The organism is Staphylococcus arlettae (assembly GCF_025560845.1).
Lineage (GTDB): Bacteria > Bacillota > Bacilli > Staphylococcales > Staphylococcaceae > Staphylococcus > Staphylococcus arlettae.
Genome location: NZ_CP094803.1, coordinates 1,211,099 through 1,268,769, shown reverse-complemented (window position 1 = coordinate 1,268,769; position 57,671 = coordinate 1,211,099). Strand labels below are relative to the sequence as shown.

Here is a 57,671-nt window from a genome sequence, read left to right as displayed (position 1 = left end):
TTTTCTGCAGCAGTCATTAAAAAAGGCATAGCCTCTTTAAACGCTTCTAATTGGTTAAATGACATACCAATCATATAATTCGTATCAACCACGTCTACATCATATTTTAACGCAGTTTGATATAGTCGAATTGCTTCATTAAAACGACCTTCATTATAATATACATTAGCTAAATTATAATATACTGGACCATTTTCTGAATCAATTGTTAGTGCTTTTTGAAAAAAAGTTTCAGCATGTTCAACTTCTCCTGCTTCAGCAATTAAAATACCTGCATTAATATAATTTTCAATTTCTTCAGGCTGTGCTTCTATATTATCAAAAAGTGCTTGTAATGCTTTTTCAGTTTCACCATTTTTTATGAATTCATATATGTGTTCTTGTTCCATTGTTAGTCCTCTTTTCTTATCTTGTTATTTATAGCATACAAAAGCTTAAAACATTGGACAATGTGAAATATAAGTGGCTAACTAGTTCTAACTTTAGTTATAAAGTTTTTTCCTAATACCGTAAAGTTACTTAACTTAGGTCTATAAGTATATGTATAAAAAGCAAACAATCTACGCTTTAAGTGTAAATTGAACGCTTATTAAATTTCAATTTAAAGTAAGTTAACTCTAACTTAAACTTACTATTGTTATGTCTATAAACTGCATTAATTTATACGACGTAACTTAATTGTCCAGAATTTTTGAAAACATCATCAATTGTAGCTCCGCCTAAACATACATCACCGTCATATAACACAACTGCTTGCCCAGGAGTAATCGCTCTTACTGGTTGATCAAACGTAACACGAATTGAATTGTCATCTTCTTGTTGTACAAAAACTTGAGTATCTCGTTGTCTATATCTAAATTTCGCAGTACATGAAAAACCTTGTGCTAAATCCACTGGGTTAATAAATGAAAAGTCTGAAGCAATTAAATAATCACTGTACAATGCATTATGATCAAAACCTTGTTCGACATATAATACATTTTCATCAAGATTTTTACCTACTACAAACCAAGGATCACCGTCGCCACCAATACCTAAGCCATGACGTTGACCAATAGTATAATACATCAATCCTGCATGTGTTCCTTTGTTTTCACCGTTTAACGTACGCATTTCACCCGATTGTGCAGGCAAATATTGTGATAAAAATGATTTGAAATTGCGTTCACCAATGAAACATATACCTGTGGAATCTTTTTTCTTAGCTGTTGCAAGATCTTGTTCTTCTGCAATGCGACGCACTTCTTTTTTATCAATGCCACCAAGTGGGAACATAACATGTTGTAATTGATCTTGTGATAGTTGATTTAAGAAATAAGTTTGATCCTTATTATTATCAACACCACGTAACATTTCAACATGACCATCATCGAATCGTTGAACACGTGCATAATGACCTGTTGCTACATAATCTGCACCTAGTTTTAAGGCATGTTCTAAAAAAGCTTTGAATTTTATTTCTTTGTTACACATTACATCAGGATTAGGCGTTCTTCCTTTTTTATATTCATCTAAGAAGTAAGTAAATACTTTATCCCAGTATTCTTGTTCAAAATTCACTGCATAGTAAGGAATTCCTATTTGATTACAAACAGCGATAACGTCATTGTAATCCTCTGTTGCTGTACAAACACCATTTTCATCAGTATCATCCCAATTTTTCATAAAAATACCGATTACATCATACCCTTGTTCTTTTAACAAATGTGCTGTTACAGAACTATCAACACCGCCTGACATACCTACTACTACTCGTACGCCTTCATTATTCAATTTATACTTCCTCCTTAAATTTATGATAGATTTTGTGAATTTCCATCGCTATATATTTGATTTCTTGTTCAGTCGATAACTCATTAAAACTAAATCGTACTGAGTGTTTTGCTCTGTCATCATTCTCATACATCGCTGCCAACACATGAGATGGTGTTGTTGAACCGGCTGTACATGCTGAGCCAGATGATACATAAATACCAGATAGGTCAAGTAACGTTAACATAGTTTCAACATCTATAAATGGAAAATATAAGTTCACAATATGACCAGTAGAATCTGTCATAGAACCATTTATTTCGAATGGGACCGATCTTTCTTGTAAAGTTACAATAAACAAATTTTTCAAATTCATTAAGTGTACATTATTGTCATCTAAATTTGCATTAGCTAGCGTCAATGCTTCTGTTAAGCCAACAATTTGTGGTACATTTTCAGTGCCTGCACGACGTTTTGTTTCCTGTTCGCCACCTAATTGCCAATATGTTACCGGCGTATCTGCTTTTACATAAAGGACACCTACACCTTTTGGTCCTCCAAATTTATGCGCTGTTATACTTAATGCTGCGATATTAAAGTCTTGAATGTCAATTGGTAAATGTCCTACCGCTTGAACTGCATCTACATGAAGCAATGCGTTTGATTCAGCTACAATAGCATCAATATCATACATTGGTTGAACAGTGCCAATTTCATTATTTACAAACATAATTGATACAAGCACTGTGTCCTCTCTCAGAGCTTCACGCAATTGTTGTAAATTAACTATGCCTTCAGTATCTACATCAAGATATGTTACTTCAAATCCTTCACGTTCTAACTGTTCAAACACATGGAGTACAGAATGATGTTCAATTTTTGAGGTAATAAGGTGTTTACCTTTATGTGCTTGCTGATAAGCGATGCCTTTGATTGCTGTATTATTTGATTCAGTTGCACCACTAGTAAAAATAATTTCGCTAGGTTTAACACCAAAAAACTTAGCTACTGTTCTACGCGATTCATCTAAATACTTTCTTGCGTCTCTTCCAATACTATGAATAGAAGAAGGGTTACCATAATGCGTCTCATAAATATCCATCATTTTAGTTATAACTTCTGGTTTAACTGGGGTAGTTGCAGCTGAGTCTGCATATACTTCCATGTTTTGACACTCCTCACAATTTTATCAATGTTCCCATGATAGCACCATATGATTAAATTTTCTAGTTGTCTGTTTGAAAGTTACCAAATGCATCAATATCTTTATAATCTTCTAATAAATTTTTGGTAGCTTCAATATTAAAATCTTCTTTTACTTCTAAATCTTTGTTCACTATTGTTTTATTTTCAATATGCCAATGCGTAGCTTGAAACTCGGAGATGATCACAGCATCATGACTGACAATAAACACTTGTCCATTAAAGCTTTCAATCATTGACATTATTAATTTTTGTGTACGTATATCAAAATAATTTGTCGGTTCATCTAAGATTAATAGATGTGGGCTAGCAAAATAAAGTAATACAAATTGTAAACGGCTTTTTTCACCCATCGATAAATGTTTGATTGGCTGTAGTATCTGATCAGTAGTAAATTGGAATGCGCTTAATATTGTTTGTGCATGACTATTCGTCATACCTTCCAACTTCATAACCAAGTCTTTAGGTGATAAATTATCTGCTAAATTATCATGCTTTTGATCAAAACAAGCGATTTTCAATGAAGGTGAATGTTTTACAGTACCTGTTGTTGGTGCTCTCTTCCCAGTAATAATATCTACAAGTACTGATTTACCACTACCATTGTTACCTGTAACCAAGATATTTTCACCTTTCCTTATATTCAAATTAACTTGGTGGTACAGGCTAGTATTGTTAATGTCGTAACCCATTTGATTAAATTGTAGTAAATATTTATTTTGAAATGTATCGGTTTCTTTAAACTGATACTGTGTTACATCATGTTGATTAGGATTAACAATGTCTTGTTCATTTATTTTGTGTGTTAGTTGTGTTTCTTTTGCCTTGGCACGCTTCATCAATTTACTCAATTTCTTTTGTTCGTATGGATTACGAACACTTGCTTTGGCTTTTACACTCGCATGCCAACGTTGTACTTGATCCATAGATGACTTTAAATCATTGATTTCTTTTTGCGCCTTCTCAAATGCTTTAACTTGTGATTGTTGTTCTATTGATTTAATTTGTTCATAGTTTTCATAATTACCTTCATACATTGTAGTTTTCTGTGAGGTAATTTCTATAATTTGACTTGCTACTATATTAATAAATGACCTCAAATGTGATACTAATAAAATAGTTTGTTTAGATTCATTGATCATATTGGCTAATAAAGTAACCATATGGCTATCGAGATGATTCGTTGGTTCATCTAATAACAGACACGGCTTATTGGACATCAATGCACGAATAATAGCTATTTTTGTTTGCTGTCCCCCACTTAATTCTTTCACTTTTTTATCTAAATCAGAAGCTGACAATTGAAAAAGCTTAGCTTTAGTTAAAATGTCTTGCTCAAATTCATAACCTGATAAATCAATGAATTCACCAAGTGCATCTAAATCTTGAGTCATTTTTCGTTTTAAAGTTAACAGTGTTGCATCCACGCTCATGATATAATCTAGTGCATGCTCTTCACCATACATTGCTAAATTTTGGTGCATCAAATATGTGTCATCTGGATATTTATTGTGTATTGCAGTTAACAGTGTTGTTTTGCCAACACCATTGTCACCTATTAGTGCTACATGATTTCCTTGTTGTATTTGTATATCTACCGTTTCGATTAATGTTTTCCCGTATAGTTCAAATGGTTTTTGAGCATAATAAAAAGACATTACACTTCTCCTCTTTTAACGCAAAGCTGTAATGTCTCTATTCATTTGATAACGATATTTATTTAGTATTGCTACATACTTAAAAAGACAGAGACATCCCAACTAGCGCGATTTTTGTATAGATTTGTTGTAGTTTAAATTGCTTATGAGATTTATCCATTGTCTTAATAAGGCCACCTAACGTTTTAAATTTACTACATTATAGCAGTGAGCATAATTTTACGCAAGCAGAAGTTGGACTGATATACTGAGCAATACGAACATAATTAAAGGAGGAGACAACGAGCAATGCCTAATATAAAACTTTCAGCATTAAACTTGGTTCCTATAAGAGAAGGCCAAACAGATAAAGATGCTATCAGTGACATGGTATCACTAGCACAAAATTTAGAAGACTTAGGTTATGAACGCTATTGGATTGCAGAACATCATAATGCACCTAATTTAGTTAGTTCAGCAACAGCGTTACTAATACAACACACATTAGAACATACCAAACGTATCCGTGTAGGTTCTGGTGGTATTATGTTACCTAACCATGCACCACTAGTTGTCGCAGAACAATTTGGTACGATGGAAACTGTTTTCCCCGATCGTGTAGATTTAGGTTTAGGACGTGCACCTGGCACGGATATGATGACTGCAAGCGCATTAAGAAGAGACCAACATAATGGTGTTTATGAATTTCCAGAAGAAGTAGAACTGCTAGCTACTTATTTTGGACCAGGAAATAAACAAAGCTACGTTCGTGCTTACCCAGCTGTCGATAAAAATGTGCCACTATATATTCTAGGGTCATCAACAGATTCTGCACATCTAGCAGCGCGTAAAGGGTTACCTTATGTATTTGCCGGTCATTTTGCGCCTCAACAAATGCATGAAGCAATACAAATCTACAAAGAATTATTTGAACCATCAGAGTATTTAGCTGAACCTTATATGATTGTTTGCTTAAATGCAATTGTCGCAGAAACTGATGAACAAGCAGAATTTTTAGCTACTACACAAGCACAAGTCATGGTTAGTGTAACACGTGGAAGAATGCAACCGGTTCAACCTCCTACTGATGATTTACAAGGTATTTTAACACCTCGTGAATTTGAATTAGCTAAACAGCGTATGGAGCAATCTTTAGTTGGGTCTGAAGCAACTGTGCAAGCTAAATTAGAATCATTTATGCAAGAGCATGGTGACATTGATGAATTAATGGCTATAAGTTATGTTTACGACCAACAAGAACAACTAGCTTCCTATAAACGCTTAAATAATGTAATTTCTAAAGTAAACAACAGCAATTAAAATAACAAAAAAGCAATACCACGTAGGTATTGCTTTTTATTATTTCTCATCTTTATTATCGTTGTTATCTTCTTTATTGCCGCCAGTGAATTTATCGATTTGTTCACTCGCTTGTTGTGCTTTTTCGTTATCAACATTTTTTAGTTTATCAGATACGCTTTTAGCAGCATCTTTTGCTTTATTTAAGAAATTTTCAGCCATTTTTAATAGCCCCTTTCAATTTAATATAAGTTTATTTTTTTAATTTATCAATTGCTTCATTTGCTTTATTTTTAGCATTTTCCACTACTTCTTTTGCCTTGCCAGAAGTTTTATCTTCTTTTCCTTCATTTTCAAGGTCTTTATTATCTGTCACATTACCGACTGTTTCTTTGATGTTACCTTTGGCTTGTTCTACCTTGCTTTCATCAGCCATGTAATTACCTCCTTCATCGATACATGTTACAGTTATACCACTACATAGTATTATTAAACATAAAAATAATAATTTATTTGATTAGATATAAAACATGTAGCCATCTAAATTATTTGTTTCTTTATAATCTGCTAAATATTGCAACGTTGTATTATCTAAAACTTCTCTCACAGCATCTCTCATACGTATCCATAATTGCTTCTGGGCAGGTGGTTCAGATTCAATACTTTCTACAAATGTTATAGGACCTTCTAACAACCTTATAATATCACCAGCACTGATTTCTTCAGCAGGCACTCTTAGTTGGTAGCCACCTTTAGCACCACGTACACTTCTAATAAGGCCAGCATTTCTTAACGGGCCAACAAGTTGTTCTAAATATAAGTCACTTAAGTTATTTTCTTCAGCGATTGATTTTAAGGATACACATCCCTGTCCTTGCTTTTTAGCTAAAGATATCATTAATGTTAATCCATATCTTCCTTTTGTTGATATTTTCATTGTATAACCTCACTTAATTCGTCTACTTATTTATTCCCATTTTATCATTTTTTACGTTAATATAATATTAGAAAGGTGTGAATGATGTGACAAATGAACCATTAGCGGCTAGAATGCGTCCCAATAATATAGATGAAATCATCTCACAACAACATTTAGTAGGTTCTAGAGGGATAATTAGAAGAATGGTTGATACTAAACGTTTATCTTCCATGATTTTCTATGGCCCTCCAGGCATTGGTAAAACTAGTATAGCTAAAGCAATTGCTGGAAGTACACAGTATAAGTTCAGGCAATTAAATGCAGTTTCCAATTCTAAAAAAGATATGCAAATGGTAGTTGAAGAAGCGAAAATGTCTGGTCAAGTCATTTTACTGTTGGATGAAATTCATAGATTAGATAAAACAAAGCAAGATTTTCTATTACCACATTTAGAAAATGGCAAAATAGTATTAATTGGTGCAACTACATCAAATCCATATCATGCGATTAATCCTGCTATTAGATCAAGAGCTCAAATTTTTGAACTTTATCCTTTAAACGAAGATGATATTCGTTTAGCATTAGAACGTGCACTAGATGATGAAACAAATGGGTTAAAATCTTATGCGCCCACTATAGATGAAGATGCTTTGATATATTTTTCAACCCAGAGTCAAGGTGATGTAAGAAGCGCTTTAAACGCTTTAGAATTAGCAGTTTTAAGTTCAGAAACATCAGAACATGGACGACATATTACGTTACAAGATGCAAAAGATTGTCTTCAAAGAGGGGCATTTTTAAGTGATAAAGATGGTGATATGCACTACGATGTAATGAGTGCTTTCCAGAAATCTATTAGAGGTAGTGACGTTAATGCAGCTTTGCATTATCTCGCGCGACTTATCGAAGCTGGAGACTTACCAACAATAGCTAGACGTTTACTAGTTATTAGTTATGAAGATGTAGGCTTAGCGTCACCTAATGCAGGTCAACGTACATTAGCAGCAATTGAAGCAGCTGAAAGACTAGGATTCCCTGAAGCACGAATTCCATTAAGCCAAGCAGTCATTGAATTATGCTTATCTCCAAAATCAAACTCAGGTATTACAGCAATTGACCATGCCCTTTCAGATATACGTAAAGGCTATGCAGGACAAGTTCCTAATCATTTAAAAGATGGTCATTATAGTGGAGCTAAAGAACTCGGACGTGCAATTGGTTATAAATATCCACACAATTATGATAACGGATTTGTTGCACAACAGTACTTGCCGGATAAACTAAAAAATAAAATATATTATGAACCGAAAACTACTTCCAAAAGCGAACAACAGTTCAAACAAATCTTTGACAATATTACACAAAGTCAACAGAAATAAGGGAGTGGGACAGAAATCCGATTTTGAAAAAATGATTTCGTCGTCCCACCCCGGCAAGGATGACTAGCGTTGAAAAAAGCTTGGTTTAAATCGCATTTTCAATGCAGTCAACTACTGCCCATATGAAAAGAAACTAGGACAAACATTATTGTCCTTATATAATTTTTCATGTCCTATTAAAGGTTATTTATGTCGACTCCAGCGTGAATTGCACTATCGGATGACTACAGGCTGAGGCAGTGCCTACCGAAAGCGTGCATAAAAAAACTGTCAACATAAAACTGGGACAAATCAATGTTTTACCAGATCCATATTTTTTAGAGTCATAATAACAAAATCAGTGGCTCAAAATTTGTAACCGCATGTTTTGCACACTAAAAAACCACCGAATTTGCTACTATTGTCCTTTATCTTTAATACGTGTCACAGGGATATCACTTAAAATATCATTAATGACATAACTTGCACAAATTAGGCCAACAACACTTGGTACAAATGCATTCGAAGACGGTGGCATTTGTCCTTTTCTAGTCGGTGCATTAGCATCACCAACAGTTTCTTTTACGTCTTCTCTAATAACGAGTGGACTTTCATCTGAAAATACTACTGGTACACCTTTTGTAATACCTAATTTTTTTAATTTTCTTCTAATGATTTTAGCGATAGGATCTGTATGTGTTTTAGAAATATCTTCAATTACAAAACGTGTAGGGTCAATTTTGTTAGCTGCACCCATGCTAGAAATCACTTTGATATTACGCTCTAAACATTCTTTCATCAAATGGACTTTATACATAATTGTGTCACTTGCATCAATAAAATAATCGATATCATAATTTGCAAAAAGATCTTCATAAGTATTTTCTGTATAAAACATATGCAATGCTGTCACTTTACAATCAGGATTAATTAATTTAATGCGTTCTTCCATTAAGGAAACTTTACTTTGACCAATCGTTGTTGTTAAGGCATGTATTTGACGATTAACATTAGTAATATCGACATCATCTTTATCGATTAAAATGATATGTCCAATATTAGTACGAGCTAATGCTTCTGCTGCAAAAGTACCAACACCCCCGACACCCAACACAACTACTGTTTGTTCTTTTAATAAATCTAAACCTTCTTGACCATATGCCAATTCATTTCTCGAAAATTGGTGCTTCATAATCAAACTCCTTATAAATTTAACTTTCCATCAAATATAATTATACATGAATTTTACATAGATTTTAATTTTTTATTCACAAAAAAATACGCAAGACCGAAGTCCTGCGTACCGATAGAGTCCGTTTATGTCGTAGTTATAATAGCTTGATCATTCGGCCTGCTAAATACAGGTGGGTGCCCTGTTTCTCATTTTGCAAGTCCTCCTAATTGAGGCGTGTGCGCTATGAGAAAACCTATTGGGCTCCCTGATCAAAGAGTGTTAGGCCCAAATTAAAAAGCAACTTACGAACACTACAGATGACTACCTTATGAGATAATAATAACACATAATTATATATTAGCAAGAATTAAAACTTATATAATTTATTAATGTCTAATTCTTAAAGATAATTCTTCTAATTGATTATCTGAAACTTCACTTGGTGCCTCCGTTAATAAACATGTAGCTGAAGCTGTTTTAGGGAATGCAATTGTATCTCTAAGATTAGTTCTATTCGTTAATAACATAACTAAACGATCAAGTCCTAATGCGATACCGCCATGAGGTGGTGCACCGTATTTAAATGCGTCTAATAAGAAGCCAAACTGTTCTCTCGCTTGTTCTTCAGTAAATCCTAACACTTCAAACATTTTTGCTTGTAACTCACCATCATGAATTCTGATTGAGCCACCACCTAATTCATATCCATTAAGTACAATATCATATGCATTAGCTTGTACTTGTTCTGGAGACTCAGATAATTTAGCAATGTCTTCTTGTTTTGGTGATGTAAACGGATGATGTGCTGCAACATAACGTTTTGCATCTTCATCATATTCCAATAGTGGCCAATCAGTTACCCATAAGAAGTTTAATTTTGATTCGTCAATAAGTGATAATTCTTTCGCCAATTTCAAGCGTAAAGCGCCTAAACTTTGAGCAACTACATTTGGTTTATCAGCTACGAAAAGTAATAAGTCACCTGCTTTTGCTCCAGTTAATGATTGTAAAGTAGCAATATGGCTATCTTCAAAGAAACGACCAATTGGACCATTAACACCATCTTCTACAACTTTAACCCAAGCTAAACCTTTAGCACCGTAGATATTTACAAATTCTGTTAAACCATCAATATCTTTTCTTGTATATTGATCTGCCGCACCTTCTGCCACTATAGCTTTTACTTGTCCATTGTTATTTACAGCGTCTTTAAACACTTTAAAGTCCATATCATGACCAAGTTGTGACACATCAATTAATTCCATTCCAAAACGAGTATCTGGTTTATCTGAACCAAAACGTGTCATCGCTTCATTATATGTCATACGTGGAAATTGTTCTGTTAATTCAATATCTTTAACATCTTTTACAACTTTTTTCAGCATATCTTCGCCCATTGCCATTACATCTTCTTGGCCTACAAAACTCATTTCAATATCGACCTGTGTAAATTCAGGCTGTCTGTCAGCACGTAAATCTTCATCACGGAAACATTTAACGATTTGATAATATTTGTCGAAGCCACTAATCATCAATAATTGTTTAAAAATTTGTGGTGATTGTGGTAAAGCGTAAAATTCTCCTTCATGTACACGTGAAGGTACTAAGTAGTCACGTGCTCCTTCTGGTGTAGACTTTGTTAATACAGGTGTTTCTATATCATAAAAGCCGTCTTGATCTAAATACTGACGAATTGAACGTGTTGTTTGATGACGCATTTTAAATGTTTGCGCAAGTTCTTGTCGGCGTAAATCTAGATATCTATATTTCAAACGAATATTTTCATCAACATTTTGATTTTCTTCATTAATTGAAAATGGTGGTGTTTCAGCTTTATTAATAATGTTAATTTCTGAAACTTGTACTTCTACTTGTCCTGTTGCTATTTTAGGATTTACTGTATCAGGATCACGTTTTGTGACTACACCTGTTACTTCTACAACATATTCTGATCTAACGGATTCAGCTGTTTCTAAAGCTTCTTCTGAAAATGACGGGTTAAAGACGATTTGTACATAACCTTCTCTATCTCTTAAATCAATAAATATTAAACCACCTAAGTCTCTACGGTTATGAACCCATCCTTTTAATGTTACTTCTTGGTCTAATAAATTTTCTGTTACTAATCCACAATATGTTGTTCTCTTACTCACTTTCATCTACTCCTTCTTTTTAAAATATGCGACAACTTCATCTAAATTAATTTTTTCTGTATTTCCTGTAGCCATATCTTTAATGTCAATTTCATTATTTTCTAATTCTTGATCACCGATGACAATTGTATAATTTGCCTGTAGTCTATCCGCTTGTTTCATTTGGCCTTTCACTTTTCTGCTCAAATAATCTTTGTCAGCTTTCACACCATTATGCCGAAGTTCATTTAACAATTTAACGGCATAGTTATCAGCTTCGTGACCCATCGTAACAATGAATAAATCAAAATCATCTTCGACATCCAACTCAATACCTTCATCTTCTAATGCTAATAATAAGCGTTCAATACTTAATGCAAAACCAATACCAGTATTATTTGGACCGCCTAATAATTCAAGTAAACCATTGTAACGTCCACCACCACAAAGTGTCGTTATTGCACCATCGTAATTCGGGTTATCAATCATTAATTCAAATGCAGTATGAGTGTAATAATCTAAACCTCTTACTAAGTTAGGATCTTCTTCATAACGAATATTTAAATTGTCTAAATGTTGTTTGACTTCATCATAATATTTAGTTGATTCAGCATTTAAAAATTCGGTAATACGGGGTGCAGTTTTTACCGCCTCTTTATCTTTATCGACTTTACAATCAAGAATACGCATTGGGTTAGTGTGTAAACGTGATTGACAATCTGAACAAAAGTCACCGATTACTGGTTCAAAATGTTTTACTAATGCTTCATTGTATTCTTTGCGTGAATCTGCATCACCGATACTATTAATAACTAATTTTAAATGCTTTAATCCAAATGATTGATATATATGCATAACCATAGCTAAAACTTCAGCGTCAATACTAGGATTTTCAGCACCAATTGCCTCAACGCCAAATTGTGTAAATTGGCGGTAACGTCCTTTTTGTTTGCGTTCATATCTGAACATAGGACCGTTATAATACAATTTTACAGGTTGGTTAGGATCACCTTGCATTTTATGTTCGATATAAGATCTTACCACTGCAGCGGTACCTTCAGGTCGCAAAGTAATACTGCGATCGCCTTTATCTAAAAAAGTATACATTTCTTTTTGTACAACATCAGTTGAATCGCCAACACCACGAGCAAATAATTCAGTACTTTCAAAAATAGGTGTACGAATTTCTTGATAATTATATAAAGTCATTAAATCATCTAATTTATTTTCAATATATCGCCATTGTTTAGTGTCTTCAGGAAGTATGTCCTGTGTACCTCTTGGAATATTTATCATATTATCTCTCCTTTTAACAATAAAAAAGCCCCTTGCATGATGAATTATCATACAAGGGACGATTGTGCCGTGTTGCCACCCTAATTGACTATAAAATATAAGTTATAGTCCACTTTAGACGAGTAACGTTCGTCAAACGGCTTTATTTTGTATAAAGCACCTGTTCTTGTGTTCATATAGCTTAAACGACTCAGTATAAATTTTCAGCCAAGATTTATATCTCTACACACATTTACGTGTTACCTTTTTGTTTAAGTATTTCAAGAATCATAACGGTTTATTTATCTAATTCATAATAATGATAACTACTTTACATTATTTTTGCAACCTTTTTATTCAGCGAAATATGAACGTAACCCGTCAATCACTGCTTGTTCAACTATTTTTCGATGTAATTCATCACGAATCATATTTTCGTCAGTAGGATTACTTATATAGCCTAATTCTAACAATACAGCTGGTACGTTTGTTTGTCTCAATACTTGATAGTTTTGTTGTCTTGCTCCCCGATCAGATAATAATGCCTTTTTTTGAATACTTGCATTTAAAGTTTCTGCTAATGCTTTTTGATTTTTCTTAAACCAGTAAACGGTACTACCGTTTGCTTTTTGTGATTTCAATGAATCATTATGTATACTTATAAAAGCATCACCTTTTAAATTTCGCTCATCTAACGTAACGTATTCATCAGTTTCACGTGTCATTTTGACATGGGCACCTTCTTTTTCCAATAACGTTTTCAATTCTTGAGCTGTTTTTAAAGTGTATACTTTTTCCAAGCTTTTTTTCTGTGTATTACTTGAAGCTCCCTGGTCACTTCCACCGTGACCAGGGTCAAGTACTATTGTTTTATTTTTTAGTGGTTTTGCACTTGCTGTCTTATCAGGGGCAATATTTAAATTAGTATGCCAACCAGCAATCCAACCTTTTTCTTTACCGTTATTGGATTCTATTTCAATCCATTTACCGGATTCACCTATTTTATGGAAGTTTTGTCCTTTAGATACAGATTTAATTTTGGGATACGTTGCATTAGGTCCAGTAAGCATATCTGCATCTTCGGTAATATAAATAGTACTACTATCTTCGTCATTGTGATTTAAAAAGGCAATTAACATAATGACAAATACAATAAAAATTACCAGGACAATTAGAGTGGGGATATTTTTCATTTTATGATTGCTTAACCAAGTATTGAGCCGTTTCATATAATTTTGCCATCCTGACTTTCGTAAATAATAGTAACAGGTCCATCATTTGTTATGCCAACTTGCATATCAGTGCCAAATTCACCTGTTAATACATTTAAATCATATGCTCGTAAGGCATCATTAAATAGTTCGAAAAGTTCATTCGCCTTATCAGGACTCATAGATTTTGTAAATCCTGAACGGTTGCCTTTTTTGACATCTGCATACAATGTAAATTGTGAAATTGACAAAATTTCACCTGCAATGTCTTTAATACTTAAATTCATTTTCCCATTGTCATCTTCAAACAAACGTGCATTAGCAATTTTTTTTGCTAATATCTCAATATCGTCTGACGTTGATTGTTGACCAACACCTACTAATAAACAATATCCTTGTTGAATCTGATTATTTATTGAATCATTCGTAACTGCTGCATTTTTTACTCTCTGCAAAACGATTTTCATATATGTGGCACCTCTAATTCCAAACTCTAGTTACAGTATAAACATCGCCTAGTTGTTTTATTTTATCAACTACGCGATAAACTTCATTTACATTCTTTACCATTACACTTAGATTAATAACTGCATTTTTATCAATATCTGAACGGCCAGATACTTTCACTAAATTACTATTAGTTGAATTTACTGCTTGTAATACTTCGTTTAATAAACCATTACGGTCATATGCAGTAACTTCTAAATCGACTTGGTACCGTTGTGTTGAATCTTTTGATTTTACCCATTCTACATCTATCAATCTATCTTTTTCATCTTTGATGTTTGGACAATCTGTTCTGTGAACTTTGATTCCGTGCCCTTTAGTAATATATCCTACAATATCATCACCTGGGATTGGATTACAACATTTCGATAGTTTAATTAATACGTTTTCAATTCCTTCAACATAAACACCACTATCTGTCGTAATGTCCTCTTTGATAGGTACGGATTTAGTAATTTCTTGTGCTTGATTTAGAGCTTTTTGTTTATCTTGAATACGCTGTTTTTCAGTTAACTTGTTTACAATTTGTAATGCTGTAACACCACCAAAACCAACTGCAGCATATAAATCTTCTTCATTCGCAAAGTTATATTTATTATTGACTACGTCTATGTTTTCATCGATAAGCACGTCATCAACTCTAAAGCCTTGATCTCTAATCTCCGCTTCTATCATAAATTTACCTTTTTCTATGTTAGATGATCGGTCTTGTTTCTTGAAGAAACTTCTGATTTTACTTTTCGCACTAGAAGATTTTACAATTTTCAACCAATCTCTACTTGGTCCGTAGGAATGTTTACTTGTTCGTATTTCAACAATGTCTCCTGTTTGCAATACATAATCAATTGGTTCAATTTTCCCATTAACTTTTGCACCTATCATCTTATTACCAACTTCACTATGAATAGTGTAAGCAAAATCAATTGGTACCGCGCCATATGGTAATTCTATAACATCACTTTCTGGCGTGAATGCATAAACTTTATCACTTTGTAAATCAAATTTTAAAGATTCCATAAATTCTTCAGCATCTGTAGTTGTGTTATCAGTTTCTGCTAGTTCTTTTAACCAATTTAATTTATTATGAAAATCTTCTGTCTTTTCAGTGACCTGCTTTCCTTCTTTATATGCCCAGTGTGCAGCTACACCATGCTCAGCAATCTCATGCATTTCGAACGTTCTAATTTGTATTTCCAATGGGTCTCCATTCGGCCCAACAACAGTCGTATGTAATGACTGATACATATTTTGCTTAGGCATGGCAATGTAATCTTTAAAACGTCCTGGCATTGGTTTCCATAAGGTATGAACTAAACCTAAAATAGCATAACAATCATTGATGGAATTAACGATTACTCTAATCGCTAATAAATCAAAAATTTGGTCAAATTGTTTCTTCTGTTTGACCATTTTTCTATATATACTATAAATATGTTTAGGTCTGCCATTAATATCACCAACAATCGACATAGCACTCATTTCAGATTGAATCTGGTCAATGGCATTTTGAATATACGCTTCACGTTCACTGCGTTTCTTTTTCATAAGATTAACTATTCTGAAGTATTGAACACTGTCAATATAACGTAATGCAGTATCTTCTAACTCCCACTTAATTGTATTAATCCCTAAACGATGTGCAAGTGGTGCATATATCTCTAATGTTTCTTTCGAAATTCGAATTTGTTTATCTCTTGGCATTGGCTTAATAGTACGCATATTATGCAAGCGGTCGGCAAGCTTCACTAAAATTACACGTACATCTTTGGCAATGGCAATAAACAACTTTCTATGATTTTCAGCCTGTTGTTCTTCTTTAGATCGATATTTAACTTTTTTAAGTTTTGTTACACCCTCAACTATCATCGCCACTTCTTCATTGAACATAGCTTTTACGTCATCAAATGTATAGGGCGTATCTTCTATCACATCATGTAGAAAACCAGCAACAATTGTAGGTCCATCTAGATGCATTTCAGTTAAAATGCCAGCCACTTGTATTGGATGCATAATGTAAGGCAAGCCATTTTTACGGAATTGACCCTCATGTGCCTCATAAGCAATATGATAGCTTTTTAACACATATTCGTACTCATCTTTTGATAAATACGATTTCGCTTTATAAAGTACTTCGTCAGCACTGTATGGATATTCGTTATTCACTTAAGACACCCCACACTTAAAAATTAATCATTTAAAATGTTCATACGGTAAAGTTACCTATGTTGACTAATAACTTTATACATTAGTCTATTATACGCACAATTTTATAAATAATAGTTATATGATACTACATGTTGTAAAATAAATAAACGAGTTATGTAAGAGTTAAGCTATTAAATTGTACTATTTTTAATTTAACAACCTCAGCAATTATAATTTAACACATTGTATCCATATGTATTAATTAAAATAATGTGAATACACAGAATTTTAATTTAAAAAGAAATAATAACATCACCATTTACAGCAACACTATTATTTCTTCATTAAAAATATTTAATTATTCATCGTACGAAATTAAACTCATTACATCGTAATCTTGTATTTTTTCAATACCATTTAAGTACTTCAACTCAATAATGAATGCAATACCTACAACAATACCACCAAGCTCTTCCACTAATTTGATAGCTGCTTCAATCGTACCACCAGTAGCCAACAAGTCATCTGTGATAAGAACACGTTGCCCTGGTTTAATAGCATCTTTATGCATCGTTAATACATTAGTACCATATTCTAAAGAATATTCATAACGAATAACTTCTCTTGGCAATTTTCCTTCTTTACGTACCGGTGCAAAGCCAATACCCATTGAATAAGCCACAGGACATCCAATAATAAAGCCTCTTGCTTCTGGTCCTACAACTAAATCAACATTTCTATTTTTGGCATAATCTACAATTTGATCTGTAGCATAGCCATATGCTTCACCATTATCCATTATAGTTGTAATATCTTTAAAATTCACACCCGGTGTAGGCCAATCTTGTACTTCCGATACATATTGTTTTAAATCCATTCAAACTTCCTCCTATTTAACTCACTAATTCTGCTTTAATCCATTGTTTAAGCTGATTTATATCTTGATAAAGTAAAATCTTTTCAACTTCCATGCGTTCAAGTCGCGCTTGATAATACTTACTAGATTCAATCGTTTTTTTACCTGTATCATTGTTTACAGTTATTATACCATTTTCATCTTTTATAAAGTTCAAATCTAAAAAAACTTTCAAAATAAATTTAAGTGAATTAGGTTTAATACTTAAAAAATCACACAATTGTATACCATCTTGCGCTAAATTAGTTTCACCTTTTGACATTAATGCTTTATAACATTGCTTAAATTGATCCATTTTAGGAACACCTTCAAAATATACAGAATGTTGATGATTCAACATTAAATATATTTGAGATACTTTAACATGCTTTAAGGTATGTTTAATTTCTGCTACGGTCGAAGGCAAATCTCTGAAAACATATTTCTCATAGTTTTGCGTGATGGCTTCTCCATAGTAATAATAATTTTCTCCTAATTTATCTTGTTGTGGATGAATCAAATATGCTACATCCGTATCAGCTGAATTCAAATCAGTAATTTTACTTTTGCTTCTATAATCTAAAATTTGTAAATTGGTACTCGATAAATCTTGAAGCATGAATTGTGGTGATTGATGTCCATTCCATTCATTTATTTGTAAAGTACCTATAATATTAATCGGTTGTTCTGTATTCAACTGACTCGTTAAATGACCATTTTGCCAAAAAATGGCTTGTAATTGGCCCTCACCGAGTGACAATTTTAGATGCTTTTTATCTTGCCCGATACCTTTAGCTTGATGGACCATAATATCTTCTAGTGCAAAGCACGGTAATGCAAAATCTGTGCCAAAAGGTCGTAAACGCTGTATGTCATGAATATTTTGCAAAGTAATGTCTGCTTCGGTGATCTTTACGTCCACTTTTTTTCGAGGTTCTAATGATGTTGTAGTTGCTAATTCTTCCATCCATAATTTTAAACCATCTGCTAATGCAGTTACATTATCTATTGGCAAAGTAACTCCAGCTGCCATGTGATGTCCACCAAATTTCGAAATCAAATCCGAGTGTGCAGTTAAAATTTCGAACATCGAAACTTGATCTATACTTCTGGCAGAACCTTTAGCATGATTTTGTACTGTATCAATGTTTAAAATCAACGTTGGCAAACTATATGTCTCTACTATTTTTGATGCGACAATACCTAAAACACCCTCGTGCCAATCTTCTTGTGCTAACAATAAAAATTTAGCGCCTTGTTGTACTTGTTGCTCAGCCATAACTAATGCTTCTTCTGTTATTTTAGCAACAATATCTTTACGTTCTTGATTAAAAAATTCAACTTGTTCAGCTAAATATTGTGCTTCTTCTAATTCGTTAGTCATTAATAGCTCGGCTGCAAGTGCTGCATCTTCTAATCTACCAACTGCATTTAAGCGTGGCCCAATGATAAAACCTATTGTCTCTTCGGTAATCTCATCTTTATAACCTGCTTGTTCTAACAATGCTTGAATCGCTACTGGACAATGGCTATTCAAAATTTCTAATCCTCGTTGAACTAATGAACGATTTTCATCTGTAAGTGATACTAAATCAGCGATAGTACCAATGGCTACTAAAGCCTGAAAATACTCTGGAGGGTTATCTAATAATGCTTGCGCTACTTTATACGCTACTCCAGCTCCACATAAATATTCGAAAGGATAATCGTATTCTGGATGCATTGGATGAACTATAGCATAAGCATCAGGCATGGTACGCCCTATTTCATGATGATCCGTGACAATTACATCGACACCTAAACTTTGAATCATCTCTATTTCAGAGTGTCCTTGAATACCATTATCAACCGTAATGATTAAATTTATACCTTCTTCATATGCATGTTTGAAAGCTGCTTCATTAGGACCATATCCTTCTGAAAAACGATTAGGTATATACCAACCAACATGTGCACCTAACTCTCTTAATGTGTTAACTAAGATGGTTGTTGAGGTTACTCCATCAGCATCATAGTCCCCATATACTAATATTTTTTCATTTTGATCAATTGCTAGGTTAATGCGATCTATGGCTTTTTGCATATCACTCAAACGCCAAGAGTCATGATTAATATAAGATGTATTGATTAGCATCTCTATTTGTTCACGTGTTGTTATATGTTTACTCTCTAAAATTTTAGTAATTATAGGAGTTAATTTATAATCAGTAATAATATCATCTGAAATGGCTTGTTCAGATGTTTGGATATCCCAATTAAATTTTGATTTAATCATTTAACTCTCCCTCATTTCCAACAGTCATTATACAAAATATTAGTATAAATAAAAAGTAGTTTCCTTTATACAGTATATTTATCATTATAGCAGTATCAAAATAAAACAACGGAAGTGGTGAACAATCAAAAACTTTTGATTTCATTCAACCACTCCCGTTGTAACGTGTATAGTGTTATCTCGTTTTATTTTATACTAAAATCTTTTCATCGTTTGATTTTTTCTCTTTGTAAACGACTAACTTGCCATCGTCAGATTTGCGTAATTGACGTTTTTTCATGATACCCCATAAAGGAACTGCAATAAAGATAGATGAGAAGACGCCACAGATTAAACCGATTAACAACGCTAATGAGAAATTAAAGATACTAGAAGCACCGAAAATTAATAGCGCTACTACTACTATAACTACTGTTAACACAGTATTAATGGAACGCGTCATCGTTTGTTTGATTGAACGATTGACAATATCATCTATTTGCTGAGGTTCGGTAATAACCTTAACCTTATGCAAGTTTTCACGTACTCTATCAAATGTTACGATTGTATCATTTAGCGAGTAACCAATGATTGTAAGGACTGCTGCAATAAAGGTAATATCTACCTCGATTCTAAACAAGCTAAATACTGCTACAATCATAAATGCATCATGTAAGAGCGCTAAAATAGAGGACAGACCCATGCGCCATTCAAAACGTAAAGAAATATAAATGATAATGCCAATAGCAGCATATATCAATGCCATCATGGCATTTTTAGCCAATTCTTGACCAATCACAGGAGACACAGTGTTTACTGTAGGATCATGTCCAAATGTCTTATCAACTGTGTTTTTAATTTTAGCAACTTGATCTTTGTTAAGATCATTTTTGAATTGCACACTGATATTTTTACCATTTTCACCTATAGATACTTGATCGGGTTTAAAGTTATCTTTTTCTAATGTCTGGGTCACTTTATCTTGTGACACTTTGTTATCTGCTTCAAAATCGACACGAGTACCACTTGTAAAGTCGATTCCCAAGTTCAATCTAAAGACAAATAGTATTATCGCTCCGATAATAATAATTATGACACTTAAAGATAATAAAGGTTTTGCTAATTTCACAAAATTCCATTTTTCATAAGGTGTTTTTAAATCGTGTACATCTTTACCGTCATTAATATCAAATCGTTCTGATTTTTTAACTCCAAACCAACTTAGTTTGTTTTTGAAATAGTTAGATGACACTAGTAACGATAGTAAGCCTCTGGATAAGAATACCGCTGTTACAAAAATCATTAATATACCGAGTAATAACATTGTCGCGAAACCTTTAACAGAACTTTCACCAAAGAAGAATAATACTGCTGCTGCGATAACTGTTGTTAAGTTTGCATCGACAATCGTTAAGAACGAGCTCTTATTCGCTTTTTTATAGGCTTGTTTTAAAGTACGGCCAACTTTGAGCTCATCTTTTATTCGTTCATACATTATAATATTAGCGTCGACTGCCATACCTACACCGAGCACTAATGCTGCCAGGCCTGGTAAAGTTAAGACACCTGAAATGAAGTTGAATGCAACCATAACTAGATATATATAAGTAGTTAACGCAATAATCGCTACTAAACCAGGTAATCTATAAAATCCTAGCATAAATAAGTAAATAATCGCTACACCGATTATAGACGCTAAAATTGTTTTATCTAATGCATCTTGTCCAAATTGTGCACCAACAGAGTTTGAATAAATTTCATTTAAATCAACTGGTAATGATCCGGCATTTAACAAGTCTGCAATTTGTTTTGCTTCTTGAACACCTTTCTCACCATTAAATCCACCTGAAATTTCTACGCTGTCTGAATTAATTGGCTTATCAACAGATGCTGCTGAAACATATTTTGGATCTTTTTTAGATTTTTCTTTTTGATATGAGTCGCCTTTTTCATAATCTAACCATACGACCATAACATTTTCTTTTTTCTTAGAGATTTCTTCTGTTACTTTTTTAAATTTGTCACTGTCTTTTAATTTAAAAGTAACAGCAGGTTGGTTCGTATTTTGTTTAAATTCTTGTTTAGCAGAACCTTGTTGAATATCTTTTCCTGTTAACTTAATGTTATCATCAGCATCACGTATCGTTAAATTGGCTTGTGATGATAAGATTTCACGGGCTTGTGATTGATTTTCAACTCCCGCTAACTGCACTCGTATCCGATTTTGATCTTCTACTTGGATTTTTGGTTCAGATACACCAAGCACATTCACACGATTCTCCAAGGTTTTAGCAGTAGCTTGAACTGCATCGTTATCGATTTTATCTCCTTCTTGTAAAGGATCTACTTGATAAAGGACTTCAAAGCCACCTTGTAAATCTAAACCTAAGTTAACATCCTTTACTACGTTTTTATAAGTCAGTCCCATTCCTGCAAATAGAATGACGACGAGTAATAAAAACGCGACTATTTTACTACTTTTTTTCACGTCAACACCTCATTGTATACTTATACTTAAAGAATACTTTATAAAATTATATTTGTGCAAGTCATAATAGGTTTACACATACTTTGTTAAGCGACCTATATATCTTAACATATCACAATATCAACAAAAACCCACATTACTTATGTAACTAAAACGTCATATAGCGCAAAATTATTGTAAAATAAAAAAATTGATAGGAAATCATTATTCCTACCAATTTCAGTATTATTAAAATTAAGATGGATCAACCTGTTTAATAGCAGGTTTTTCTAAAGTAAGTTCAGTACCGTTTCCATTTAATGTTAACACTACTGTTGTTTCATCAACACTGCGAACTGTACCTTTAATACCACCGATTGTAGTAACACGTTGTCCTGAGTGGATTTGTGAAACCATTTCACGATGCTCTTTTGCTTTTTTCTGTTGTGGTCTAATTAAGAAGAACCACATTAATGCTAATAATAAAATTGGTAAAATTAATGAAGTAAATTCCATTATCTATTTCTCCTCTTTAAAAGTTTTTAGGGTTATCTACATTTAGTCCATATTGTTCAAAGAATTCTTCTTTAAAATCAAGAAGCCGATCTTCACGAATCGCTTGTCGGACATTTTCCATTAATTTAAGTAGGAAATGTAAATTATGATATGTAGTAAGACGTATTCCAAACGTTTCCTCTGCCTTAATTAAATGTCTCAAATATGCACGACTATAATTTTTACATGTGTAACAATCACAATCAGGATCCAAAGGTCCAAAATCTTCAGCATATTTTGCATTTTTAATGACCACACGTCCTTCAGATGTCATACATGTACCGTTTCTGGCAATACGTGTAGGTAACACACAATCAAACATATCCATACCACGAATACTACATTCTATCAATGCATCTGGTGAGCCTACGCCCATCAAATACCTTGGTTTATCCTTTGGCATAAATTGCTCCGTGTGTTCTACCATGTCATACATTACTGGTTTTGGTTCGCCAACAGATAAACCACCAATAGCATAGCCAGGAAAATCTAGCGCTACAAGTTCTTCAGCACTTTGTTGCCTTAAATCTTTATACTCACCGCCTTGGATAATTCCAAACAGTGCTTGATCTTCAGGTCGACTATGTGCTTGCAAACATCTTTCAGCCCATCTCGTTGTACGTTCAATTGAATCTTTAACATATTTATATTCAGCCGGCATTGGTGGACATTCATCAAATGCCATCATAATATCTGATCCAAGATCATTTTGAATTTGCATAGCTTTTTCAGGGCTTAAAAATAATTTCGAACCATTTGTGTGATGTCTAAATTCGACACCTTCCTCAGAAATATTTCTCAAATTACTTAAACTAAATACCTGAAAACCACCTGAATCAGTAAGTATAGGACCATTCCAATTCATGAACTGATGTAATCCCCCACTCTTACGAATGATATCATTTCCTGGTTGTAACCACAAATGATACGTATTTCCAAGTATGATTTTTGCTTCCATATTGTGTAATTCTTCGGGGCTCATTGTTTTTACTGTCGCTTTTGTTCCAACAGGCATAAACATTGGTGTTTCAAATGAACCGTGGGGTGTATGAACAATACCCAAGCGTGCACCTGATTGCTTACAAGTTTTTATATGTTCGTATGTAACTGCAGGCATAGTTATCTCCTTCCCTTCCCTAAATAATTAACATTGCATCTCCAAAACTAAAAAATCTATATCGTTCATCTACCGCTGTGCGATAAGCATTTAAAATATTTTCTCGTGTACTAAATGCGGATACTAACATCACTAACGTTGATTTTGGTAAATGGAAATTAGTAATCAACCCATCTACACCTTTAAATTCAAATCCTGGGTAAATAAATATATCAGTCCAGCCACTTGCCGCTAAAAATTGATCATTTGTTTGACGTATTGTTTCTAATGTTCTTGTTGAAGTTGTACCAACTGAAATGATACGTCCACCTTGTGACTGCGTTGCATTTAATAAATCCGCAGTATCTTGAGTCATTTGATAGTATTCGCTGTGCATTTCGTGATCATTAATATCTTCAACACTGACTGGTCTAAAAGTACCTAAACCGACATGTAAAGTAATAAAGGCAATGTTGATACCTTTTGCTTTAATATCAGCTAATAACGTATCTGTAAAATGTAAACCGGCTGTTGGTGCAGCTGCAGAGCCTGCTTCTTTGGCATAAACTGTTTGATATCTATCAGGATCGTCTAAGCGCTCTTTAATATATGGTGGTAGCGGCATTTCACCTAATTCATCTAATCGTTCTTGTAATATCCCATCAAAATGTAGACGCATGATACGTCCACCTTGATTTAAGGTTTCTATACATTCAGCAATAATTTTACCTTCACCAAAGTTTAGCTTATCACCAACTTTAATACGCTTTGCAGGTTTTAAAAGTACTTCCCAATCATTACCTTCTATTTGAGTTAACATTAGCATTTCAACTTTCGCACCAGTTTCTTCTTTTATACCAAATAAGCGAGCTGGCATAACTCTTGTATCATTTAAAACCAATGTATCACCCGGATTAAGGTAATCGATGATATCTTTAAAATGATGATGTTCAATATCACCATTATTTTTGCCTAATACTAACAATCTACTTTGATCTCTATTCTTTAATGGTGTTTGAGCGATTAAGTCCTCAGGCAAATGGTAGTCAAATTGTTCAATATCCAATACTAGTCCTTCTTTCCATTATTACTAAAATGTTCATGTGCATAAGCAGTTGCTTTACGCCCTCTTGGTGTTCGCTCTATAAACCCTTTCTGTATAAGAAAAGGTTCGTAGACATCTTCTATAGTGATCCGTTCCTCACCAATTGATACAGCAATTGTATCCAGTCCTACCGGTCCACCATTATATTGTTGAATAATACAATTCATCATTTTATGATCGATATAATCCAAACCTTCATCATCAACTTGTAACAACTGTAATGCTCTTTTTGTTGTTTCGATATAGATTTGATCATCATCATTAACTTGTTGAAAATCACGGACACGTTTGAGTAATCTATTGGCAACTCGTGGTGTACCTCGACTCCGCTTTGCTAATTCTTCTGCACTTTCTTCATCAATTGTGGTACCAAGTACTTCAGCAGTTCGGATAATAATTTCTTTCAATTCATGATTTTGATAATATTCTAATCTAAGATGTACTCCAAATCTATCTCTTAGTGGTGCAGTTAAACTACCTGCTCTTGTAGTAGCACCCACTAAAGTAAATGGTGGTAAATCAATGCGAATACTTCGTGCTTCTTCACCTTTTCCAATTATAATATCAAGGAAAAAGTCTTCCATAGCTGGGTATAACACTTCTTCCACTACACTACTCAAACGGTGTATCTCATCAATAAACAAGACATCGCCAGGTTGAAGACCTGATAATATTGCCGCTAAATCTCCAGGACGTTCCAATGAGGGTCCAGACACAGTGCGAATATTAACGTCCATTTCAGTAGCAATAATATTAGATAATGTTGTTTTTCCTAATCCTGGGGGACCAAAAAGTAATACATGATCTAATGGTTCTTCTCTCAGCTTTGCTGCTTTAATAAAGACTTCTAAATTAGACTTAATTGAAGATTGGCCAATATACTGACGCAATCTTGTAGGTCGCAATGATAACTCAAAGGAAGATTCATCTTCATGCATTGACTGATCAACCATTCTATCGTCCATTTCATTCACCCCATACTTCATTAATTCAATCTTATGATACTAAAATTTGTAATCCACGTTTTACTGCATCATCTACAGTTAGATTAGACTCTTTTGCCAAGACTTTCTCTACTTTTGAAATTTCACGTTTGGAATAACCTAATGCTTCAAGTGCCATTAATGCTTCTTTGATTATAGCTGATTGACCATCTGTCGAAGCATCTATAGTTAATAACGTATCGCTATTTTCTTCAGTAATTTGAACCTTGCCTTTCAAATCTAAGACAATTTGACGTGCTGTTTTCTTACCAATCCCTGGGAACTTAGTTAAATACGAATCATTTTCATTTTCAATAGCTTGTTTCACTTCGCTTGGTGAACTACTCGCCAAAATAGCTAAAGCAGATTTAGGTCCAATACCCGTAACTTTTATTAAACTTAAGAACATGTCTTTTTCTTCTTCATTAATAAAGCCATATAATAATTGTGCATCTTCACGTACAATAAACGATGTGTATACTTTCACTTCTTGATTCAATTGCTGTTGAAAGCGATATGAATTTGGAGTTTGTATTTCATAACCAATACCACTTGTTTCTATTACTAGATGCGTAGGAAACAACTGGGTTAACTTTCCTATAATATATGCGTACACTTCAACACTTCCTTATATTGTCATACTTATTAATTCAACTTTTGATACATAATCTATTGTTTGTAGCGACGCTATAACATCATCAATTTCTAAATTAGTTCCTTTAGCATCTAATGATACCGTTATTGTCGCCCTATTATCCATAGGTATACTTTGATGAATTGTTAATACGGATAAATTTAATGCTGACAATTTATTTAGCACTTCTGCCAACATACCAATAATATCATTGACATATAAGATTAATGTAAATTCCTTTGTATTTTCCATCTTTTCGTCGACGGGAAAGATTGTATCCCGATACTTATAAAAAGCACTTCGTGATAAATCAAACTGTTTAACTGCTTCGAAAATGGACAGTGTGGGATCGTTTTTCAAAGCATCTTTAATCATTAATGTTTTTACAACTGACTCTGGTAATACATCTTCACGAATTAAATAAAACTTTTTATAATCTTTGCTGTCCATCCTAAGCACCTCTATTCAATAAATTCAAACTCGCCGCCTAAAATTCTAACTATATCACCATTTTCACAACCACGTGCTCTAAGTGCATCATCGATACCCATAGAACGCATTTGTCTAGCAAATCGTCTAACTGCAGGGTCGCTGTTAAAGTCAGTCATTTTGAACATACGTTCAATTGCTTTACCTTTAACAACATAAGCACCATCATCATCACGTGTAATCGTAAACGTATCTTGATTTGGTGTATGTTTATAAAGCACTCTGTTGACTCCAAGTTCTTCTTTTTCACTATAATCGACATCTTTTACTGTATTTAGTGTATCAGCGATGGTGTACAACAACTTATCTAAGTTTTCACGTGTAAATGTCGATAGCGGAATAATACTAACATTATCATCATTCAATTGTTCTTTAAATAAAGTTAAGTTATCTTCCGAATCTGGCATATCCATCTTATTAGCCACAATTATTTGTGGCCTTTCTTCTAAACGGCTTGCATATGCTCTTAATTCTTTATTAATAATTTGATAATCTTCGTAAGGATCTCGTCCTTCAGAACCGCTCATATCAATCATATGTACGATAACTTTAGTACGTTCTACATGACGTAAAAATTGATGTCCTAAGCCGACACCATCTGCCGCACCTTCGATTAGACCTGGTAAATCAGCCATAACAAAACTTCTATTATCCGGTGTTGATACTACACCCAAATTGGGTTTAATTGTTGTGAAATGGTATGCTCCAATTTTAGGTTTAGCTTTAGAAACAATTGATAACAATGTTGATTTACCTACACTAGGAAAGCCAACTAAACCTACATCTGCCATTAATTTCAGTTCTAAAGTAACTTCTATTTCTTCACCTGGTTCACCATTTTCACTAAAATCTGGTGCCGGATTTCTTGGTGATGCAAAGCGAGAATTCCCGCGTCCACCACGTCCACCTTTAGCTATACTAGCTCGTTGACCATGTTCAACCAAATCAGCAAGGATTTCTTCTGTTTCAACACTTTTTATAATCGTACCTGGTGGAACTTTAAGTACTAAATCTTCTGCATTTTTACCATGCATATTACTACTTTGACCTGCTTCACCTGTTTTGGCTTTAAAATGACTTTGGTATCTAAAATCCAATAACGTTCTTAGTCCTTCGTCCACTTCAAATACAACAGATGCGCCATTACCACCATCACCGCCAGCGGGGCCACCAAATGGTACATATTTTTCTCTTCTATATGCGGTAATACCATTACCACCATCACCAGCTTTAAGTGATATTTTCACTTGATCGACAAACATCTTCTCACCTCTTTTTTCTCGGTTTTATTTCAATATCCTTTATATTATATCATTAAGTTGTTCTATAGAAAATAAAGACAAAAAATAAACACCAGAAGTTAAGACTTCTGGTGTTAACAAAGACAAATTACTCAGCAGCTGAATATACAGATACTTGTTTTTTGTCGCGACCTTTACGTTCGAATTTTACAACGCCGTCGATTTTAGCGAATAATGTATCGTCACCACCGCGACCTACATTTTCACCAGGATAAATTTTTGTACCACGTTGACGGAATAAAATTGAACCGCCTGTAACATATTGTCCATCTGCGCGTTTAGCACCTAAACGTTTTGATTCAGAGTCACGTCCGTTTTTTGTAGAACTTACCCCTTTTTTAGATGCGAAGAACTGTAAGTTTAATTTTAGCATTGAGTTGCACCTCACTTATAATTTAGTCTAATATTTTCGTTGTACTCTTCTTCTATGGTTTGTAGTGACACAAGCATAGCTTGAAGAATTAATTGTGCTTGTTCATTATTGGTATCGACACTTCTTATATGAAAATGTCCTCCATCGTCATTATAGTCTATATCTGGCTTTTCGCTTGTAAGTCCCATAATCGCATTTACGCTACCGAACAATACTGCTGAAGCACCGGCACAAACTATATCATGTCCATAATCACCATAATCAGCGTGACCGTCCATTATAACGTCGGTCACTCGACCGTCGTCATTTAATGTAACATCGACTGTAATCATAATTATGCGTTGATTTTGTCGATAGTTAATTTAGTGTAAGGTTGACGATGTCCTTTTTTACGTTTAGAGTCTTTACGACGTTTGTAAGTAAAGACAGTGATTTTCTTGCCACGTCCTTGTTTTTGAACTGTAGCTGAAACTGTAGCACCTTCTACTGTTGGAGCACCAACTTTAACTGCGTCTCCACCTACGAATAATACTTTGTCAAAAGTGAATGCGTCACCTTCATTTACGTCTAATTTTTCAACGAAGATTTCTTGGCCTTCTTCAACTTTGATTTGTTTTCCACCTGTTTCAATAATAGCAAACATACTTTGCACCTCCTATAATTTAAGTCACGCCAACTACAGGTGACATAATGTACTTATAACCTGTAATCGAGCGGTTGTATGTAGCTTGAAACTACTCAACTACTGCATTTTAGCATTACCGTTTCTTGCTGTCAATCTTCAATTGTAGTTTTTCAAAAAATTTGGTAGTAATCGGAAAGAGTATAATGAGCAATACAATATTTAATATTAATGTAGGAACAAGTCTGAACGCTAAGAAGTCGATTAAATCAAACTGAATGAGGCCAATTGCTCCATACATAATAGCTGCATATATTTCGATTGCTATAGTGTTGACTATAATAATTATAAAAAGCATTTCTTTGTCTCGGTAAAACACCTTGAAAAAAAAGTCCATTACAACTACTAACAAAATATAGCCAAACAAGTATAAGCCATAAAATGCCCCGAAATATAAATCCGAAACCAAACCAAAGACAATCGCTAACACTAAAGCAACTCCAAAACTACGATAGATACAAACGATTAGTATATACATTAATGTTAAATGTGGGACAAAAATAATCGCCTTACTACCAATCTGCATCGGTATTAATAAACCAACAATTGTATCTATGTAAAATAAAACTACACCGATTAAAAAGTAGTATAAGGCTCTCATTATTCTACACCACTTTCATTTTCAGACGTTGCTGCACTTTCATCAGGTATTGTTTGTGGATCTCGTTTTGCAACATATACATGATTTAAATCGGCTAGTGAAGCTGCAGGTTTAACCCTAATCTCTTTAGACAAACCATATTGATCATTTTCTACTTTTGTTACTTCACCTATGTAAAGACTACTTGGCAACTGATCTGCCAAACCACTCGTTACTACTTTGTCACCCTTTTCAACTTTATCTTTGTTATTGATATCAGTAATAACAAGCTCTTCTTTCTTAGCGTCATATTGATCAATTAATCCAAACACATTTTTATCATCATGTTGAATGTTAACTGATAAACGATTAGAACGGGTATTAGTCGAAATCAAATCCACCTGAGATGAAAATTGATTTACTTTGGAAATTCGGCCAACTAAACCTTCAGAAGTCATAACAGCCATATTACTTTCCACGCCATTCTTTGATCCTTTATCTATGACAAATGTATTCATCCATTGATCAGGATTTCTTGACAATACTGTGCTAGAAATAGGGTCATACTTAGAAATATCTTCTATATCTAATTCTTTTTTATATTTCTTATTGTCAGCTTTCAGGCGTTGATTTTCCGCTTCTAACTGTTGTTCCTTATTTGAAGGTTTGTCATTATTCGATGTAGAAAATAAATCTCCAATGAAACCAGAAACAAATTGTACAGGATAACTCACAGCACGTTGTCCAAAAGCTACAGTATCTCCTACATACTGTTCAGCATGTAATTGAGATTGCGACCTTAAAGAAATTCCTATCAAAGATATAAAAACTATAATGGCACACAAAATAACAATGAGTTTGTTATTTCTAAAAAACTTTGACAAACTAAACACCTCTATTAGCACACTTTAAATTTTCAATTCTCTTATCATTTTATAGCACAAACGTATTGAAATAAAGCCATAACCCTAGCAATTTCACTACGAAATTTACTTTCCCTAAAACTTTATATTTCAATCTTGATTTACTACTTCATAATAAATTTTCTACTTTAACTTTATATAAATTTATATATCTTATTATACCAAGAAAAGTGATAAAGATACTAAAATAACTTATACATTTTCACCATTTTCTATTGATGCTACTGTTATTTACTTAAAATCGTAGGAAAACTCTATCTATCCCTATATTGATAACTTACTATGTTATTTGGACAGCTGATACATTTTTGCATCCAGTTTTATTAAATTGAAGCCACAATAAAGTGAAAGACCAGAACATAATTATGCTCCAGCCTTTCAATCAAACGCTATGCGTCTTTATCAGTATTTGATTCTGATTTAGATTCATCAGAATCTTTCTGATCTTCTTTATATAAGGTTTCATCCTTACGCCAGCGAGCAAATAAATTTTGCGCCTTAGATTGCTCGTCTGCTTTCTTATCTTTAGATTGTTCACTCATTTTTAGACACCAACCTTTACATTCATTCTCAAGATTAAAGTAACTTATTTAATCACAGAATTCAAACTATTAGTCGTATGCTTCCCGTGGTTTTAATTCTATATCTTGACTTAACCGTTGTAAATCTTGGTGCATTTCTATTTCTGTAGAGTACACCCTAATTGAATCTTCACCAAATTTATAGATAATAAATTTATCTCTTCTTTGACCAGCAAGGTACTCATCATTATAACCCATTCGTCCTAAACCAGAAACAGACATAAATTCTTTTTTATTTAACCAGTCAAATACTTGTTTAGTTTGTCCTAAAGGTACGTTATTTAATAAATCATTATCTTCAACAGAATAACGTTGTCCCCTAGTTAGTTGAGGATCTGTAGTATTACTTTGATATGATGGTTTATTTTCATACATCGGATTCCACTCTTGATCCTTTAAAAATGGTGCATATTTCAAGGCAAAAAACACAATTATAATAATTGCTATAACAGCTATTATATTTTTAACAATACTGAAAATAAACCTCATGAAATCGCTCCTCCTAATTTCTTATAATTATAGCCTTACCGTGTCCAAATCACATCAGACTACAGCCTTAATTTATTCATAACTTTTGACTGATATAAAAACATCGCAAATTATAGTAAAATACATATAAAGGGAGTGAACTTAATGAGTATTCTAACTATTATACTTCTAGCATTATTAGTTATTTTATTTTTCAGAGTTGGTTTATCTATCCTACGTTTCTTAATTTCAGTAGGAATAATCATCTTATGTATTTACTTAGGTTATCAAGGCGTACTATGGATAATGGATTACTTTAACCTTAGTTTTAATTTCATACCATAAAGCAAGAGGCTTTGGCAATTTGTCTTAGCCTCTTCATTTAAATTTTTTACCAATACGTTGATATATTGCATAACAACCACATAATAAACAAGCCCAGATTATTCCAACAATGATACCACTTATTAAATAACTAAAAAACGCACGCCCTTGTTGACCAACTATTGCAATAATAATACTCGCTCCAATAGCCCCTATGAGTGAGTAAATTAACGTTTTTACAAACACTTGTTTATCAATTTTTCGTTGCGCTTGAACAACACGCATTATATAAATAATTGGAATAAACAAACCTATAAGAAGCACGATTCCCAAATTATCACCTCGTACATATTTAATATAAATTCTACCTCAATGTGCTTGCGCATCACATTGTCTAGTATATATCTAAACCACATAATTAATTATTTTCATACTTATACACTATTTAAAATTTAACATCATATTATTGCTCTTTATAATATACATTGGTATAGCAAAGAATGACAAAACAAGACAATTATTTAGTAGTATTTTTGCATTGATGTCCATATTGCCCCGTAATAAATGTCGTATCTATGTGTACCGATGAATATACTAAATTATAAACTCAATTTAATCAAAGTGGATGCAAACGCCAAACCTCCACCAAAACCGACTAACAACATTTTGTCTCCTTGTTGTACTTTACCTTCTTTAAGCGCTAAATCAATCGCTAATGGAATTGTCGCAGAGGAAGTATTGCCGTAATAAGCAAGACTCATTAAAGCTTTATCAACATTTATTTGCGCTTTATCACAAATAGACTCTATCATGCGCGCATTTGCACTATGCGGTACAAACCAATCTATATCTTGTGGTGTCATATCAACTTTGGTCAATGTTTGATGGATAATACTAGGTATGTTTCCAACTGCCCACTTATACACGCCTCGTCCATTTTGAACGATGTTGCCCTCATTTTCTAACTCATTACCATACATCTCTGATGATAACGCAGAACAATATAAGTTCTCAGCCTTTGCACCATCAGAACCCGAATGACTTGTTATAAAACTAGGATCAGATTCAACATATTCAACTAAAAACACACCTGCACCATCGCCAAATAATATACATTTATTACGGTCTGTGTAATCAGTGATTTTAGATAATGCTTCTGAACCAACTACTAATACCTTTTTGTTTTGACCAGAGCTAATTAACCCGTTGGCAACATTCAAACCATAAGTAAAACCAGCACATGCAGCATTTAAATCCATCGCACCTGCGTTTGTTAATCCTAAACGACCTTGAATGTATGATGCAACACTCGGTGTATGGTAATCAGGAGTAATGGTAGCATGTATAATCATATCTACATCAGATAAATCTACATCGTATTTCTGTTGCAAATCCATTATAGCCTTATAACTCATATCACTAGTATATTCATCTGCTTCAGTAATGCGACGTTCGATTATACCAGTACGTTGTCGTATCCAGTCATCAGAAGTTTCTACAATTTGTTCAAAATCAGCATTCGTCATAATTTTAGATGGTACATAAGCGCCTTGAGCAGTAATTCTCGCATAAGATTTCATTAAACCTCTCCCTTTATATCTTAAGTTACTAGCTAAATAATGTATATAAATAATATCATTTATATACATTATTTAATACATTTTTGAATAAAAATAAAAGCAGCGGTAACGATATCGGTTACCACTGCTTACAACAATAATCACTCACTATTTAATTGCTATCTTAATTGGTCAATATTTTCGATACCTTCAATTTTACCTTCTTTATCGGCATAAACTTTAATAGTATAACTATTGCTCGTATTATCATCGTAAATTAATGCTCCATCAGCCTGATGTATAGTCGCACTGCCATGATAATTTTGGAATTCTTGTACAGTAATTTTTTGGGGTACGATAAAGACGCGATTCACTTCATCATCTTTAAAATTAACACCAACATTGCCATAAACCCACACACGCACATCATCGACTTTAATTTTATCATCAGGGCTGCCCAACTCATTTTCTAAACTGTCTCGTTTAATACCTTTAGTAATATTGGCATAGCCGTCGCGACGATCAGCATGCATAAAGTCATTACTAAATTGACTCGATAACACATCTACTTTCGGCTTATCTCGTTTACCTTCTTTTTGTTCAGAAGCTGTATTTGGTGCACTAAAATTGACATTTTCTTTAATAAAATAATACGCACCATAAAATATGCCACACACTAATAAGGTAAATATAATAATCGCCAGTGTAATTAAAATAATTTTAGTTTTATTATTTCCCTGCATATTTTATCCCTCATTAAACTTCAGATTATCCTATATAGATATATAATATAATAACCTAAATTACTAATTAAATCTATTCGATTCTGTAATTCTATAAGGGTTTATAGCCAAAATTTCTAGCTATTGTACACGCCTACTCTAAATCGTATAAATTGTTCTTACTTATTTTTCAACTTGTATTTTGCATAATCCAAGTAAATACAAACACTAAAATATAAATATAAATTAATACAAAAACCATTGCTAATAGACTTTTTATTAACAATCTTCCTACTTTAAAAAGCATAGATAAAATAAAAGCCAGTATAATTACTGTTGTAATACTCATGTTCTTCACTCCTCAGAGTTTTTGTTCTAAGTTGCTTCAACTAAACTAGCTCACCATTTAAACACCTATTTTATTTGATAAACTTTTTATACTTATACTATAGTACTAAAATTCAGCTCTTTGCACTAGATACAACTTTAAATAATTTAATCCCACAATCTATATACAAAGAATAGTTATTGATTTAAAAATAAATTTTCTTTAATAATTATACTTATATGAATACGAATTTTATACTTTATTTATAAATTATTTTTAGTTTGGCATCGTGAATTACATACTTTTCAACTTAGTTAGTTGTCATTTCATTAATTTTAAATTAATAGATGAAGGAGTAACTAACATGACAAAGGAGGAATTTACATGACAGGCACACCTTTATTACTAGCAGTATTAGACTTTTTACAAAATAATTTTCTTTAATCAAAAAAGACCGAAATCATCATCTCATACTCAAAATTACAATTGACCAATCCATTTGTGTGGATTGGTCTCAAACTGTCGACAAAGTCTCTGATTTTGTGGGCAGTTTTTAAGTAGCAGCTGCTTGTGGATTTATGAATGCTATTTAAATTTTGCTCGAATATCGTTTAGACGTACAAACAAATTTATACGCGTATATGTAACATATAACCTTAAAGAGCTACAAGATTTTAGAAAAACAAAAAACGTCAATTACTATATAACCTTTATAGCAATTAACGTTTATGTTACAGTCTGAAAAGTCACCCCACATATCCTACGAATTTAAACAAATTCTTCATAATCGTAAGGGTTTTGACCTTCCACACGACCTGCTTCACCTTTATCTAGTGAATTTATTTTTTCAATATCCGAACTTGCTAATTCAAAATTTAAATACTCAAAGTTACTACGTTGATGCTTGTAATTATCTGATTTAACAATCGGGAAAACACCTAGTTGATTAACCCAATTCATTATTACTTGTGCCGGTGTTCGATTATATTTTTGAGCTATATCTAAAATTGTATCATTAACAAGTACATCATTTATTTCACGTCCTAATGGACTCCATGCTTCTGATACTATACCTCGTTTACTATTTTCATGAATAAGATCTTTATTATTAAAATAGGGTTGAATTTCAATTTGATTTGTAGCTGGTGTGACACCAGTAGCTTCAATAATACGATCTAAATGCTCAGGCATAAAATTAGAAACACCAATCGTTTTAATCAGACCATATTTTTGTGCATCAATTAAAGCTTTCCACGCATCGACATATTTACCTTGTTTAGGGTTTGGCCATTGCACAAGATATTTATCAAAATAGTCAAGACCGGTGCGATATAATGATTCTTGAATAATATGGATAGCCTTATCATAGTCATGATTTGAACCAGGTAGTTTCGCACTCACATAAATATCTTCACGAGCAATATGTGAACGACGAATCGCTTCTCCAACCATACCTTCGTTGTTGTAATTAGTTGACGTATCAATAAGTCTATAGCCAATGTCTAACGCATTTTGTACAGCATTGACACCTGTACCACCTTGAATATTAACCGTTCCTAATCCAACATGTGGAAGTATAGTTCCATCATTTAATTCAAAATTATTATTTAAAGCCATAAATTAGCCTACCTTCCCTAGTAAATTTATAATATATTTAATCACTACATTTAAGTTTACCCGAAAGGATTTTCACTTAATCAATAAGCCTTATGACACTCATTCACAAATAAAAAACCATTTGCGTTACAACAAATGGTTAAGTCACATCTAATATTAATCTTTTTGTACTTCTTCGACTGTTTCTTCTACTTCTTGACGAGATATTTTTTCGCGACCATTTTTCATTGCTTTGAGTGTTTTATGAGCTAATGCTAATGGTAATCTGCAAAATAGTAAAATTGTCTTCTTATTAATAGACTTCATATATTCATCGGCTTTAGCCAAATTTTCATCTGCATAATCGAATAAGTCTTGACGCGTCCAATCATCCGGGACAAAACTTACACCACGTTCGTCATAATCTTCTTGTTCGTTACGCAAAATATTTACCGCTTGTAGTCCACGGCCATAGCCAATCGCTAAGTCTCTGTCTGTTTTCACTCCAGCACTTTGTTCCCATATATCTGACAACATCACACCTACGAGACCAGCAACATAATATGTATAATCATCTAAATCTTCTTTCGTTTGAATATTCCAATCCGCTTTCACCCATTTGGCCATACCATATGCCATTTCGTGAGCACTATTCATTACGATGTGCACAGTATTTTCAGGACACGCACGTAACCAATCACCTAAGCGTAAAGTGACCTCTGGCATTTTATTTTTAACTGGTGCCAAAAGTTGCAGATACTGTTCTTCATCAAAAGGTTGTTTTAATAAGTCACTTACTTGCATTAAAATAGTATGTTTCGTGTCATTCTCTACTTCTTCATGATCTTCAATTTCATCAATTGCTCTCATTACTAAATAAGCAGAGGCTACCGTATGTTTTAATTCTTTGTCTAAAAAAGTAATCGGTATATAAAATGTACGACTCGTTTCTTTTAATACACGCATTGCATCTTTTGGGAAATTCTTCTGTGTCATAGTCATTATTACCTCCCTAGTTAAATACTATCATAATTTTAAATAGTTATTGGTATTGTATCGAAAATGTCAGTTTGATGCTAACAACAGCATTAATGTATTAGATTTTAGTGACATAATATCGTCCTAAAATCACCTAATAATAATCCATATTAATGATATTACAAAAATATAGCTATAAAAGGGAGTGGGACAGAAATCTGATTTTGAAAAAATGATTTCGTCGTCCCACCCCGGCAAGGATGACTAGCGTTGAAAAAAGCTTGGTTTAAAGCGCATTTTCAATGCAGTCAGCTACTGCCAACACGAAAAAAGGTTTCGACTAAAACATGAAGTATGTACCAATACTAAAAAGTAAAAAGAATGAAAAAAAGAGATAAAGATTACTAATGCGTATTTTGCTGTTTTCATGTCATGACCTCCCTTCAAGAAAATGAATATGTATAAAATAGTTGCATAAAGCTTTAGTTGAAATACAATTTATTGATTTTCATTGCATCATAACCATTAGTCATATCTATAAAATAAGGCAATTGCCACTGTTGAGTGTTAGTAGCACTCTTATTCAAATCTTCACACCATAAAGGGTAAAGACGGAAGGACATTTTACCTTTGTGAGCATTTGTAGTAATGATGCCTTTGTCTATTAATATTTCTTTGGTAAATATAAACTGCCCTTTATATTGATTATCGATAATATTTATCACTAACTTATCATCAAAATCCGCTTCATTAAACGGTATGTTCTTAGCAAACTCGTTTTTATGCCATAAAGCAACAAAATACCCTGCCTTTTTAGGCGTCTTTTTGGCTAATCTACTTTTAATCCTTTGCTTACCAACAGAGAAGTTTAGCGCTTCATAATCATTGTTCCATCTTTCTCTTTCAAAGTTAGTTATTGTTAGATTTGTATGTACAGTGCTTAAGTCATTAAAAAGCGTACAACTTTTAAATAATTGTTGCATAACGCTCCTCCCTCTCTATTTTTAATATTAATATATTCACCAAGATTAGAAACATAAAGTTAATGATATAACTGATAGCATTAACTCAAACTATGATTTTAATAAATGTTCAACTTTTACCTTAGTAGTGACGTTATTTGAATTAGTTAAGCAATTTCGTCATGGTAGCAAGTTCTAAAAGTTGGTTATTTGGTTTAGTGAGTATTTTCTTATCACTGATAACATATCCTAAATCACTGTAAAATTTCATATTTTTAGTAACATTCATACGCACTTTGCAGACCAATTCAGTTATGCCATTCTGGTAAGAATGATATTCCAAATAATTTAATAACTGCTTGCCAATACCTCTACCTTGAACTTTTGGATCAATAGAAACTCTGTGAAAACTCAAAGCTTGATTATTAATTTTAAACCTTAACATCCCAACTGGTTTATCTGCATCATATGCAATAATTGCTTCTTCCTTATGATGTAAAAATGATTTTCTAATATCATCTTCCTTTTCTAGTAATGCAGTAGACGGCACCTTAACATTTGCGTATTCTGCAAATGCATCCATCATTAACTTATGTATTATCGCAACATCTTCAATCGTTGCCTTTTTAAAATGCATTTCACACACCTACTTTTAATTTTCATTTAATCAGCTGAATTTAAGACTTAAAGCACTTCATAACTCATATCAATACATATTTATACTGAAATATACTCTATCAATATTATCAAATAACATTCTACAAATATATTACATATAAATTATCAACTCAATTTATCATTCGGCCATTTTTGTATTATTATTCATCATATCAAATCAAACCAATCACCAATAATAACATTAAATACAGTATAAAATTAAAATAAACCTAAATTATTATTGAATTATTATACATTATAAAGTATTATTAATTATAATTTCAACAAGCAAGAAGGTGTTATAAATGTTTTTGGTAAATTACGAAAGTAAATTTTTACCTTATATAATGAGTTACCAACTGACTTACGATCAAATTCATTTTCCTAAAACCCCATCCGTTCATATCAATAATGCACAGTATAATTCTGATATGAATTGTATTCTCGGATTTAATGTCGACAATAACTTAGTTACCTTTTTTGTTTTACAACAAGCAAGCGAATATGCTCAGTATTTTACATCTACTAAAAATGCCACAATTTTTTTAAAAGCTTTTTCAACCGATGCTAGATTTCTACAAAACGGATACGCTAAATCGTGTTTATTGCTATTAGACGATTTTATTAAAACACACTATCCACACGTTCAATTTATAGCACTTGTAGTCAATGAAGATAATGTAATTTCTTATAATTTATATAATTCAGTCGGGTTTTACAACACAGGACAAACTATTCTAAAATACGGTGTTAAACAACAATTATTACAAAAAACGATTAACCATTAAGTTAATCTTGATATACAAATCCAACACTTTTCATGGTTGGTTTTTACCATTAATCTTCCGCTATAACTGTAATTATATGTATTTCCATTAATGCAATATTTTGATATAGCCCTCCAATACATCTTTAATCTTCTATATTTAACTCTTGTAATATAATAATACCCCACAGTTTTATCGTACTGTGGGGTAAGTGTATAAATTAAGATAAATCTTTTCTTTTCATTTTGTCCATTTCTAACTGAGCTTGTTTCTTCTTACTTTTTTGCGCATTGTCCCATTGTCCAAATAAGAATAATAAACCTATAATTCCAAATATAATGGTACCTATCAGATTTAATCCTATTTGCCCAGATAGATATAAATATGTGATCGTGATGATAAACAACACTGGTATAATAGCACCAATTAATTTATTTCCGGTTTTAGATAAAAAATATTGTATGGCTAATATTAGTGCATATAATAGTACTGGTACGAAAATCATTATCTTACTCAAATTGTATCAGTCTCCTTTTTCTTTTTTATAGATATCGAGTAACCGTTTTGCATCATTTAAGTCTAATTTTTCTTCAATCGCTAACTTTTTAATATGATTAATTAATGTATCTTCTTTATCATCTTGTACTGATTCAATTTTAGTTATTACATTGTTTAATCGTTGCCTTAATGTAGGATACGAAACGTCATAGTATTTTGCTAAAGCTTTCAATGAACCTGAGTTAACCATAAAATTTTTAATAAATTCAAGATCTTCACTTTCGAGATTACTCATCCAATAAGGCATATCACTGTTTTTCATAACTTCCCTCCTAATGATTAGGATAGCATAATCTTTAATAATGTTCAATTTTACTTCAATAATATTAAACTTTAATTAATCTATATTGATTAATTGGGAATGATTGTTAATAATTTACATTAATATATTATTTTATATTATCATTTAAGGCATAATTAAATGCACTCCTGTCCTTCAAACTAGGTGTGCATTTAGTTATGTTAGCGTTAATTACACTTTTTTAAGTTGATTTTCCATACCTTTAATCAAAGTATCCTTCTTCTACAAGACTGACATAACTACCATTACCAATAATGATATGGTCTATAATGTCGATACCTAATATTTCACCACATTGAATTAAACGTTTTGTAGTTTGAATATCCTCATCAGAAGGTGTTGCATCCCCTGATGGATGATTATGGACTACAATAATTGCATTACTTGCCCACTGAATTGCCGCATTGAACAATTCTCTCGGATGTACAATAGCGCTTGTAAGCGTCCCTTTAAAAATGGTCTGTTTTTTAATTACTATATTTTTAGAATTTAAAAATAATGCTACAAATATTTCTTGTGTTAAATGTTGCATTTCTCCCATCAAAAATGTTGCCACATCTTGAGGACTTGTTATTTTGATTTGGCTTTCAATGCTACCTGAATGCATTCTTTCTCCTAATTCGAAAGCAGCTTTTAATACAATAGCTTTATATGTACCTATTCCCTTTATATTTTGCAAATCACTAATAGTTAACTTTTTTAAATAATGAATACTATCGACAGTACTTAAGATTTCATGTGCTATATCTATACTAGAAAATCCCTTTCTCCCAGTATTTAATAATATAGCTAATAATTCCGCATTAGATAAATGTTCAGCTCCTTTATATAACAAGCGCTCACGTGGTTTTTCTGAAGTTGCAAGATCTTTAATTTTCAATATAGTTCAACTCCTAAAATGGAATAATATTAAAAGAAGTAATGACTAGTGCAAGAAAGATAAAAGGTATGAGGGGTAATTTGGCTTGAACATTTCGATGAATAAGCCAATGAAGCAAACCAATTATACCAGCTAAGATAAATGTAATCATGAAAATGTGTAATAGATGAGGTGCTGGGACAAATAAACTTAAATATGAAAATACGAGAATATCACCGTACCCGATGGCATCCTTAAATAATAAAAAGAAGCAATGTAATACGAAAGTAATGATAAAAAACTGAGGTAAATAAAAAGGTGCTAATACTACACCACAAATTACTGCAATAACAATTATATGTAGTGGAATAGATAAAGTTACGAGGTCATTAATAGCTAAAGTGAGTAACACAAGGACAAGTAATAGAAAAGTAGTATCGTCTAAAATCACATCAAAATGATACAAACAGATACCTATAACCACTGCAGTCAATTCCCCTACGAAATAACTATAATGTAGTGGCTGTTTGCAACAATGTGTGCGTCCACATTGTAAAATATAACTGACGACTGGAATTAGGCGATACAATGGTAGTACTTTTTGGCATAAATCACATTGAGAACGCTTGAACAGACGCCGAATAGAAAGCGTTGAAAACGTTGAAATTTGATACAAAAAGCTGAATAAAACAGAACAAAAAATAACATTGATAATCATGTATCACACTCCCACTTAAATTATAGCACCATCAACTCCCCTCTAATACTAAATTCTCATTTAATCAATAAGTGTGTTAGTAATACAAAGTTCTAATAATTTACACTACTCATTTATCCACGAAGTAACGTTTAAAACACTATTTCACACTATTATTTTTAGCTAGATTCAAGTCTTACATGTAATTTTTAGTTATATAATTGTCTGAATAAAACTATAAGTATTTATGGCTCATATTATTATTTTTTCAACACATTTTTCCTAATTCAAATTATGCAACTAGAATTTATATCATCGAATAATTTTATAAAATTATTGTGTTATTTCTATATCAGTTTATTATGTCGTTTGCTATAATAAAAATATGGACCTAAAATAATTTTCAATATAATCTTTGTAAATATTCTGGTATTAGTTAGTATGTATTTTTGAATTGTTGTGAATTTTATTTTATAACTATAATCAACACCCGTTTATTATACACAAACTTTTTAGTATAAAACACAGCAATAAAAATTATTACAAAATCATACTTTACAGTTATTGCAATCGATATTTTAGTAGCAATGGAAATAAGCATAACTCATGGGAGAATCGAAAAATAATACAAAACATTTTTACATTGTTCATTGTATGAATTTTAAGATTAAGAGTTGTGTTACAGTATAGGGGGTTTCAAATGATATACACTGTTACATCAACATTACCACCGTTACATGGTGGTAGAACGAAATCATTATTAGAAAGAAGTAAGTTTTTAGATCAAGCGTTAAATATACCTACTACTATATTAACTACAAATTATAATGCTAATTACAATGATGTTTATAGAAAGTTTTTAACAGAAGGAAAAGTAACTGAAAACATACGTTATGATAATATTTATGATTGGTTGGCTGACTACAAGTTACTCTCATGTTCAGAGCCTTACGATAGTAGCACAACAACATATATAGAAACTTCAGTAAAAATTGAAGGTTTAACTCATGTAGTGGATACTTCCAAACATATAGTGCGTTATTATAGCAACGATAAAACCTATGTTCTTTATAGAAAGTTTAAAGAAAATACTAACATACTTGAATTTGAAGATTTTATGTCAACCATAAGTAAAAAAAGAATACAGCGTTGGCAATACAATAATTATGGTGTATTACATAAAAAATTACATTACTCACCTAATAGTAAAAAACGAATTTATGAAGAGTTCTTTGACAAAAATGGAAATATTTATTGTACAAAGATGTTCGAAGATAATGAAAAAAATAGTTTAATTTACATACAAACGTATAGACATGGCAGACCACACCTGACTTTCAAAACAGAAAAGCAGTTGTTTCAACACTATTTTGAAAATAAATTTAACGAAAATGATGTTGTCTTTTGTGATGCACGATTATTAGATAAACCATTATTAAACCAACAAAATAAAACTAAAAATATACTCGTATTTCATAGCAGTCATTTAAATGACAATAAAACAATTAACCAATCATATAAAATGGCTTTAGAAAATCCACAAAAGGTTACCCAATATTTACTACTAACAGAAAAACAAAAATCAGATATACTCAATGTTACTAACATTGATCCTGATAAAATTTCAATAATTCCACATTTTATAATGCCGCATCAATCTACTGATAATGTAGAGCAATTAGATAGATTTGTTTTTATAGGTCGTATAGCTGAAGAGAAACAAATCAATCATATCTTATACGCATATCATAACTTCCTAAAATCTGGATTTACTACTAAATTATCTATATATGGTAGAGATGAATTCGGACAACAGCGGAAGCTAGAACAATTAATTGAAGAATTGGAATTACAAGATAATATTGATATAAATGGATTTACAAATAATCCATTAATGGAATTCCAAAAATCAAAAGCTTCATTATTAACAAGTTCGTTTGAAGGCTTCGGATTATCTGTTATGGAAAGTATCAATGTAGGTTGTCCAGTCATTTCATATGATGTACGATATGGCCCTTCTGAAATTATTGACCATGGTAAAAATGGTTACCTTGTAGAGCAGGACAATATATCTGAATTAACAAAATATATGAAACTTATTATCGAACAGCCATTACAAAATGTTCACACAAAACCTGAATTAACTTTTGAAAGTGCTAAACAGAATTACAAACAATTATTTGACTCAATTGAATATTCATATTAAAACACAAGTGTTTCAGGTCGTAAATAAGCCTTTCGCATTAATTGAACTGACCCCAATTAGTGGGAATAAAATAAAAACACTTTCGTTGAATTCATTTAAAATGAATCATACGGAGGTGTTTTTTCTATGAAAATAATGTCTTTTTCAATAGAAACAAAATATAAAACGATTGAAATGAAAGAAGCTGGATATACTGTAAAAGAAATTATGGAAGCATTAAATATCAAAAATAGCACACAGGTAAAAACTTGGTGGCGATGGTATCGAAATGGTGAAACTTATAGATTTTATCAACAAAGAGGCAAGCAATATACTTACGGCAAAGGCGTGAAAGAATTATCAGAAGTAGAACAATTAAAGTTAGATAATAAGAAAAAAGATATTGAAATAGATATTTTAAAAAAGTACAAGGAGTTAGAAAGGAAGTGGTATCCAAAGTAATTGTAGAATTAGTTGATCAATTCAAGCATAAGTATTCAATCAAAATGATACTCGATGTTTTAGAAATACCTCAATCGACATACTATAGATGGAAACATAAGGACAAGGAAAAAGATAAAGTGACTCAAAAGGTTATTGAATTATGTGAAGAAAATAAATTCACCTACGGTTATCGCAAAATTACAGTATTGATTAATCAATTGTATTCAGCGTCAATTAATCATAAAAGAGTTCAGAGAATCATGCGAGAGTATAATCTGAACTGCCGAGTTAGACCTAAAAAATCTAAAAAAATTGGTGAACCTTATTATAAAACAGATAATTTATTACAAAGACAGTTTAAAGCTAACCAACCAATGGAAGTATTAACAACTGATATTACTTATTTACCTTTCGGTAACTCTATGTTGTATTTATCTTCAATTATGGATGTTTATAACGGAGAAATTGTGGCGTATAAAATAGATAACAAACAGGGTCAAAGCTTAGTAAATGATACATTGAATCAAATAGATATACCTGAGAATTGCATACTACATAGTGACCAAGGCAGTGTTTATACATCCTATGCTTACTATCAATTATGCGAAGAAAAAGGCATTATCAGAAGTATGTCCCGAAAGGGAACACCAGCTGATAACGCCCCGATAGAAAGTTTCCATTTCTCGCTAAAGTGTGAAACTTTCTACATAAACAATGAGCTCAATAGCTCTAACCAAATTGTAATAGATATTGTCGAAAATTACATTAAAAACTATAATAATAATCGAATTCAACAAAAACTAGGCTACTTATCCCCCTAGAAAATATAGGGAATTAGCAGCCTAGAACATAGTGTTTTTATTAAGTTCTCATTCTAAGGGTTCAGCGCCTAATTTGCGATGGGTTTGTTTATTTTTATTTACATAGTTTTTCAAAATAGTAGTGGTCTTTCAGACATAATTGCTCCTTTTACACTAAATTTTTAAGATTCATGACAATACAAATTAGCATACTAGTCACAGAAACTTTTGTCGTATCTCAGTACACAGACTTTAAATATTAGTACTCCTAACGCTTTTCTAAAGATTGGAAATGCTTTGAGCCGACTCTTGCGGGAATAGCACTCGCCGCAGACTACAGGTTAAGGCAGTGCCCGCGGAAAGCGTGCACAAAAATGCCAACAAATTTGAGAACTTTTTTGACAGTTTGAAACAAAATCTAAATCAAATTATCACATCGATTTACAAAATAAATGATTATTAGGAACTCATACAGAGATGGAAATAATTTTTATTGTTCTCATTTATCATTTGTTTTATTTAACAACACTTCTGTTTAATTTATATATTATAATATTTGTTGTGTAATATTGGCAGTGCTTTGAGCCGACTCCTGCGGGAATAGCGCTCGCCGCAGACTACAGGCTAAGGCAGTGCCCGCGGAAAGCGTGCACAAAAACTGCCAACAAATTTAAGAACTTTGTCGACATTCTGCAACACTAGTGTTTTTATATGTTGAATAACACTTATACCACATTGAAAAACCCAAGACTATCAATAAGTCTTGGGTTCATCTTATTAAAAGCTAACTTTAGCTTTTACTTCGCTTATAAAATATAAACTACCTGTAATTATCAAACCATCGCCGTCATAATTTTCTATAAATGATACGTAATCATCAACAAGTTCTTTATGTTCATAGTTAACTTCTTCACTTATAGTTTCTTTTGGTAATGCTTTAGGAAAATCAAATTCAGTAATATATAAATTATTTGCTATAGGTTTTAGTTGATCTAACATTTCATTAATCGGTTTGTTTTTAACTGCCGAAAATAAAATATCCATATGCTCTCTGTGATAGTAGTTTTTCATCGTTTCCACTAATGCTTGCACGCTTTCGTTGTTATGCGCCCCATCTACAATCATCAAGGGCTGATCTTTAACTTGTTCAATGCGTCCACTCCAGCTTACCGATTCGATACCATCAATCATTTTATTAAAATCTAAATCTACAACTTCTGCTTCATTCAATTCAATTAAAGCGGTAATGGCAAGTGAAGCATTTTCTTTTTGGTGTTCACCTAACATATTTAGCACTAATGTTTCTAATTCATAATCTTTATATCTGTAAGTAAATTCATCTTCTTCTGACACAATAGTAATGTCGCGATCCAATTCAATTGCCTTAGCGTCTGCCTCTTCAGCATAATCACGTATAATTTTAATTGCTTCTTCATTTTTAACTGCATAAATAACAGGTGTATTTGGTTTGATTATTGCACCTTTATCTCTAGCAATATCTGCAAATGTATCACCTAAAATATCAACATGATCTAGTCCAATGCTCGTTAAAATGGATAGTAGTGGTTTGAAAACATTAGTCGAATCATTTTTCACGCCTAATCCCGCTTCTACAACAACAATGTCAACAGGATGTAGTTGACCAAAATAAACAAACATCATTGTTGTTATAATTTCAAATTCAGTAGCAGTGCCCAGGTCAGTTTCTACTTCTAAAGCTTCACTGACAGGTTTCACAATATTTACTAGTTTTACAATTTCATCATCGCTTATTGGCATACCATTCAAACTAATGCGTTCATTAAATGTTTCGATAAATGGTGAAGTAAATGTGCCTACCTCATACCCGTTCTCAACAAGTGCAGAACGGATATAAGCGACTGTAGACCCTTTACCATTAGTACCACCAACATGAATGCCTTTAATATGGTTTTGTGGATTGTTTAATTGGGCTAACATCCATTCCATACGTTTTACGCCTGGTTTGATTCCAAACTTATTCCGTTCGTGTATCCAATATAAGCTATCTAGGTAATTCATGGTTAAGACTCCTATGCTTTTAATTGTTGTATTCTTAATTTTACACCATCATATTTTTCTTGGTAAGTTTGTTTTTTATCTCGTTCTTCATTTATAACTTTCTCAGGTGCTTTACTTACAAAGTTTTCGTTCGCCAATTTCTTATTAACACGGTCTAATTCTTTTTGCCATTTTTCTAATTCTTTTTCTAATCTAGCAATTTCTTTATCCATATCAATTAAGCCTTCTAATGGCAATACAACATCCCCAGCAGAAGTTACTGACGTCATCGCTTTTTCAGGTATGGCAATATCTAGCTCAATCGTTAATTCACTTGGATGACAGAAACGATCTAAATATGATGCATTTTCTTCTAAAGTCGCTTTGATGTTTTCATCTTTAGCTTGAATAAAGATTGGAATTGCTTTTGATAATGGTGTGTCAACTTCAAGTCGAGATTGACGTACTGATTTTATTATCTCTACTAAATGTTCCATTGTTTCTTTACTGTCATTATACACATGAGCTTCCGTTACAGTTGGCCATGATGCTTGGACAATCGTCTCACCAACATGTGGTAAGTTTTGCCAAATATGTTCCGTTACAAAAGGCATAAATGGATGTAACATTCTCATAGTATTGTCTAATACATAAGTCAATACAGAACGAGTAGTTTGTTTTTGACTTTCATCATCACCATTCATAGGAATCTTACTCATTTCAATATACCAATCACAGAAATCATCCCAAATGAAACTATATAATGCTCTACCAACTTCACCAAATTCATATTTTTCACTTAAGTGTGTTACATTTTCAATCGTTTCATTTAAGCGAGTCAAAATCCATTTATCTGCTAATGATAAATTACCAGATAAATCTACTTGCTCTACTGTAAAATCTTCTCCGATATTCATAATGCTGAAACGTGCGGCATTCCAAATTTTATTAATGAAGTTCCAAACGGATTCTACTTTTTCAGTAGAGTAACGTAAATCATGTCCTGGTGACGAACCTGTTGCTAAGAAATAGCGTAAACTATCTGCACCATATTCATCAATAACGTCCATTGGATCGACGCCATTTCCTAATGATTTACTCATTTTACGCCCATCTTCAGCACGTACTAAACCGTGTAATAGCACGTCATTGAATGGTCTTTCGCCTGTAAATTCAAGACCTTGGAAAATCATACGCGCTACCCAGAAGAAGATAATGTCATAGCCAGTGACTAAAGCATTTGTCGGGAAATAGCGTTGGAAATCTTTAGCCTCCACATCTGGCCACCCTAATGTAGAGAAAGGCCACAATGCACTTGAGAACCAAGTATCCAATACATCTTCATCCTGAATCCAATTTTCACTATCTGCTGGTGGCTCTTCAGATACAAATAGTTCACCTGTTTCTTTATGGTACCATGCTGGAATTTGGTGTCCCCACCATAATTGACGAGATATTGTCCAATCTCTAATATCTTCCATCCAGCGATTAAATGTTTTTTCAAAACGGGCTGGTACAAAATCAATACGATTGTCTGTTTCTTGATTATTTAGTGCTTGCTCAGCAAGTGGTTTCATTTTTACAAACCATTGCGTAGATAAATAAGGCTCAACAACAGCACCTGAACGTTCTGAATGACCTACAGAATGTTCGTGTTCTTCAATTTTAATGACTAAATCTTCAGCCTGTAAATCTTTAACTAATTGTTCACGACAATCAAAGCGGTCTAAACCTTCATATTTGTCTGCTTTATCGTTCATCACACCGGCTTCATTCATAACAACGATGCGTTCTAAATCATGACGATTACCAATTTCAAAGTCATTTGGGTCATGTGCAGGAGTTACTTTCATTGCACCACTACCAAATTCTATATCTACATAATCATCTGCTAAAATAGGTAACTCGCGACCAACAATTGGTAAAATAACATGTTTGCCTATTACATCTTTATAGCGCTCGTCATTTGGGTTTACTACAATAGCAGTGTCTCCAAGCATTGTTTCTGGTCGAGTCGTCGCTATTTCAATGTAGCCATCTCCGTCAGCATAAGGATATTTAAAATGATAAAACTTACCTTGAACGTCTTCATGGATAACTTCAATATCAGATAATGCTGTTTTAGCAATTGGATCCCAGTTAATGATGTATTCACCACGATAAATTAAACCTTTGTTATACATATCAACAAAGACTTTTTTCACGGCTTTACTTAAACCATCATCTAATGTGAAACGTTCTCTTGAATAATCTAAGCCTAAACCGAGTTTTGCCCATTGCTGTCTAATAAATCCAGCATATTCTTCTTTCCAATCCCAAACCTGATCGATAAATTTCTCTCTGCCTAAATCATGTCGAGAAATACCTTGTTCATTAAGTTTAGCTTCTACTTTAGCTTGTGTTGCTATACCAGCATGGTCCATTCCTGGTAAATATAAAGTATCGTAACCTTGCATACGTTTCATACGCGTAATAATATCTTGTAACGTTGTATCCCAAGCATGCCCTAAATGCAATTTCCCTGTTACATTTGGAGGTGGGATAACTATCGTATATGTTTCTTTTGTATCATCTTCACTCGCTTTAAAATAACCGTTTTCAACCCAATAGTCATAACGTCCTGCTTCTACTTCATTGGGATTATACTTAGGTTTCATTTCCATTCTTTTTCCTCCTTAAAAATTAAAAAAACCGCCCTATCAAAATAGGACGGATTAACCGTGGTACCACCTAAATTCGCAAAATTTATTATCCATAAATTTTACGCACTTAATTAATGATTAACGCTCAAACACGCTTTAACCTATCTGTCATCAATGATGACCTTCAGTTAAAGTTCATAGTGGGCTACCTTCAATACTACGAATTATGCATTCTCACCAACCATGCACTCTCTATAAATTCTGAAGCATCTACTCTTCCCAATAGACATTTTTTCTTTACTTAATTATAGTATAATGGAAACAAAAATAAGTCAATGAAATGGAGTGAAAATTATGAATGAATGTGCATTTGGTACTAAAGATGCCCTGTATTTGCAATATCATGATGAAGCATGGGGACATCCAATTTACGATAGTAAAAAACTTTTTAAATTATTAGCTTTAGAGTCTCAACATGCCGGATTATCATGGCTCACTATTTTGAAGAAAAAAGAAGCCTATGAAGCTGCCTTTTATAATTTTGATCCCCATAAAATTGCACAAATGACTAATAATGATGTAGATAAACTTATGACGTTTCCAAATATTGTTCATCATCGCAAAAAAATTGAAGCAATTATAGGTCAAGCCAAAGGTTATATAGAAATAGAACGTGATTTTAGTAGCTTTAGTGACTTCTTATGGTCATACGTTGATAATCAACCTATCGATTTGCATTATAAACAATCTGGAGATCGTAAAACGGTCGATGAACGTGCTACCGAATTATCAAAAACGTTAAAAAAATACGGTTTTAAATTTTTAGGACCAGTAACAGTTTATTCATTTTTAGAAGCAGCCGGGCTGTATAATGCCCACTTAGAAAACTGTCCTAATAATCCAAAGTACTACAAAGGTAAAGGATTCAGTTAATTTATTATATTTTTGTATGATAAAGGGCTTGTTTATGTATGAATCAAAAAAAGAGCGTGGCATACTATCCGTATTCCCCACGCTCTTTTTTGTGTTTGTCACACAATTAATTATTCTATCATTCAGCTATGTTTGTTTTTATACTCGAGATACTTTAAGAATTGATTGATCAAGGGTGCAATTAAGAATAAAATAAAGAATATTCTAAAGATATGATAACTTGAAATCATCGCAACATCTGCACCGGTTTCAATTGCAACTAATACAATTTGACTCATTCCACCAGGTGCTGCTCCTAAAAACAAGTCATTAATAGAATGGTTTGACACGAATGTAAATAAATAAACCATAACAAATGATGAAATAATTAGCAGAACATTTTGTAATGCTATAGCTAATGCTATTCGACCTTTCATTTGATCCATTAATTTTGCTATTTGAATACCGATACGAATCATATACATTACTTGTGCTGCTGCAATTATTGGATTATCCAACGTGAATGTTATACCAGTAATTAAATTCCAACAAATTAACACTAAAATCGGTGCTAACATTTGCTTGGTTGGAAAATTAATTTTACTCATTATTGCATATACTACAGCAATAGCGATGAGTAACACCAAAACATTAGAAAAGGTTAATGTTTCAGTAAGCTTTTGTTGCACTTCTTGTGCACCATTAGCGCCTGTTGTCACTGGGTCTTTAAAAAAGTATGAAATAAATGGTACAAGAATTACTACAAATATAATTCGAGATGTTTGTGTTAGACTTACAACCATAATATTTGCCTTTTTATTTTCCTCTGCCATTATGAGCATTTGACTCAAGGCACCTGGTATAACACTTAAAATTGCAGTTTCAGTATTGACGTTAGCAATTTTTTTAAAGAAATACGCAATCAATAAGGCTAACACGAGTAAAAGTACGGTAATTGTAACAATAATCATCCAATCATTTTTAATATCAAAGATGACTGTTTCAGTAAAAGTAGAGCCTATTTGAACACCTAGTAATATTAAACCTAGCTGACTAATCCAAAAAGGCCATTGCACATCTAATCGTAAAAATTTAATACTCACTACACCTGCAAGAATAGGACCAAACATAAACGGCAGTAAAATATTGGCTGCATGAAGAATCAAACTAAAAGTAATTGCTAAAATCAATACGATAATATTATTTCTTAATTTTATATTCATACATATTCACAACTTTCATAAAAAACAATTCTTTTTCAATTTCACTAAACACTGTTTAACAATCACTTATTTAATTCAATTATATCATAGTAATAATTAAAATAATTACGTTAAAGACCATATTATATTTTGAATTACTTCTAAAAACACATAAGTAAAAGTTATCAATTTATCAATAAGTGATAAAAAATAATTATGTAAAAACTCTGAATTTTCTTGCAGCAAAAAGGAGTAAGACCAGAATCACTCATAATTCTGAACTTACTCCTTAAATATATAATTGATTCTATTTTCTACAAAATTGACTTAATGCTATTTAGTAACGATTCGACTTAATGCATTATCAAATGCTTGAATTGTAAATTTAATATCATCTTCACTATGTGCCATAGATAAAAATGTTCCTTCAAATTGAGATGGTGGTAAGAAAATGCCTTCTTTCGCCATCTCTCTATACATAGCACTAAATAACTCTAAATCACTTTGATTTGCTTGTTCAAAATTTGTGACAGGTCCGGCGTTTAAGAAATAACCAATCATAGAGCCTGCTCTATTCACCGTAATTGGTACATTATGTTTTTCAAACACTTCTGTTAAACCTGCTTCTAACATATCACCTAAATGATTAAAATATTCATATGATTCTGGTGTTAATTGGCTTAATGTTTCATAACCACTTGTCATTGCCAGTGGATTACCTGAAAGTGTTCCTGCTTGATAGATGTCTCCCATCGGAGCAATGTAATCCATAATTTCTTTTTTGCCACCAAATACTCCTACTGGCAATCCACCGCCAATTACTTTACCTAGGCAAGTTAAATCCGGTATAACATTGAAATAACCTTGCGCACAATTATAACCAACTCTAAATCCTGTCATTACTTCATCAAAAATAAGTAATGAACCGTATTCAGTGGTAATGTCTCTCAAACCTTGTAAAAATCCTTCTATTGGTGGTACGACTCCCATATTACCGGCAACAGGTTCGACGATCACACCTGCTATATCATCACCAAATTGTTCAAAAGCTACACGAATCGCTTCTAAATCATTATAAGGAACTGTAATTGTATTTTTGGCTGTGCCTTCAGGTACACCAGGTGAATCAGGCAATCCTAAAGTAGCAACACCCGATCCAGCTTTAATGAGTAATGAATCACTATGACCATGATAGCAACCTTCAAACTTAACAATTTTATTACGTCCAGTATATCCACGTGCTAAACGTAATGTATCTAATGTTGCTTCAGTACCAGAAGATACCATACGAACCTTTTCAATTGAAGGTACACGATCAATGACTAATTGTGCTAATTTATTTTCTTGTAACGTAGAAGCACCAAAACTAGTACCTTGATCTACTGCTTCATGTAATTTATCAATGACTTGTTTATTTTTATGACCTAGAATTAACGGTCCCCAACTCAATACATAATCGATGTATTCATTACCATCAATATCGTATATTTTTGAACCTTCACCACGCTCCATAAAAATTGCAGGTGTATCCACAGATTTAAATGCTCGTACTGGACTATTGACGCCTCCTGGCATTAAATCTTCGGCTACTGACATGGCTTGTTCTGATTTTTCATAACGCATATGGTAATTCCTCCTTATTGTTCATCTAAATAACGGCAAATGTCTTTGGCAAAATACGTAATAATTAAGTCAGCACCTGCGCGTTTCATTGAAATCATTTGTTCCATTACAACTGCTTGCTCATCAATCCATCCATTTAAAGCAGCAGCTTTAGTCATACTATATTCACCACTAACATTATATGCAACAACGGGAACATTCGTTGTATTACGCACATCACGGATAATATCTAAAAAGCTTAATGCAGGTTTTACAATCATCATATCTGCACCTTCAGCTAAGTCACTATCTAGCTCACGCAGTGCTTCACGACGATTTGCTGGATCCATTTGATACGTTTTACGATCTCCAAATTCAGGTGTTGACTCCGCTGCATCACGGAATGGACCAAAGAAACTTGATGCATATTTAATACCGTAACTCATAATTGGAATATTGTAGTAACCCGATTCATCTAATCCTTTGCGAATTGCTGTAACAAACCCATCCATCATATTACTTGGAGCAATAATATCTGCACCTGCTTCAACTTGTGAAATTGCTGTTTTAACTAATAGTGGCAATGATTGGTCATTATCCACATCATGCGTAACAGGATCAATGACACCACAATGACCGTGATCAGTATATTCACATAAACAAGTATCCGCTACGATAAGAATATCGCTATATAATGATTTTGCTTTTTTAGTCGCTTCTTGGACAATGCCATTGTGATCATACGCACCAGAGCCGACTTCATCTTTTTCATTAGGTACACCGAAGAACATAAATGCTCTGACACCAAGATCATAAGCTTCTTTTATTTCTGATTCAACTAAATTTAAACTCAATTGAAACACACCAGGCATTGATACGATTTCTTCTTTGACATTTTCTCGTTCAACAACAAATATGGGATAAATTAAATCCTCTTTTCTCACATGTGTTTCACTGACTAAATTTCTCATCGTTTTTGAAGAACGAAGTCTTCTATGTCTATCAAATTGCATATTATTCCCTACTTTCTAATACTTTTTGTACTAATGCTGTTAACGTTTGTTTAGACGCAATTTTTGCTGTAACGTCATATTGCTTAATTGTATGATAAGTTTGTTGTCCTATTACATAATAAGCAACTTTTGAACGAGGAACAGGATCTTGAAAATAAAATTTAACAGCTGAAGAACTCGCAAAAGTCACTGCATCTACTTCTCCCTGTGCAATCAACTGTTTGACTTCACTGATATTTTCAGTATGCGAAACAGGTTTATATAAGTCAACCTTTGTGACATTTGCACCGCGTTGATTTAATTCTTGTTGCAATAACTGGCGAGCAAAACCACTTGATGGCAACAAAATTTGATCATTTTTAGTTAATGGAAAACGCTCCAGAAAGCCTTCTTGAGAATAGTCTTCAGGGCAAAAATCCACAGTGATATTCAAAGACCGACAATAATCGGCCGTTTTTTCACCAATAACAGCTATATTATCAACTGCTACTTGTGATAAATATGGATAAAAATATTTCACCGCATTTTTGGAAGAAAAAATAAGCCAGTCATAGTGTGACGAAAGTACCGTCAAATCAAATTGCAAAGGAATTATCTTAATAAAAGGTTTATGGATAATAATTGCTTGTTGATTTGTATATGGATTACTTTGCGTCATCACAATAACTGGTTTCATAGTTTCACCTCAAACGATTATTGATTTTCGTTTAATGCTTTGATTATTTCATAAGCACCTTGTTCATTTAACACTTCACTTACTTGTTCACCTAACGCTACAGGATCTGTACCACTGACCGTATGTTCATAGCGTTCTTTACCATCTGGTGACATAATTAAACCGGTAAATTCAATTTCATTTTGCTCATTTATTGACGCATATCCGCCTATAGGTACCTGACAACTACCGTCCATTGCTTTTAAAAACGTACGCTCTGCAGTTACACAATCTGCCACTTCTTGGTTGTGTACTTGTTGTAATAACTCCAATAATTCAGTATCATCCGCACGACATTCGATACCTAATGCACCTTGACCTATAGCGGGAATTAACGTGTCTTTATCAAGATATGTCGTTACAATGTCATCTGACCATCCCATACGTTTTAATCCAGCAGCTGCTAACAAGATAGCATCAAAATCTTCGTTATATAATTTATTTAAGCGTGTATCGATATTACCTCGTATCCACTTAATAGTTAGCTCTGGATAATGTGCTAATATCTGTGCACCACGACGTAAAGAACTTGTACCGACAATACTACCTGCTGGTAAATCTTGTAATTTAACGTGGTTTTTGGCGATATATGCATCAAAAGGAATTTCTCTGTCAGGAATACATCCTAAAGTTAGCCCTTCAGGTATAACGCTTGGCACATCTTTTAAAGAATGAATAGCCATATCTATATCTTTATTAAACAATTCATTTTGAATTTCCTTAACAAATAACCCTTTGCCACCAACTTTGGATAATTGCTTGTCCACAATTTTATCACCTTTAGTGACAATTTCTTTAATTTCTATATCAAGCGTCGGATCAATCGCTTTTAATTTGTCAATAAACTGCTGACTCTGCGTCATTGCAAGTTTACTTCTACGTGATCCAACAATTAATTTACGCATATTACGTACCACCTTTTCTTATTTCACTATCTTAATTTTACTGATTTACCGAGTTAATGAAAACTAGAAACACTTGAGCCAAATAATAGATTAATCATGCATAATACGAATACTATAACATTAAAATAAATAAGTTTGTGTTTCATTATTAATTGTCTAATTCTGAAGAATAGATAAAGTGCATAAAAAATGGCTATTACAAATGAAAACAATACTTTGGAATCATATAATATGGAATAACCTATAGTATTCAATCCCCATTGCACACCCAAGATTAAACTGATAATTAATAATATGAAGCCTGTTAATGAACAATAAAACACTATTTGCTCTAGTGTAGCTACACTTCCTAATCTAAAATATTTTTGATTAAAACGTTTGTGTTTTAAATTATTGTATTGTAATAAGTATAAAATACAGTTTACAAATGACAAAGCAAAAAAGGCATAACTTATCGTTGCAAAACCGATATGCACAATTAATAATTCATTCATTATTGTTAATTTTTGACCTTTTTCCAATTGGTCAGTAGGTTGAAATGTGTTTAATGCTATTAAGATAAAACCTATTAAGTTAAATAAAAATATGGAAAAATTTATTGGCTTTATAACGCTAATCACTAATGATATCGCTATAATCAACCAAGTTATTAAAAACAATATATCAAATATATTCGTTAACGGTAATTGATGAGTCTGGTTGACATAGATAGATAAAGAGATTGTTTGTAATACCCAAACAATCCCTAAAGTAATAAAGCCCGTATTCCTTATTTTGAAATTTTTATTAAAAAAGTCATAAAAATAACAAGCAATACTAATTAAATATATCAGCAAAATAAGTTCATGAAACCTTATAAATAAAGCATCTTGCATACTATCACCATTTTTTTCGTCTATTCAAAACTAAGAATGTGACTTAATTTT

At 32.7% G+C, this 57,671-nt stretch carries 58 protein-coding genes, 1 other RNA gene and 2 other annotated features (2 of these 61 running past the window's edge); of the genes, 7 read left to right on the top strand and 52 right to left on the bottom strand.

Features of this window, described 5'->3' with window-relative positions:
• From MUA37_RS06135 to sal, 4 genes are all read right to left on the bottom strand, one after another.
• Positions 1–389 carry the 5' portion of a tetratricopeptide repeat protein gene (locus MUA37_RS06135; protein WP_021459900.1) on the bottom strand. 277 nt of this gene lie to the left of the window's left edge, so the window shows 389 of its 666 coding nt (coding positions 1–389); the start codon lies at positions 387–389; the stop codon falls past the left edge of the window.
• 271 nt (positions 390–660) lie between these two features.
• Positions 661–1,773, bottom strand: a complete 1,113-nt coding sequence (mnmA, locus tag MUA37_RS06130) for a tRNA 2-thiouridine(34) synthase MnmA (protein ID WP_232192065.1) — start codon at positions 1,771–1,773, stop codon at positions 661–663.
• A gap of 1 nt (position 1,774) precedes the next feature.
• Positions 1,775–2,917: a cysteine desulfurase family protein gene (locus MUA37_RS06125; RefSeq protein WP_262624903.1), complete on the bottom strand. Its 1,143-nt coding sequence runs from the start codon at positions 2,915–2,917 to the stop codon at positions 1,775–1,777.
• Between the two features lie 61 nt (positions 2,918–2,978).
• The gene (gene sal / locus MUA37_RS06120; protein WP_262624902.1) at positions 2,979–4,613 is read right to left on the bottom strand and encodes a Sal family ABC-F type ribosomal protection protein; all 1,635 of its coding nucleotides are present in this window, start codon (positions 4,611–4,613) and stop codon (positions 2,979–2,981) included.
• Between the two features lie 288 nt (positions 4,614–4,901).
• Between sal and MUA37_RS06115 the strand changes: the two genes are divergently transcribed.
• Complete coding sequence (locus MUA37_RS06115; RefSeq protein WP_142019616.1) at positions 4,902–5,912, top strand: LLM class flavin-dependent oxidoreductase; 1,011 nt, start codon at positions 4,902–4,904, stop codon at positions 5,910–5,912.
• 39 nt (positions 5,913–5,951) lie between these two features.
• Here MUA37_RS06115 and MUA37_RS06110 read toward each other — a convergent pair whose 3' ends face one another.
• From MUA37_RS06110 to cymR, 3 genes are all read right to left on the bottom strand, one after another.
• Positions 5,952–6,113, bottom strand: coding sequence for a hypothetical protein (locus MUA37_RS06110; RefSeq protein ID WP_002510458.1), 162 nt, complete (start codon positions 6,111–6,113; stop codon positions 5,952–5,954).
• 31 nt (positions 6,114–6,144) lie between these two features.
• On the bottom strand, positions 6,145–6,327 hold the full coding sequence (locus MUA37_RS06105; protein ID WP_002510457.1) for a CsbD family protein: 183 nt from the start codon (positions 6,325–6,327) through the stop codon (positions 6,145–6,147).
• Between the two features lie 81 nt (positions 6,328–6,408).
• The gene (gene cymR / locus MUA37_RS06100) at positions 6,409–6,828 is read right to left on the bottom strand and encodes a cysteine metabolism transcriptional regulator CymR (RefSeq protein ID WP_002510456.1); all 420 of its coding nucleotides are present in this window, start codon (positions 6,826–6,828) and stop codon (positions 6,409–6,411) included.
• A gap of 86 nt (positions 6,829–6,914) precedes the next feature.
• Here cymR and MUA37_RS06095 point away from each other — a divergent pair, with 86 nt between their 5' ends.
• A complete protein-coding gene (locus MUA37_RS06095) occupies positions 6,915–8,189 on the top strand; it encodes a replication-associated recombination protein A (protein WP_142019615.1) in 1,275 nt (424 codons plus the stop codon).
• A gap of 397 nt (positions 8,190–8,586) precedes the next feature.
• On the opposite strand, the gene MUA37_RS06090 is transcribed toward MUA37_RS06095, so the two are convergent.
• From MUA37_RS06090 to MUA37_RS05975, 24 genes are all read right to left on the bottom strand, one after another.
• A complete protein-coding gene (locus MUA37_RS06090) occupies positions 8,587–9,360 on the bottom strand; it encodes a tRNA threonylcarbamoyladenosine dehydratase (protein ID WP_262624901.1) in 774 nt (257 codons plus the stop codon).
• A 114-nt stretch (positions 9,361–9,474) separates the two neighbouring features.
• A non-coding RNA gene (ssrS, locus tag MUA37_RS06085) (6S RNA) lies at positions 9,475–9,665 on the bottom strand.
• Between the two features lie 63 nt (positions 9,666–9,728).
• Positions 9,729–11,495 carry an aspartate--tRNA ligase gene (gene aspS, locus MUA37_RS06080; RefSeq protein ID WP_262624900.1) on the bottom strand — a complete coding sequence of 589 codons (1,767 nt, stop codon included), beginning with the start codon at positions 11,493–11,495 and terminating at the stop codon, positions 9,729–9,731.
• 6 nt (positions 11,496–11,501) lie between these two features.
• Complete coding sequence (gene hisS, locus MUA37_RS06075; RefSeq protein WP_112369439.1) at positions 11,502–12,770, bottom strand: histidine--tRNA ligase; 1,269 nt, start codon at positions 12,768–12,770, stop codon at positions 11,502–11,504.
• A 332-nt stretch (positions 12,771–13,102) separates the two neighbouring features.
• Positions 13,103–13,978, bottom strand: coding sequence for an N-acetylmuramoyl-L-alanine amidase family protein (locus MUA37_RS06070; protein WP_002510451.1), 876 nt, complete (start codon positions 13,976–13,978; stop codon positions 13,103–13,105).
• A complete protein-coding gene (gene dtd / locus MUA37_RS06065) occupies positions 13,975–14,427 on the bottom strand; it encodes a D-aminoacyl-tRNA deacylase (RefSeq protein WP_262624899.1) in 453 nt (150 codons plus the stop codon). The genes MUA37_RS06070 and dtd overlap by 4 nt, the downstream gene beginning before the upstream one ends.
• Positions 14,428–14,440: 13 nt before the next feature.
• A complete protein-coding gene (locus MUA37_RS06060) occupies positions 14,441–16,630 on the bottom strand; it encodes a RelA/SpoT family protein (protein WP_021459896.1) in 2,190 nt (729 codons plus the stop codon).
• 340 nt (positions 16,631–16,970) lie between these two features.
• Positions 16,971–17,489, bottom strand: coding sequence for an adenine phosphoribosyltransferase (locus MUA37_RS06055; RefSeq protein ID WP_002510448.1), 519 nt, complete (start codon positions 17,487–17,489; stop codon positions 16,971–16,973).
• Between the two features lie 16 nt (positions 17,490–17,505).
• Positions 17,506–19,782 carry a single-stranded-DNA-specific exonuclease RecJ gene (gene recJ / locus MUA37_RS06050; protein ID WP_232198681.1) on the bottom strand — a complete coding sequence of 759 codons (2,277 nt, stop codon included), beginning with the start codon at positions 19,780–19,782 and terminating at the stop codon, positions 17,506–17,508.
• Between the two features lie 190 nt (positions 19,783–19,972).
• A complete protein-coding gene (secDF, locus tag MUA37_RS06045) occupies positions 19,973–22,249 on the bottom strand; it encodes a protein translocase subunit SecDF (protein ID WP_142019612.1) in 2,277 nt (758 codons plus the stop codon).
• 234 nt (positions 22,250–22,483) lie between these two features.
• Complete coding sequence (gene yajC / locus MUA37_RS06040; protein WP_214336994.1) at positions 22,484–22,744, bottom strand: preprotein translocase subunit YajC; 261 nt, start codon at positions 22,742–22,744, stop codon at positions 22,484–22,486.
• A 16-nt stretch (positions 22,745–22,760) separates the two neighbouring features.
• Entirely contained in the window at positions 22,761–23,900 is a 1,140-nt protein-coding gene (gene tgt / locus MUA37_RS06035; protein WP_002510444.1) for a tRNA guanosine(34) transglycosylase Tgt, read from the bottom strand.
• Positions 23,901–23,919: 19 nt separating this feature from the next.
• Entirely contained in the window at positions 23,920–24,945 is a 1,026-nt protein-coding gene (gene queA, locus MUA37_RS06030) for a tRNA preQ1(34) S-adenosylmethionine ribosyltransferase-isomerase QueA (protein ID WP_214336992.1), read from the bottom strand.
• Positions 24,946–24,947: 2 nt separating this feature from the next.
• Positions 24,948–25,949: a Holliday junction branch migration DNA helicase RuvB gene (gene ruvB, locus MUA37_RS06025; RefSeq protein WP_002510442.1), complete on the bottom strand. Its 1,002-nt coding sequence runs from the start codon at positions 25,947–25,949 to the stop codon at positions 24,948–24,950.
• Positions 25,950–25,980: 31 nt separating this feature from the next.
• Positions 25,981–26,583, bottom strand: coding sequence for a Holliday junction branch migration protein RuvA (ruvA, locus tag MUA37_RS06020; protein WP_142019610.1), 603 nt, complete (start codon positions 26,581–26,583; stop codon positions 25,981–25,983).
• Between the two features lie 12 nt (positions 26,584–26,595).
• Positions 26,596–27,051, bottom strand: a complete 456-nt coding sequence (locus tag MUA37_RS06015) for an ACT domain-containing protein (RefSeq protein ID WP_002510440.1) — start codon at positions 27,049–27,051, stop codon at positions 26,596–26,598.
• Between the two features lie 11 nt (positions 27,052–27,062).
• Positions 27,063–28,352, bottom strand: coding sequence for a GTPase ObgE (gene obgE, locus MUA37_RS06010; protein WP_002510439.1), 1,290 nt, complete (start codon positions 28,350–28,352; stop codon positions 27,063–27,065).
• A 127-nt stretch (positions 28,353–28,479) separates the two neighbouring features.
• Complete coding sequence (rpmA, locus tag MUA37_RS06005) at positions 28,480–28,764, bottom strand: 50S ribosomal protein L27 (protein ID WP_002510438.1); 285 nt, start codon at positions 28,762–28,764, stop codon at positions 28,480–28,482.
• Between the two features lie 11 nt (positions 28,765–28,775).
• A complete protein-coding gene (locus tag MUA37_RS06000) occupies positions 28,776–29,096 on the bottom strand; it encodes a ribosomal-processing cysteine protease Prp (RefSeq protein ID WP_002510437.1) in 321 nt (106 codons plus the stop codon).
• Positions 29,097–29,098: 2 nt separating this feature from the next.
• The gene (rplU, locus tag MUA37_RS05995) at positions 29,099–29,407 is read right to left on the bottom strand and encodes a 50S ribosomal protein L21 (RefSeq protein ID WP_002510436.1); all 309 of its coding nucleotides are present in this window, start codon (positions 29,405–29,407) and stop codon (positions 29,099–29,101) included.
• Positions 29,408–29,419: 12 nt separating this feature from the next.
• Positions 29,420–29,493: a sequence feature (ribosomal protein L21 leader region), on the bottom strand.
• 29 nt (positions 29,494–29,522) lie between these two features.
• On the bottom strand, positions 29,523–30,047 hold the full coding sequence (mreD, locus tag MUA37_RS05990) for a rod shape-determining protein MreD (RefSeq protein ID WP_002510435.1): 525 nt from the start codon (positions 30,045–30,047) through the stop codon (positions 29,523–29,525).
• On the bottom strand, positions 30,047–30,910 hold the full coding sequence (gene mreC / locus MUA37_RS05985; protein ID WP_262624898.1) for a rod shape-determining protein MreC: 864 nt from the start codon (positions 30,908–30,910) through the stop codon (positions 30,047–30,049). Before mreC ends, mreD begins: the two co-directional genes overlap by 1 nt.
• A gap of 428 nt (positions 30,911–31,338) precedes the next feature.
• A complete protein-coding gene (locus MUA37_RS05980; RefSeq protein ID WP_002510433.1) occupies positions 31,339–31,491 on the bottom strand; it encodes a hypothetical protein in 153 nt (50 codons plus the stop codon).
• A gap of 69 nt (positions 31,492–31,560) precedes the next feature.
• Positions 31,561–32,019: a DUF4930 family protein gene (locus MUA37_RS05975; protein WP_002510432.1), complete on the bottom strand. Its 459-nt coding sequence runs from the start codon at positions 32,017–32,019 to the stop codon at positions 31,561–31,563.
• A gap of 144 nt (positions 32,020–32,163) precedes the next feature.
• On the opposite strand from MUA37_RS05975, the gene MUA37_RS05970 reads away from it, so the two are divergent.
• Positions 32,164–32,343 (top strand): hypothetical protein, encoded by a 180-nt coding sequence (locus MUA37_RS05970; protein ID WP_082435629.1) that lies wholly within the window; start codon positions 32,164–32,166, stop codon positions 32,341–32,343.
• A gap of 33 nt (positions 32,344–32,376) precedes the next feature.
• Here the strand turns inward: MUA37_RS05970 and MUA37_RS05965 are convergent, their stop codons facing one another.
• The 8 genes from MUA37_RS05965 to MUA37_RS05930 all read right to left on the bottom strand — a co-directional run bounded on the left by MUA37_RS05965 (position 32,377) and on the right by MUA37_RS05930 (position 39,104).
• Complete coding sequence (locus tag MUA37_RS05965) at positions 32,377–32,655, bottom strand: hypothetical protein (protein ID WP_002510431.1); 279 nt, start codon at positions 32,653–32,655, stop codon at positions 32,377–32,379.
• A gap of 266 nt (positions 32,656–32,921) precedes the next feature.
• Complete coding sequence (locus MUA37_RS05960; protein WP_262624897.1) at positions 32,922–33,902, bottom strand: ketoacyl-ACP synthase III; 981 nt, start codon at positions 33,900–33,902, stop codon at positions 32,922–32,924.
• A gap of 158 nt (positions 33,903–34,060) precedes the next feature.
• Positions 34,061–34,624, bottom strand: coding sequence for a hypothetical protein (locus MUA37_RS05955; RefSeq protein WP_002510429.1), 564 nt, complete (start codon positions 34,622–34,624; stop codon positions 34,061–34,063).
• A 169-nt stretch (positions 34,625–34,793) separates the two neighbouring features.
• Positions 34,794–34,952 (bottom strand): hypothetical protein, encoded by a 159-nt coding sequence (locus tag MUA37_RS05950; RefSeq protein WP_021459221.1) that lies wholly within the window; start codon positions 34,950–34,952, stop codon positions 34,794–34,796.
• A 747-nt stretch (positions 34,953–35,699) separates the two neighbouring features.
• Positions 35,700–36,548: an aldo/keto reductase gene (locus MUA37_RS05945; RefSeq protein ID WP_262624896.1), complete on the bottom strand. Its 849-nt coding sequence runs from the start codon at positions 36,546–36,548 to the stop codon at positions 35,700–35,702.
• Between the two features lie 156 nt (positions 36,549–36,704).
• The gene (locus MUA37_RS05940) at positions 36,705–37,523 is read right to left on the bottom strand and encodes a squalene/phytoene synthase family protein (RefSeq protein WP_142019608.1); all 819 of its coding nucleotides are present in this window, start codon (positions 37,521–37,523) and stop codon (positions 36,705–36,707) included.
• Between the two features lie 464 nt (positions 37,524–37,987).
• Positions 37,988–38,488 (bottom strand): MepB family protein, encoded by a 501-nt coding sequence (locus MUA37_RS05935; protein ID WP_107376979.1) that lies wholly within the window; start codon positions 38,486–38,488, stop codon positions 37,988–37,990.
• Positions 38,489–38,630: 142 nt separating this feature from the next.
• Positions 38,631–39,104, bottom strand: coding sequence for a GNAT family N-acetyltransferase (locus tag MUA37_RS05930; RefSeq protein WP_002510180.1), 474 nt, complete (start codon positions 39,102–39,104; stop codon positions 38,631–38,633).
• A gap of 325 nt (positions 39,105–39,429) precedes the next feature.
• On the opposite strand from MUA37_RS05930, the gene MUA37_RS05925 reads away from it, so the two are divergent.
• The gene (locus tag MUA37_RS05925; RefSeq protein WP_262624895.1) at positions 39,430–39,912 is read left to right on the top strand and encodes a hypothetical protein; all 483 of its coding nucleotides are present in this window, start codon (positions 39,430–39,432) and stop codon (positions 39,910–39,912) included.
• Between the two features lie 199 nt (positions 39,913–40,111).
• On the opposite strand, the gene MUA37_RS05920 is transcribed toward MUA37_RS05925, so the two are convergent.
• From MUA37_RS05920 to MUA37_RS05905, 4 genes are all read right to left on the bottom strand, one after another.
• Positions 40,112–40,408: a hypothetical protein gene (locus MUA37_RS05920; RefSeq protein WP_142019604.1), complete on the bottom strand. Its 297-nt coding sequence runs from the start codon at positions 40,406–40,408 to the stop codon at positions 40,112–40,114.
• A gap of 6 nt (positions 40,409–40,414) precedes the next feature.
• Entirely contained in the window at positions 40,415–40,711 is a 297-nt protein-coding gene (locus tag MUA37_RS05915; protein WP_142019603.1) for a DUF2089 family protein, read from the bottom strand.
• 241 nt (positions 40,712–40,952) lie between these two features.
• On the bottom strand, positions 40,953–41,630 hold the full coding sequence (gene radC / locus MUA37_RS05910; RefSeq protein WP_002510182.1) for a RadC family protein: 678 nt from the start codon (positions 41,628–41,630) through the stop codon (positions 40,953–40,955).
• A gap of 13 nt (positions 41,631–41,643) precedes the next feature.
• Positions 41,644–42,327: a prepilin peptidase gene (locus MUA37_RS05905; RefSeq protein ID WP_031266636.1), complete on the bottom strand. Its 684-nt coding sequence runs from the start codon at positions 42,325–42,327 to the stop codon at positions 41,644–41,646.
• A 679-nt stretch (positions 42,328–43,006) separates the two neighbouring features.
• Between MUA37_RS05905 and MUA37_RS05900 the strand changes: the two genes are divergently transcribed.
• Positions 43,007–44,512, top strand: coding sequence for a glycosyltransferase (locus MUA37_RS05900; protein ID WP_107374192.1), 1,506 nt, complete (start codon positions 43,007–43,009; stop codon positions 44,510–44,512).
• Between the two features lie 126 nt (positions 44,513–44,638).
• Positions 44,639–45,756, top strand: a protein-coding gene (locus MUA37_RS05895) for an IS3 family transposase (RefSeq protein ID WP_262624894.1) whose coding sequence is annotated in 2 segments (ribosomal slippage) — positions 44,639–44,909 and positions 44,909–45,756 — 1,119 coding nt in all. Because the reading frame shifts where the segments join, the coding sequence is not laid out codon by codon here.
• 756 nt (positions 45,757–46,512) lie between these two features.
• Here the strand turns inward: MUA37_RS05895 and MUA37_RS05890 are convergent.
• Both MUA37_RS05890 and MUA37_RS05885 read right to left on the bottom strand, forming a co-directional pair.
• Positions 46,513–47,775, bottom strand: coding sequence for a bifunctional folylpolyglutamate synthase/dihydrofolate synthase (locus MUA37_RS05890; RefSeq protein WP_142019601.1), 1,263 nt, complete (start codon positions 47,773–47,775; stop codon positions 46,513–46,515).
• An 11-nt stretch (positions 47,776–47,786) separates the two neighbouring features.
• Complete coding sequence (locus MUA37_RS05885) at positions 47,787–50,417, bottom strand: valine--tRNA ligase (protein ID WP_142019600.1); 2,631 nt, start codon at positions 50,415–50,417, stop codon at positions 47,787–47,789.
• A 39-nt stretch (positions 50,418–50,456) separates the two neighbouring features.
• Positions 50,457–50,692: a binding site (T-box leader), on the bottom strand.
• Positions 50,693–50,750: 58 nt separating this feature from the next.
• Here MUA37_RS05885 and MUA37_RS05880 point away from each other — a divergent pair.
• Positions 50,751–51,329 (top strand): DNA-3-methyladenine glycosylase I, encoded by a 579-nt coding sequence (locus MUA37_RS05880; protein WP_103387831.1) that lies wholly within the window; start codon positions 50,751–50,753, stop codon positions 51,327–51,329.
• Between the two features lie 122 nt (positions 51,330–51,451).
• Here MUA37_RS05880 and MUA37_RS05875 read toward each other — a convergent pair whose 3' ends face one another.
• From MUA37_RS05875 to hemA, 7 genes are all read right to left on the bottom strand, one after another.
• Entirely contained in the window at positions 51,452–52,531 is a 1,080-nt protein-coding gene (locus tag MUA37_RS05875) for an AbrB family transcriptional regulator (protein ID WP_103387830.1), read from the bottom strand.
• Positions 52,532–52,843: 312 nt separating this feature from the next.
• Entirely contained in the window at positions 52,844–54,133 is a 1,290-nt protein-coding gene (gene hemL / locus MUA37_RS05870; RefSeq protein WP_262624893.1) for a glutamate-1-semialdehyde 2,1-aminomutase, read from the bottom strand.
• Between the two features lie 14 nt (positions 54,134–54,147).
• Positions 54,148–55,125, bottom strand: coding sequence for a porphobilinogen synthase (hemB, locus tag MUA37_RS05865; RefSeq protein WP_002510273.1), 978 nt, complete (start codon positions 55,123–55,125; stop codon positions 54,148–54,150).
• A 1-nt stretch (position 55,126) separates the two neighbouring features.
• Positions 55,127–55,801, bottom strand: a complete 675-nt coding sequence (locus MUA37_RS05860) for a uroporphyrinogen-III synthase (RefSeq protein ID WP_204171685.1) — start codon at positions 55,799–55,801, stop codon at positions 55,127–55,129.
• A 17-nt stretch (positions 55,802–55,818) separates the two neighbouring features.
• Complete coding sequence (gene hemC / locus MUA37_RS05855) at positions 55,819–56,745, bottom strand: hydroxymethylbilane synthase (RefSeq protein WP_002510271.1); 927 nt, start codon at positions 56,743–56,745, stop codon at positions 55,819–55,821.
• A 53-nt stretch (positions 56,746–56,798) separates the two neighbouring features.
• On the bottom strand, positions 56,799–57,620 hold the full coding sequence (gene ccsA / locus MUA37_RS05850) for a cytochrome c biogenesis protein CcsA (RefSeq protein ID WP_142019599.1): 822 nt from the start codon (positions 57,618–57,620) through the stop codon (positions 56,799–56,801).
• Between the two features lie 20 nt (positions 57,621–57,640).
• Positions 57,641–57,671, bottom strand: partial view of a glutamyl-tRNA reductase gene (gene hemA / locus MUA37_RS05845; protein ID WP_002510269.1) — the end only. It continues 1,301 nt past the right edge of the window; 31 of the gene's 1,332 nt are visible here — the last part of the coding sequence; its start codon lies beyond the right edge, outside the window; the stop codon is at positions 57,641–57,643.

What these genes read in the sequence shown, in the direction of transcription:
- MUA37_RS06125 (WP_262624903.1), bottom strand. Translation starts at nt 2,917, where the DNA reads ATGGAAGTATATGCAGACTCAGCTGCAACTACCCCAGTTAAACCAGAA.
- sal (WP_262624902.1), bottom strand. Translation starts at nt 4,613, where the DNA reads ATGTCTTTTTATTATGCTCAAAAACCATTTGAACTATACGGGAAAACA.
- MUA37_RS06115 (WP_142019616.1), top strand. Translation starts at nt 4,902, where the DNA reads ATGCCTAATATAAAACTTTCAGCATTAAACTTGGTTCCTATAAGAGAA.
- MUA37_RS06110 (WP_002510458.1), bottom strand. Translation starts at nt 6,113, where the DNA reads ATGGCTGAAAATTTCTTAAATAAAGCAAAAGATGCTGCTAAAAGCGTA.
- MUA37_RS06105 (WP_002510457.1), bottom strand. Translation starts at nt 6,327, where the DNA reads ATGGCTGATGAAAGCAAGGTAGAACAAGCCAAAGGTAACATCAAAGAA.
- cymR (WP_002510456.1), bottom strand. Translation starts at nt 6,828, where the DNA reads ATGAAAATATCAACAAAAGGAAGATATGGATTAACATTAATGATATCT.
- MUA37_RS06090 (WP_262624901.1), bottom strand. Translation starts at nt 9,360, where the DNA reads ATGAAGCACCAATTTTCGAGAAATGAATTGGCATATGGTCAAGAAGGT.
- hisS (WP_112369439.1), bottom strand. Translation starts at nt 12,770, where the DNA reads ATGATAAATATTCCAAGAGGTACACAGGACATACTTCCTGAAGACACT.
- MUA37_RS06070 (WP_002510451.1), bottom strand. Translation starts at nt 13,978, where the DNA reads ATGAAACGGCTCAATACTTGGTTAAGCAATCATAAAATGAAAAATATC.
- dtd (WP_262624899.1), bottom strand. Translation starts at nt 14,427, where the DNA reads ATGAAAATCGTTTTGCAGAGAGTAAAAAATGCAGCAGTTACGAATGAT.
- MUA37_RS06055 (WP_002510448.1), bottom strand. Translation starts at nt 17,489, where the DNA reads ATGGATTTAAAACAATATGTATCGGAAGTACAAGATTGGCCTACACCG.
- recJ (WP_232198681.1), bottom strand. Translation starts at nt 19,782, where the DNA reads ATGATTAAATCAAAATTTAATTGGGATATCCAAACATCTGAACAAGCC.
- yajC (WP_214336994.1), bottom strand. Translation starts at nt 22,744, where the DNA reads ATGGAATTTACTTCATTAATTTTACCAATTTTATTATTAGCATTAATG.
- tgt (WP_002510444.1), bottom strand. Translation starts at nt 23,900, where the DNA reads ATGCCTGCAGTTACATACGAACATATAAAAACTTGTAAGCAATCAGGT.
- ruvB (WP_002510442.1), bottom strand. Translation starts at nt 25,949, where the DNA reads ATGGACGATAGAATGGTTGATCAGTCAATGCATGAAGATGAATCTTCC.
- MUA37_RS06015 (WP_002510440.1), bottom strand. Translation starts at nt 27,051, where the DNA reads ATGGACAGCAAAGATTATAAAAAGTTTTATTTAATTCGTGAAGATGTA.
- obgE (WP_002510439.1), bottom strand. Translation starts at nt 28,352, where the DNA reads ATGTTTGTCGATCAAGTGAAAATATCACTTAAAGCTGGTGATGGTGGT.
- rpmA (WP_002510438.1), bottom strand. Translation starts at nt 28,764, where the DNA reads ATGCTAAAATTAAACTTACAGTTCTTCGCATCTAAAAAAGGGGTAAGT.
- MUA37_RS06000 (WP_002510437.1), bottom strand. Translation starts at nt 29,096, where the DNA reads ATGATTACAGTCGATGTTACATTAAATGACGACGGTCGAGTGACCGAC.
- rplU (WP_002510436.1), bottom strand. Translation starts at nt 29,407, where the DNA reads ATGTTTGCTATTATTGAAACAGGTGGAAAACAAATCAAAGTTGAAGAA.
- mreD (WP_002510435.1), bottom strand. Translation starts at nt 30,047, where the DNA reads ATGAGAGCCTTATACTACTTTTTAATCGGTGTAGTTTTATTTTACATA.
- MUA37_RS05980 (WP_002510433.1), bottom strand. Translation starts at nt 31,491, where the DNA reads ATGAGTGAACAATCTAAAGATAAGAAAGCAGACGAGCAATCTAAGGCG.
- MUA37_RS05975 (WP_002510432.1), bottom strand. Translation starts at nt 32,019, where the DNA reads ATGAGGTTTATTTTCAGTATTGTTAAAAATATAATAGCTGTTATAGCA.
- MUA37_RS05970 (WP_082435629.1), top strand. Translation starts at nt 32,164, where the DNA reads ATGAGTATTCTAACTATTATACTTCTAGCATTATTAGTTATTTTATTT.
- MUA37_RS05960 (WP_262624897.1), bottom strand. Translation starts at nt 33,902, where the DNA reads ATGAAATCTTATGCGAGAATTACTGCTCAAGGCGCTTATGTACCATCT.
- MUA37_RS05955 (WP_002510429.1), bottom strand. Translation starts at nt 34,624, where the DNA reads ATGCAGGGAAATAATAAAACTAAAATTATTTTAATTACACTGGCGATT.
- MUA37_RS05950 (WP_021459221.1), bottom strand. Translation starts at nt 34,952, where the DNA reads ATGAGTATTACAACAGTAATTATACTGGCTTTTATTTTATCTATGCTT.
- MUA37_RS05945 (WP_262624896.1), bottom strand. Translation starts at nt 36,548, where the DNA reads ATGGCTTTAAATAATAATTTTGAATTAAATGATGGAACTATACTTCCA.
- MUA37_RS05940 (WP_142019608.1), bottom strand. Translation starts at nt 37,523, where the DNA reads ATGACACAGAAGAATTTCCCAAAAGATGCAATGCGTGTATTAAAAGAA.
- MUA37_RS05935 (WP_107376979.1), bottom strand. Translation starts at nt 38,488, where the DNA reads ATGCAACAATTATTTAAAAGTTGTACGCTTTTTAATGACTTAAGCACT.
- MUA37_RS05930 (WP_002510180.1), bottom strand. Translation starts at nt 39,104, where the DNA reads ATGCATTTTAAAAAGGCAACGATTGAAGATGTTGCGATAATACATAAG.
- MUA37_RS05925 (WP_262624895.1), top strand. Translation starts at nt 39,430, where the DNA reads ATGTTTTTGGTAAATTACGAAAGTAAATTTTTACCTTATATAATGAGT.
- MUA37_RS05915 (WP_142019603.1), bottom strand. Translation starts at nt 40,711, where the DNA reads ATGAAAAACAGTGATATGCCTTATTGGATGAGTAATCTCGAAAGTGAA.
- MUA37_RS05905 (WP_031266636.1), bottom strand. Translation starts at nt 42,327, where the DNA reads ATGATTATCAATGTTATTTTTTGTTCTGTTTTATTCAGCTTTTTGTAT.
- MUA37_RS05900 (WP_107374192.1), top strand. Translation starts at nt 43,007, where the DNA reads ATGATATACACTGTTACATCAACATTACCACCGTTACATGGTGGTAGA.
- MUA37_RS05890 (WP_142019601.1), bottom strand. Translation starts at nt 47,775, where the DNA reads ATGAATTACCTAGATAGCTTATATTGGATACACGAACGGAATAAGTTT.
- MUA37_RS05885 (WP_142019600.1), bottom strand. Translation starts at nt 50,417, where the DNA reads ATGGAAATGAAACCTAAGTATAATCCCAATGAAGTAGAAGCAGGACGT.
- MUA37_RS05880 (WP_103387831.1), top strand. Translation starts at nt 50,751, where the DNA reads ATGAATGAATGTGCATTTGGTACTAAAGATGCCCTGTATTTGCAATAT.
- MUA37_RS05875 (WP_103387830.1), bottom strand. Translation starts at nt 52,531, where the DNA reads ATGAATATAAAATTAAGAAATAATATTATCGTATTGATTTTAGCAATT.
- hemL (WP_262624893.1), bottom strand. Translation starts at nt 54,133, where the DNA reads ATGCGTTATGAAAAATCAGAACAAGCCATGTCAGTAGCCGAAGATTTA.
- hemB (WP_002510273.1), bottom strand. Translation starts at nt 55,125, where the DNA reads ATGCAATTTGATAGACATAGAAGACTTCGTTCTTCAAAAACGATGAGA.
- MUA37_RS05860 (WP_204171685.1), bottom strand. Translation starts at nt 55,801, where the DNA reads ATGAAACCAGTTATTGTGATGACGCAAAGTAATCCATATACAAATCAA.
- hemC (WP_002510271.1), bottom strand. Translation starts at nt 56,745, where the DNA reads ATGCGTAAATTAATTGTTGGATCACGTAGAAGTAAACTTGCAATGACG.
- ccsA (WP_142019599.1), bottom strand. Translation starts at nt 57,620, where the DNA reads ATGCAAGATGCTTTATTTATAAGGTTTCATGAACTTATTTTGCTGATA.